Annotated in this window: 55 protein-coding genes, 2 tRNA genes and 1 riboswitch (2 of these 58 only partly in view); of the genes, 25 read left to right on the top strand and 32 right to left on the bottom strand. The window is 55.0% G+C overall.

Annotation, left to right across the window (positions count from 1 at the left end; all coding sequences use genetic code 11):
* The 3 genes from AUQ42_RS11715 to AUQ42_RS11725 all read right to left on the bottom strand — a co-directional run.
* On the bottom strand, positions 1-755 hold the 5' portion of the coding sequence (locus AUQ42_RS11715; protein ID WP_068519272.1) for a motility protein A. Its footprint begins 40 nt before the window's first position; the window shows 755 of its 795 coding nt (coding positions 1-755); the start codon lies at positions 753-755; the stop codon falls past the left edge of the window.
* A 310-nt stretch (positions 756-1065) separates the two neighbouring features.
* Entirely contained in the window at positions 1066-1836 is a 771-nt protein-coding gene (locus AUQ42_RS11720) for an ABC transporter substrate-binding protein (protein WP_068519273.1), read from the bottom strand.
* Positions 1837-2020: 184 nt separating this feature from the next.
* Positions 2021-3733, bottom strand: coding sequence for a methyl-accepting chemotaxis protein (locus tag AUQ42_RS11725; RefSeq protein WP_068519274.1), 1713 nt, complete (start codon positions 3731-3733; stop codon positions 2021-2023).
* A 276-nt stretch (positions 3734-4009) separates the two neighbouring features.
* Here AUQ42_RS11725 and AUQ42_RS11730 point away from each other — a divergent pair, with 276 nt between their 5' ends.
* The 5 genes from AUQ42_RS11730 to AUQ42_RS11750 all read left to right on the top strand — a co-directional run bounded on the left by AUQ42_RS11730 (position 4010) and on the right by AUQ42_RS11750 (position 6705).
* Positions 4010-4273, top strand: coding sequence for a hypothetical protein (locus AUQ42_RS11730; RefSeq protein ID WP_068519275.1), 264 nt, complete (start codon positions 4010-4012; stop codon positions 4271-4273).
* A 247-nt stretch (positions 4274-4520) separates the two neighbouring features.
* The gene (locus AUQ42_RS11735; RefSeq protein ID WP_156480878.1) at positions 4521-4778 is read left to right on the top strand and encodes a hypothetical protein; all 258 of its coding nucleotides are present in this window, start codon (positions 4521-4523) and stop codon (positions 4776-4778) included.
* A 161-nt stretch (positions 4779-4939) separates the two neighbouring features.
* Positions 4940-5467 (top strand): adenine phosphoribosyltransferase, encoded by a 528-nt coding sequence (locus AUQ42_RS11740; protein WP_068519277.1) that lies wholly within the window; start codon positions 4940-4942, stop codon positions 5465-5467.
* A 106-nt stretch (positions 5468-5573) separates the two neighbouring features.
* Positions 5574-6020 carry a hypothetical protein gene (locus AUQ42_RS11745; protein WP_068519278.1) on the top strand — a complete coding sequence of 149 codons (447 nt, stop codon included), beginning with the start codon at positions 5574-5576 and terminating at the stop codon, positions 6018-6020.
* A gap of 142 nt (positions 6021-6162) precedes the next feature.
* Positions 6163-6705 (top strand): Panacea domain-containing protein, encoded by a 543-nt coding sequence (locus tag AUQ42_RS11750; RefSeq protein WP_068519279.1) that lies wholly within the window; start codon positions 6163-6165, stop codon positions 6703-6705.
* 58 nt (positions 6706-6763) lie between these two features.
* On the opposite strand, the gene AUQ42_RS11755 is transcribed toward AUQ42_RS11750, so the two are convergent.
* On the bottom strand, positions 6764-7825 hold the full coding sequence (locus AUQ42_RS11755) for a ChaN family lipoprotein (RefSeq protein ID WP_082817831.1): 1062 nt from the start codon (positions 7823-7825) through the stop codon (positions 6764-6766).
* A gap of 35 nt (positions 7826-7860) precedes the next feature.
* Positions 7861-9015, bottom strand: coding sequence for a PLP-dependent aspartate aminotransferase family protein (locus AUQ42_RS11760; RefSeq protein WP_068519280.1), 1155 nt, complete (start codon positions 9013-9015; stop codon positions 7861-7863).
* 93 nt (positions 9016-9108) lie between these two features.
* On the opposite strand from AUQ42_RS11760, the gene AUQ42_RS11765 reads away from it, so the two are divergent.
* Positions 9109-10422 (top strand): FAD-binding oxidoreductase, encoded by a 1314-nt coding sequence (locus AUQ42_RS11765; protein WP_068519281.1) that lies wholly within the window; start codon positions 9109-9111, stop codon positions 10420-10422.
* A gap of 227 nt (positions 10423-10649) precedes the next feature.
* On the opposite strand, the gene AUQ42_RS11770 is transcribed toward AUQ42_RS11765, so the two are convergent.
* From AUQ42_RS11770 to AUQ42_RS11785, 4 genes are all read right to left on the bottom strand, one after another.
* Positions 10650-11696, bottom strand: coding sequence for an MBL fold metallo-hydrolase (locus AUQ42_RS11770; RefSeq protein WP_068519282.1), 1047 nt, complete (start codon positions 11694-11696; stop codon positions 10650-10652).
* A 201-nt stretch (positions 11697-11897) separates the two neighbouring features.
* A complete protein-coding gene (locus AUQ42_RS11775; protein WP_068519283.1) occupies positions 11898-12851 on the bottom strand; it encodes an ABC transporter substrate-binding protein in 954 nt (317 codons plus the stop codon).
* 78 nt (positions 12852-12929) lie between these two features.
* Positions 12930-13742, bottom strand: coding sequence for an ABC transporter permease (locus AUQ42_RS11780; RefSeq protein WP_082817832.1), 813 nt, complete (start codon positions 13740-13742; stop codon positions 12930-12932).
* On the bottom strand, positions 13739-14536 hold the full coding sequence (locus AUQ42_RS11785) for an ABC transporter ATP-binding protein (protein ID WP_068519284.1): 798 nt from the start codon (positions 14534-14536) through the stop codon (positions 13739-13741). The genes AUQ42_RS11780 and AUQ42_RS11785 overlap by 4 nt, the downstream gene beginning before the upstream one ends.
* A riboswitch (TPP riboswitch) is annotated at positions 14527-14638 on the bottom strand. Its footprint overlaps the gene before it by 10 nt.
* Positions 14639-14813: 175 nt before the next feature.
* Here AUQ42_RS11785 and AUQ42_RS11790 point away from each other — a divergent pair.
* The 5 genes from AUQ42_RS11790 (at position 14814) to AUQ42_RS11810 (ending at position 17305) form a co-directional block, all read left to right on the top strand.
* Positions 14814-15965 (top strand): acetoin utilization protein AcuC, encoded by a 1152-nt coding sequence (locus tag AUQ42_RS11790; protein WP_231856752.1) that lies wholly within the window; start codon positions 14814-14816, stop codon positions 15963-15965.
* Entirely contained in the window at positions 15962-16408 is a 447-nt protein-coding gene (locus tag AUQ42_RS11795; RefSeq protein WP_068519285.1) for a DUF192 domain-containing protein, read from the top strand. The genes AUQ42_RS11790 and AUQ42_RS11795 overlap by 4 nt, the downstream gene beginning before the upstream one ends.
* 158 nt (positions 16409-16566) lie before the next feature.
* Positions 16567-16643: transfer RNA gene (locus AUQ42_RS11800), tRNA-Pro, on the top strand.
* A gap of 144 nt (positions 16644-16787) precedes the next feature.
* Complete coding sequence (locus AUQ42_RS11805; RefSeq protein ID WP_068519286.1) at positions 16788-17081, top strand: ETC complex I subunit; 294 nt, start codon at positions 16788-16790, stop codon at positions 17079-17081.
* A 147-nt stretch (positions 17082-17228) separates the two neighbouring features.
* A tRNA-Arg gene (locus AUQ42_RS11810) sits at positions 17229-17305 on the top strand.
* Positions 17306-17395: 90 nt separating this feature from the next.
* On the opposite strand, the gene AUQ42_RS11815 is transcribed toward AUQ42_RS11810, so the two are convergent.
* From AUQ42_RS11815 to AUQ42_RS11835, 5 genes are read right to left on the bottom strand one after another with little or no spacing between them, the layout of a single operon-like run.
* Positions 17396-18274, bottom strand: coding sequence for a MurR/RpiR family transcriptional regulator (locus tag AUQ42_RS11815; RefSeq protein ID WP_068519287.1), 879 nt, complete (start codon positions 18272-18274; stop codon positions 17396-17398).
* A 47-nt stretch (positions 18275-18321) separates the two neighbouring features.
* The gene (locus AUQ42_RS11820) at positions 18322-19401 is read right to left on the bottom strand and encodes an ABC transporter substrate-binding protein (protein ID WP_197460840.1); all 1080 of its coding nucleotides are present in this window, start codon (positions 19399-19401) and stop codon (positions 18322-18324) included.
* A 10-nt stretch (positions 19402-19411) separates the two neighbouring features.
* Positions 19412-20476, bottom strand: coding sequence for an iron ABC transporter permease (locus tag AUQ42_RS11825; protein ID WP_068519288.1), 1065 nt, complete (start codon positions 20474-20476; stop codon positions 19412-19414).
* Complete coding sequence (locus AUQ42_RS11830) at positions 20473-21486, bottom strand: iron ABC transporter permease (protein WP_197460841.1); 1014 nt, start codon at positions 21484-21486, stop codon at positions 20473-20475. Before AUQ42_RS11830 ends, AUQ42_RS11825 begins: the two co-directional genes overlap by 4 nt.
* A complete protein-coding gene (locus AUQ42_RS11835) occupies positions 21483-22352 on the bottom strand; it encodes an ABC transporter ATP-binding protein (RefSeq protein WP_068519290.1) in 870 nt (289 codons plus the stop codon). Before AUQ42_RS11835 ends, AUQ42_RS11830 begins: the two co-directional genes overlap by 4 nt.
* A 279-nt stretch (positions 22353-22631) precedes the next feature.
* Here AUQ42_RS11835 and AUQ42_RS11840 point away from each other — a divergent pair, with 279 nt between their 5' ends.
* Both AUQ42_RS11840 and AUQ42_RS11845 read left to right on the top strand, forming a co-directional pair.
* Positions 22632-24857 (top strand): TonB-dependent siderophore receptor, encoded by a 2226-nt coding sequence (locus tag AUQ42_RS11840; RefSeq protein WP_197460842.1) that lies wholly within the window; start codon positions 22632-22634, stop codon positions 24855-24857.
* Between the two features lie 184 nt (positions 24858-25041).
* Positions 25042-26391: a hypothetical protein gene (locus tag AUQ42_RS11845; RefSeq protein WP_156480879.1), complete on the top strand. Its 1350-nt coding sequence runs from the start codon at positions 25042-25044 to the stop codon at positions 26389-26391.
* Between the two features lie 71 nt (positions 26392-26462).
* Here the strand turns inward: AUQ42_RS11845 and AUQ42_RS11850 are convergent, their stop codons facing one another.
* The 4 genes from AUQ42_RS11850 to hisI all read right to left on the bottom strand — a co-directional run bounded on the left by AUQ42_RS11850 (position 26463) and on the right by hisI (position 30091).
* Positions 26463-27131 carry a YitT family protein gene (locus AUQ42_RS11850; protein ID WP_336107334.1) on the bottom strand — a complete coding sequence of 223 codons (669 nt, stop codon included), beginning with the start codon at positions 27129-27131 and terminating at the stop codon, positions 26463-26465.
* 205 nt (positions 27132-27336) lie between these two features.
* Entirely contained in the window at positions 27337-28167 is an 831-nt protein-coding gene (locus AUQ42_RS11855; RefSeq protein WP_068519293.1) for an aldo/keto reductase, read from the bottom strand.
* 337 nt (positions 28168-28504) lie between these two features.
* Entirely contained in the window at positions 28505-29668 is a 1164-nt protein-coding gene (locus tag AUQ42_RS11860) for a GTP-binding protein (protein ID WP_068519294.1), read from the bottom strand.
* 24 nt (positions 29669-29692) lie between these two features.
* Positions 29693-30091: a phosphoribosyl-AMP cyclohydrolase gene (gene hisI, locus AUQ42_RS11865; protein ID WP_068519295.1), complete on the bottom strand. Its 399-nt coding sequence runs from the start codon at positions 30089-30091 to the stop codon at positions 29693-29695.
* A gap of 153 nt (positions 30092-30244) precedes the next feature.
* Between hisI and AUQ42_RS11870 the strand changes: the two genes are divergently transcribed.
* The 3 genes from AUQ42_RS11870 to AUQ42_RS11880 are packed head-to-tail and all read left to right on the top strand — an operon-like array spanning position 30245 to position 32344.
* Entirely contained in the window at positions 30245-30721 is a 477-nt protein-coding gene (locus AUQ42_RS11870) for a Fur family transcriptional regulator (RefSeq protein ID WP_068519296.1), read from the top strand.
* Positions 30702-31550, top strand: a complete 849-nt coding sequence (gene znuC, locus AUQ42_RS11875; RefSeq protein ID WP_068519297.1) for a zinc ABC transporter ATP-binding protein ZnuC — start codon at positions 30702-30704, stop codon at positions 31548-31550. Before AUQ42_RS11870 ends, znuC begins: the two co-directional genes overlap by 20 nt.
* Positions 31547-32344: a metal ABC transporter permease gene (locus AUQ42_RS11880; protein WP_170310146.1), complete on the top strand. Its 798-nt coding sequence runs from the start codon at positions 31547-31549 to the stop codon at positions 32342-32344. Before znuC ends, AUQ42_RS11880 begins: the two co-directional genes overlap by 4 nt.
* Positions 32345-32425: 81 nt before the next feature.
* Here AUQ42_RS11880 and metC read toward each other — a convergent pair whose 3' ends face one another.
* Positions 32426-33610 (bottom strand): cystathionine beta-lyase, encoded by a 1185-nt coding sequence (gene metC / locus AUQ42_RS11885; RefSeq protein WP_068519298.1) that lies wholly within the window; start codon positions 33608-33610, stop codon positions 32426-32428.
* Positions 33611-33820: 210 nt separating this feature from the next.
* On the opposite strand from metC, the gene AUQ42_RS11890 reads away from it, so the two are divergent.
* Positions 33821-34777, top strand: a complete 957-nt coding sequence (locus AUQ42_RS11890) for a threonine/serine dehydratase (protein WP_068519409.1) — start codon at positions 33821-33823, stop codon at positions 34775-34777.
* 196 nt (positions 34778-34973) lie between these two features.
* Here the strand turns inward: AUQ42_RS11890 and rpmF are convergent, their stop codons facing one another.
* The 5 genes from rpmF to AUQ42_RS11915 form a co-directional block, all read right to left on the bottom strand.
* The gene (gene rpmF, locus AUQ42_RS11895; RefSeq protein ID WP_007090029.1) at positions 34974-35153 is read right to left on the bottom strand and encodes a 50S ribosomal protein L32; all 180 of its coding nucleotides are present in this window, start codon (positions 35151-35153) and stop codon (positions 34974-34976) included.
* A gap of 41 nt (positions 35154-35194) precedes the next feature.
* Entirely contained in the window at positions 35195-35881 is a 687-nt protein-coding gene (locus AUQ42_RS11900; protein ID WP_068519299.1) for a GNAT family N-acetyltransferase, read from the bottom strand.
* Complete coding sequence (locus AUQ42_RS11905) at positions 35878-36408, bottom strand: GNAT family N-acetyltransferase (RefSeq protein ID WP_068519300.1); 531 nt, start codon at positions 36406-36408, stop codon at positions 35878-35880. Before AUQ42_RS11905 ends, AUQ42_RS11900 begins: the two co-directional genes overlap by 4 nt.
* Positions 36409-36486: 78 nt before the next feature.
* Complete coding sequence (locus AUQ42_RS11910) at positions 36487-37356, bottom strand: sulfurtransferase (RefSeq protein ID WP_068519301.1); 870 nt, start codon at positions 37354-37356, stop codon at positions 36487-36489.
* A gap of 226 nt (positions 37357-37582) precedes the next feature.
* Positions 37583-38293 carry an alanyl-tRNA editing protein gene (locus AUQ42_RS11915; RefSeq protein WP_068519410.1) on the bottom strand — a complete coding sequence of 237 codons (711 nt, stop codon included), beginning with the start codon at positions 38291-38293 and terminating at the stop codon, positions 37583-37585.
* A 270-nt stretch (positions 38294-38563) separates the two neighbouring features.
* Here AUQ42_RS11915 and AUQ42_RS11920 point away from each other — a divergent pair, with 270 nt between their 5' ends.
* The 3 genes from AUQ42_RS11920 (at position 38564) to tyrS (ending at position 41667) form a co-directional block, all read left to right on the top strand.
* Positions 38564-39406: a DUF4194 domain-containing protein gene (locus tag AUQ42_RS11920; protein ID WP_156480880.1), complete on the top strand. Its 843-nt coding sequence runs from the start codon at positions 38564-38566 to the stop codon at positions 39404-39406.
* Positions 39407-39493: 87 nt separating this feature from the next.
* Positions 39494-40030 carry a hypothetical protein gene (locus AUQ42_RS11925; RefSeq protein WP_068519303.1) on the top strand — a complete coding sequence of 179 codons (537 nt, stop codon included), beginning with the start codon at positions 39494-39496 and terminating at the stop codon, positions 40028-40030.
* Between the two features lie 317 nt (positions 40031-40347).
* On the top strand, positions 40348-41667 hold the full coding sequence (gene tyrS / locus AUQ42_RS11930) for a tyrosine--tRNA ligase (protein WP_082817833.1): 1320 nt from the start codon (positions 40348-40350) through the stop codon (positions 41665-41667).
* Between the two features lie 39 nt (positions 41668-41706).
* Here the strand turns inward: tyrS and AUQ42_RS11935 are convergent, their stop codons facing one another.
* Positions 41707-42768 carry a PA0069 family radical SAM protein gene (locus AUQ42_RS11935; protein WP_369813524.1) on the bottom strand — a complete coding sequence of 354 codons (1062 nt, stop codon included), beginning with the start codon at positions 42766-42768 and terminating at the stop codon, positions 41707-41709.
* 251 nt (positions 42769-43019) lie between these two features.
* Positions 43020-44687 carry an inverse autotransporter beta domain-containing protein gene (locus AUQ42_RS11940; RefSeq protein ID WP_068519305.1) on the bottom strand — a complete coding sequence of 556 codons (1668 nt, stop codon included), beginning with the start codon at positions 44685-44687 and terminating at the stop codon, positions 43020-43022.
* A gap of 327 nt (positions 44688-45014) precedes the next feature.
* Here AUQ42_RS11940 and AUQ42_RS11945 point away from each other — a divergent pair, with 327 nt between their 5' ends.
* Positions 45015-45647, top strand: coding sequence for a LysE family translocator (locus AUQ42_RS11945; protein ID WP_068519306.1), 633 nt, complete (start codon positions 45015-45017; stop codon positions 45645-45647).
* Between the two features lie 51 nt (positions 45648-45698).
* Here AUQ42_RS11945 and AUQ42_RS15805 read toward each other — a convergent pair whose 3' ends face one another.
* The 4 genes from AUQ42_RS15805 to AUQ42_RS11960 form a co-directional block, all read right to left on the bottom strand.
* Entirely contained in the window at positions 45699-45857 is a 159-nt protein-coding gene (locus AUQ42_RS15805; protein WP_156480881.1) for a hypothetical protein, read from the bottom strand.
* Between the two features lies 1 nt (position 45858).
* The gene (locus AUQ42_RS11950; protein WP_068519307.1) at positions 45859-47433 is read right to left on the bottom strand and encodes an L-lactate permease; all 1575 of its coding nucleotides are present in this window, start codon (positions 47431-47433) and stop codon (positions 45859-45861) included.
* A gap of 191 nt (positions 47434-47624) precedes the next feature.
* Positions 47625-48644 (bottom strand): LLM class flavin-dependent oxidoreductase, encoded by a 1020-nt coding sequence (locus tag AUQ42_RS11955; RefSeq protein ID WP_068519308.1) that lies wholly within the window; start codon positions 48642-48644, stop codon positions 47625-47627.
* 106 nt (positions 48645-48750) lie between these two features.
* Positions 48751-49662 (bottom strand): LysR family transcriptional regulator, encoded by a 912-nt coding sequence (locus tag AUQ42_RS11960; RefSeq protein WP_068519309.1) that lies wholly within the window; start codon positions 49660-49662, stop codon positions 48751-48753.
* Between the two features lie 110 nt (positions 49663-49772).
* Here AUQ42_RS11960 and AUQ42_RS11965 point away from each other — a divergent pair, with 110 nt between their 5' ends.
* Positions 49773-51158: an MFS transporter gene (locus tag AUQ42_RS11965; protein ID WP_082817834.1), complete on the top strand. Its 1386-nt coding sequence runs from the start codon at positions 49773-49775 to the stop codon at positions 51156-51158.
* An 80-nt stretch (positions 51159-51238) separates the two neighbouring features.
* Here the strand turns inward: AUQ42_RS11965 and AUQ42_RS11970 are convergent, their stop codons facing one another.
* Together AUQ42_RS11970 and AUQ42_RS11975 are read right to left on the bottom strand one after the other, a co-directional pair.
* Positions 51239-52237 (bottom strand): cysteine synthase A, encoded by a 999-nt coding sequence (locus tag AUQ42_RS11970; protein ID WP_068519311.1) that lies wholly within the window; start codon positions 52235-52237, stop codon positions 51239-51241.
* A 140-nt stretch (positions 52238-52377) separates the two neighbouring features.
* The gene (locus tag AUQ42_RS11975) at positions 52378-53016 is read right to left on the bottom strand and encodes an NUDIX domain-containing protein (RefSeq protein ID WP_068519312.1); all 639 of its coding nucleotides are present in this window, start codon (positions 53014-53016) and stop codon (positions 52378-52380) included.
* A gap of 282 nt (positions 53017-53298) precedes the next feature.
* On the opposite strand from AUQ42_RS11975, the gene AUQ42_RS11980 reads away from it, so the two are divergent.
* The 3 genes from AUQ42_RS11980 to AUQ42_RS11990 form a co-directional block, all read left to right on the top strand.
* Complete coding sequence (locus AUQ42_RS11980) at positions 53299-54930, top strand: diguanylate cyclase (protein ID WP_068519313.1); 1632 nt, start codon at positions 53299-53301, stop codon at positions 54928-54930.
* Positions 54931-55066: 136 nt separating this feature from the next.
* Complete coding sequence (locus tag AUQ42_RS11985) at positions 55067-55576, top strand: GNAT family N-acetyltransferase (protein ID WP_068519314.1); 510 nt, start codon at positions 55067-55069, stop codon at positions 55574-55576.
* 214 nt (positions 55577-55790) lie between these two features.
* Positions 55791-56725, top strand: the 5' portion of a protein-coding gene (locus tag AUQ42_RS11990) for an aminoacyl-histidine dipeptidase (protein ID WP_068519315.1). 526 nt of this gene lie beyond the right edge of the window; the window shows 935 of its 1461 coding nt (coding positions 1-935); it begins with the start codon at positions 55791-55793; the stop codon falls past the right edge of the window.

Here is a 56725-nt window from a genome sequence, read left to right on the forward strand (position 1 = left end):
TCAAGGAACGAATTCATGCGATCCTGAATGGCGCGCGGGCCTTTGCGATCGGCCAGCATGATCAGGCCTTCGGCAATCAGATAATTGCGAAACCGCATGATTTCTTCGCGCTGCTGAATTTTGCTGGCGGCGGGCAAAAAGAAAAACCGCGCAGCCACAATCCCGTAAAGCGTGGTGATCAGCGCAATGGCAAGCCCGGCGCCAAGCGATGTCGGGTCATCGGCCATTTTATCAAGCATGATCACAAGCCCGACCAATGTGCCGATCATGCCAAATGCCGGGGCGGCGGCCGCCATGCTTTTCAGAATCGAGACCGGCACAAGATTGCGGCCAAAGGCATTATCAATGGCGTTGTGAAGCATTTCGGCGGTTTCATCACCGTTATAGCCGGTAATCACGACTTCCATCGCCCAGCCCAGAAACGGTTCGTCCTTGGCGACCCGTTCGGCTTCCTGTTCAAGGGCGTTGATGCCCTTTTTCTGAAGAAGGTATCCCCATTTGACAACCCGGCCGACTTCGCCGGTCAGTTGCCCGCGGCCCATTTGCGGGGCACGGAAAATCTTGAAGATCAGTTTAAGCGCCAACAGAACATAGCGCGCCTCATAGGCAATAAAGGTCGCGGCCAAGGTGCCGCCAACCACCATCAGCGCGCTCGAAAGGCTGACAAATACAAGGTAGTTGTCGGTCGAAATAAAGATCGATCCGACAAAAAGTCCAAGGCCAACCATTATGCCCAAAATCGTCGTAAACGACATTGTTCCCACAATCCCCCAAGCGTCGATCTGTCGATCTGTAGATCTCTCGATCTGTCGATCAGTCGAGCTGTCGTTTCCCCCGACGACCAACCGTATCGGGGTATTGTCGCGATCCTGCCCGTAATTATAATTATTCTATAAGTTTTTACGTAAGAATAGGTCCATAAAAGCTTGAGGTCTGGTTAATTTCGAATTTAACAAAAGTCTAATACGGTGCGTTGTGCCTTGGTTTCAATGGCTTGGGCAGATCGAAAAAGGATGTAAAACAACGCAAAGACAGACCCGCAGGGTCCGGAACAGTCATGAACATTCATGAACCGTTGCGGTGGACATAGTTTGAAATCAGCCGGGCGATCGTTTTGTCTTTTTTAAAATCGGTGATCGCGGCATTGACCTTGTCGATCAGATTGCGACAGGGCGACAATCTGGAAAAGGCCATATACATCTTTTCGGATTTTATCGGCGTGTTTGAAATGGTTATGTCGGTGCCAAGGGATGCGCGCCGTTCGGATCGTTGAAGGGTATAAAGCCCCTGGACACCATAATTTGCCCGTTTTCGGGCAATCATGTCGATCATCTGGTCGGTTGTATTGACCCGCATCATCGTCAGATGTTGTTCGATGAACTGATCAAAATCAGCCCCCCAACTGTCGCCGCGTGTGGTAACGCCGACCTTGCCGACAAGATCATACCAGTCGCGGAAATCAAATGCCGCATCGGCCATGGTAAACATGACAATCGGGTCTTCGGCATAGGGCAGGGTATAAAGATAACGGGCTTCGCGTTCCGGCGTCTTATAGATCGCTACCAGAAGATCAATATCCCCGTCCGTCAGGTTCTTTACCGCCCGTATCCACGGGCCGACATTTCGGATTTCAACGCGAACCCCGATTTTGCGGGCAATCAGACGGATCAGATCAATCGACGCCCCGCGAAAGGTTTCATGTTCGGTATAGTTGAAGGGCGGATAATCAATGTGGCCGGAAACAATCAGCTGATGGCAGCTTTTGCGCAGCCGGTTATCCGACGCATACAGATCTGGCACCCAAAGCAGCATGGTTGCCCATATCGCAATCAGCATGAACGAAAATCTGCGGGGCCGTCCCCGGTATGGTGTGCCAGATGTCGGAATGTTTTGCATAAATCTTCATTTTTGCCTGCAGGGGGCAAAATACAAGACTGGCGACAAAACAACCTGTGCGGGATGTTCTGTCGCCAGATGCATCACTATCGGAACGTATCCGTTTTGAAAGCGGATGTCTGGGTCAGGTGGCCCGAATGTCGGCAAGGAAACGGTCAACTTCGGAGCGCAAATCATCAGACAGGGATCCAAGTTCACGCGCGACATCAAGAACCTGATGAGCAGCGTGATCGGTATCGGCAACGGTGTTGCTGACCTGTTCAATATTGCTACTGACTTCCTGGGTGCCGACAGCGGCCTGTTCGACATTTCGCGCGATTTCGTCCGTGGCGTCGGCCTGTTCGCCGACCGCGGTTGAAATGGTATGGGCCATTTCGGTGATGCGCGAAATCACATCCGATATATCGGCCATGGAACTGACTGTTTTGCCGGTTTCTTCCTGAATGGCGGTGATTTGATCGGCAATTTCGTTGGTGGCGCGGGCTGTCTGGTTTGCAAGGTTTTTGACCTCGGCTGCAACCACGGCAAAGCCTTTGCCAGCTTCACCCGCCCGGGCGGCCTCGATCGTCGCATTCAGTGCCAGAAGGTTTGTCTGCCCGGCGATGTCGCTGATCAGGGCGACGATTTCACCAATACGACCAGCAACTTCCGAAAGACCCTGAACCGTTTCCGATGATTGTTCGGCTTCGCGTGATGCCTCGGCGGCAACCCGGGTGGAGGCATCGGCCTGTTCACCAATTTTGGAAATGGAAGAAGACAGATGGTCGGCCGCATCGGCGACGGTGCGCACATTTACCGTGGCCTGTTCGGAGGCGGCGGCAACCGTGGTTGCACTTTTGCTGGCGCGGTCAGCGGTTTCAACCAGACCATTGGCCGTGGTTTGCATTTTACCGGCCGAACTTGATACCGCACCGACAATCTTGGCAATGACGCCTTCGAAATTGCCGATATGCTGTTCAAGCTTTTTCATCCGTTCTTCACGCCGCTGGGAGGCGGCCTGTTGTTCGGCTTCCATCTGTTTTTTTGCAATGGCGTTGGTGCGGAATACCTCGACCGATTTGGCCATGCGCCCGATCTCGTCCCGGCGCGACAGGGCGTTGATGTCAAAATCGGTATTGCCCTGGGCAAGTTCGGTCATGTCCCGGCCAAGATCGGAAAGCGGTGCGGTTACGATCCGGGTCAGCAATATACGCATGCCAATAATGGTGGCGATGGCAATGGCCAGACCGCCAAGAACGATGCCGATCAGAATTTTGTTGGTTTTTTCCTGTTCGGCGGCAACTGAAAGACTTGAAGACAGAACGGCAATCACGTCGCCTTTCTGGGCATCCATTGCGCCATGGCAACTAAAACAGACCTCGCGGTCGGCCCCCTTGGTTTCACCAAGGACAATCGGCATCGACATGCGATAGGTGCCGTTTTCGGTATAGCGCCCGATCAGTTTGCCTGTTTCGATGGCTTCGATATCAATGTCGTCGCGCGGGGTTTTGATCGGCTTGTCGCCGTATTCTTCCATATATGCCTGTGTGGTTGGTCCCCAGGCCGACCAAAGTTCACCGGGATAATCCGCATTGCGACTGTCAAACCAGTTATTGAAGACATGAATGCCGATGTCATCGACATCATCGGGGCGGGCCGCCATGACATTGACGATCAGCGCATGCAATGAGGTCAGTTCATTTTCGCTGAGCTGACGCAACTTGCTGTCCATCGCGTTTTCTTCAACCACGGTCATCATCAAAAGCGCAATGACAACGGTTGACGTCACGCCAAATGCCGATGCCCACATAAAGCGTTTGCGTATGCCCATTGCATTGAAGGCAGACAGAATTTTCATGTTCATTCCCCGGTGCGATGACGGAAACAGACACCTTGTTCGGCCGGTTTCGCATTGTCCTGAATGGTTGGAACAATGCATGATCGTCAAAGTCCCGCCTTGATATGACTCAAGTCATCAATGATATCGGGACGGTTCGGGGGGCAACTCGATGCGCAATCGGTGCGCGATTGATCCCCACGCAGACTGCACAGGGCTTGTTTTGATGTGATGGAAAAGGCATAAGCAGGCCAATAAGTATCGCACCCAACCTACTGCAATGAACAGGACCGGCTGATGACGCTTTCCTATAGCGACACCCGCAAAAAGCTTGATCAGATCACCGCGGAAATGCTGGGTCTGATCCGTAAATACGATCTGGATGCCGCAAGCCCGTTTGACGTGATCGAAGTCGCACGCGCCAAGATTACCGATCAGAACGACTATATCCGGTTTCTTGAGCTGTCGCTCGAAGGGCGGATCTATGGCGAGTATGGCGATGCGCTGCAAAAGCAGATCGACGAAGAAGCCAAGGTACAGGCGGCAAAAACCGTAAACTGATACCCGTCGCGTTTGTTTGCGATTGAAAAAAAAAACATCATGAACGGCCTGCTTTTCATCGCGAAAAGCGGGCGGTTTTGCAATTGGGGCAGTTTGTCACAAAATCTTCCTGATCTTGTCACCGTCATGCAGTTGAGTGGCCACGAACACCGGACTATATCGCTGCTGTAAAACGCGCATCGGCAAACGGTGCATTTCCTTCGCCGCAATGATGTGCGAATGCCTAACGAGCAACAGGATGGCTGACATGAAAAAGAGTTACGTCCAAACTCTGATGGAAGTCGAAAAAGTATTCGGTCAGATCAATGACCATGATTACCGCCTTTATCGTGCGGTCTGGGGCAATCGCCAGGCCGCCCAAACCGGACTACCGCGCGGAACACGCGCGGAAATCAGCAAAAAGCTGGCAAATGATTTCGTCGCAATGCGAACGCAAAACCACCGTGCCCATGTACGTGCCCAGGGAGTTGCCCAAGGACGTGCAATGACACCGCACGCCGCCTGAACGCAATTTGGCGTTCCGGCCGTTGGTGCAGCTTTTTGATGAAGCTTGCCATTCCGGCAGCTTTCAGGCATCAAGTGTCGCCGTATGCGCAGCAAGCCCGGATATGACCGGGTTCTGTGTGCGCGATATGCGAACCACCTGAAAGCTGGCCGGAGTATCCCATGTCGATTAAGTCGTTGATCCGTACCATTCCTGATTACCCGAAAAAGGGGATCATGTTCCGCGACATCACGACCCTGTTTGAAGATGCCGACGGCCTGCGCGAAGTCATCGACAGCTTTGCCGCAGAATTTCAGGACAAGAAAATCGACATGATCGCCGGGATCGAAGCACGCGGCTTCGTCATTGGTCCGGCGGTGGCACTTGCACTGGGCGTGGGGTTTGTCACCATCCGCAAGCAGGGCAAATTGCCAGCCGAAACCATCGGTGTGGAATATGAACTGGAATACGGAACCGACGTGATCGAAATCCACAAGGATGCGATCAAGCCGGGCAGCCGTGTTCTTGTCATGGATGATCTGATTGCAACGGGCGGAACTGCTTTGGCGGCAATTGATCTGGTTGAAAAGGTTGGCGCAGAAGTTGCCGCCTGTGCCTTTATCATTGATCTGCCCGATCTGGGCGGGGCGCAAAAGATCCGTGACCGCGGTATCGAGGAATTCCATCTGGTCGAGTTCGAAGGCGACTGAACAGGCCCAGTACCACCGGATCTTTGAAATTTCTGCCATTCCCCATTATATTGATGTATAATGCTTGGGTTGAATTGGTTCGCCGCCCTGCGGCAGGAAAGAGGAAATGATCACACCGGTCCAAACAGCACAGACAACCTCACAGGTCAGCCAGTATGGCCGACTTGCGGCTGCTGGTGCGCGCGGTGTGTCGACAGTTGATCGCAGTACGCAGATCGAAGAATCCTCTCAGCATTATGCCTATAACCCGGATGATGACGGCATTTTGTTCAATGCCTATATCGACGGCAAGAACAAGCGCCAGCCGGGGCAGGGCAACCCGGGCGATCAAAAAGATCAGCGAACCGAACAGCGCGCATTGTCTGCCGCCCGGCGGGCAAGCGACCGCGAAGGTGCGATGGACGTCCAGTCTGATCAGGATTTTGCATCCATGCTTGATCCATCCATTCCCTTTGACCTGTCAGCCAATAGCGGCACGTCCTTTTACGCGCTGGTAAATGCGGTGGCGCATGGTGTTGGTGTGCGTGGTCGTCAGCTTGATGCGTCGGTTTGACCCGGATTTGACCGGGGTGTTGGCGATCATCGCGGGATCATATCGGCCTGCAAAATTTCCCCGATCGAAGTCGCCGGTGCTTGTTGCCATATGACATAGGCCTTATGATGGGGCATCTTCCCATCAGACCATCGGGCCAGGAATGCAGAACAAGCCGGTTCTCAACACAGTTTTCGAAGCAGCGTTCAGATTCATTGATCTTGCCCTGAACGATAACGAATATCTGCAACCGCAAAAATTGCACCGTTTGCTGTATCTGGCCCAGGCCTATTACGGGGCGAATTATCACGGCAATATGCTGATGCCTGCGATCTTCGTCGCCGAGGAATTCGGGCCGGTCGAACCCAACCTTTATGCGGTGATGGAAGAAAGCCGTCCTGATGTGCGGCTCAAACCGATTGACCCGAAAACGGCCCATTTCCTTGAAAGCATCTGGTCGCAATTTGGTCATCACACGGTCGAACATCTGAGCATGACGGTGCGCAACCATCCGCCCTTTACCAAGGCCTATAAGGAAGGGATCGGAACCATCATTCCATATACGGAGCTGGTGGAGTTTTATGCATCGGTCCGCAAAAGTGCCACAACGCCCGAGGCAAAGGAAGTCGTGCGCCCGCGTGTCATGCGATCGCACAAGGGCAAACCCGTGGCGACAACCGACTGGCTGCCACGGCGCATCAAGTAATCCCGATCAGGATACGGCATATCCGGATATTTGGCGGTAAACAGGCCGCTATCGGGATCTATTGCCCGACTGTAAGATCAATGCACGGATCCTTGCGGACCATGTCATTGGTAAACCACATGAAATCGACATCATCCCGATTGCCGAACCGTTCGGCATAGTCCTGTGGTTTGGGGGGATTGTCGCTTGGATCGTCGGCTTCGATCAGGCTGACGACTGCAATGTCATTGGCATCAAGACCGGGTTCGAACCGGCTGATATGCCAGGGAACAGCAATGGTGTGGCGCACATGCATGGCGCCCGCGATCAAAAATGCCCCGTCATGATCGGCGGTATTGGCGATATCGGTCATGGCGCGGGCAAGGGACGCATCACGGGCGAACTGAACCGTTGAAAAGCCACCCAGCATGCTTTTGGGCAGGGCGTTGCAATGGCTTTCGGCCATTTCAACACGGAACCGTTCCATAATCTCGTCGGGCATGGCGGGCAGCGAAAGCTTTGTCGCCAGTGTTGCAGGCAGTGCCGCCGTGCCTTCGGCAATGATTGGCCGTAAAAGATCATCTGGCAGATTGCCCGCCACCATCGTCAGGTCATGGGTCTTGGCGATTTCGGCGATCGGGGCATAGTCATGCCATGACGGCCAACCGCGTTCTTCCCATTCCAGTGCCTGCCCAAGCTCGGAGATCGGAACCTCCTGCCAGCTTTGATCAAGAAGACCTTGCTGATCGCGGGTAAACATTTCCCAGACCACGGCCCGATGGCGTTGATCGGATTTTGTCAGCGCATCAATCAGTTGGGACTGGTGATGGTGATGGATCGGGTTGTCGTGTTTTTCACCGATCAGGATATATTTCCGGTTCGACAAACGACGCACAAGTTCATCAAACATGATGTATTCGCCAGCACGCCGATCAAAAATAAGACCGGGCGCAGGCGGCAGCGCATTGATGTCGGCGACATGATGGCTGCCGGTGCCGGCTGGTATTTGTACCGATGCTGGTTCTTGCGTCTGTGCGATGCTGTGCCCGGAAAAGACAAAGCTCCCTGCAATTGCGGCGATCACACCGGCATTGCGAAACAATGCATTTGCGTGAAGCCAGCGAAGAGGGAGCTTTGACATCGATCGTGAAATTCCAGATTGATAGATGGTTCGGTTTATTTGCTTAACCGCAATGCTGTTTCCAGGTCGTTAACAAGATCATCTGCATCCTCGATCCCGACCGAAAGGCGCAGCAAATCACCGGGAACCGGGCTTGTCGGGCCTTCGACCGAAGAACGATGTTCGATCAGGCTTTCTACCCCGCCAAGTGACGTTGCCCGTTTGAAAAGTTTGCACTGATTATGGAAATCAACCGCGCGCTTTTCGCCGCCCTTGACCCGGATCGACAGCATCCCTCCAAATCCACCCGTCATCTGTTTGGCCGCGATATCATGCCCGGCGTGGCTTGCAAGGCCCGGATACTGGACCTGTTCGACTTCGGGGTGGTTTTCGAAATGTTTGGCAATGGCCATCGCATTGGCCGACGCCCGTTCAACACGGATCGAAAGCGTGCGCATCCCGCGCAGCAAAAGCCAGGTTTCAAACACACCAAGAACCGCACCGCCAGATGCATGCTGTTTGCACACACGTTGCCAGTATTCGCTGTCTGATGCCGTGGTCAGCGATCCGGCCAGAACGTCACTGTGACCATTGAGATATTTGGTTGCCGAATGCATGACGATGTCGGCACCAAATTCAATCGGGCGGGTCAAAAGCGGGGTGGCAATGGTATTATCGACAACCACCTGTGCGCCAGCCTTGTGCGCCAGTTCGGCAACAGCTGCAATATCGGTGATCTGCCAGTCCGGGTTGGCCGGGGTTTCAAGCCAGACCAGTTTGGTCTTGCCCGCAACAATGTGCTTGTCCCAGTCGGCAATGTCGGCGTTATCGACAAAGTCAAAGGACAGCCCGGCACGCACGCCACTATCAAGCATGAAGCTGCGCAGCGCCCAATACATCACCTTGGGGGCGACAACATGATCGCCGGGGCTAAGGGCATGAAGACAGGCAACTGCCGCTGCCATGCCCGATGCAAACAGGCGGGTTTCGCTGCCACCTTCCAGGGTGCTTAATACTTCGCAGGCCTGATCATAGGTCGGGTTATCGGCGCGCGTATAGCAGCGCCCGTCATGATAGCTGAGATCGGTATTGCGCTCGAACGTGGTCGACGGATAAAGCGGCGGTGTGACCGACCTGGTTGCGTCATCAACCCAGCCCAGTGCCTGGGCGGTGATGGTGGCCGGTTTTTGGTTTTTTGCGTGATCAGACATGGTGGCTACCTGATTTTGTTGAGATTTATTGCCGCGCAACATAACGTGGTTCGCGCCACACACCAAACTGTAATCCAATCCAGAGGCCCCGACATGACCAATTACCCCGAAATCACCCTGCCAAAGGAATGCGACGTTGTCGTCATCGGTGGCGGAATCCATGGATCTTCCAGCGCCTATTACCTGACCAAGGCGGGGATGAAGGTGGTTCTTCTGGAAAAGGATACGGTTGCATCCCATCAGTCAGGCCGGGCGTGGGGATTTGTCCGTCAACAGGGACGCGATCCGGTTGAATTGCCGCTGATGATCGAATGCAACCGCATCTGGCAGGGGTTGGAAAAGGAACTGAATGCCGATCTTGAATGGCGTCAGGGCGGGGTTCTGTTTGTGGCGCGCGATGACGCGGAAATGGCCGATTACGAACAATGGATCGAAGACGCCAAGGGCTTTGATATCGAAACCCGGGTGCTGTCACCAAAAGGTGTCGAGAACATCACGCCGGGCATCACAACACCCGGTGTCGGGGGTATTTACACGCCATCGGACGGCCAGGCAGAACCGAAAAAAGCTGCACCGGCCATCGCCAGACGTGCCAGCGAAATGGGCGCGGTGATTGCTGAGGGATGCGGCGCGCTTTCGATTGAAACAACTGCGGGTGCCATCAGTTCGGTGGTTTCGGAAAGGGGCGAGATCAAATGCAAATATGTGATCTGTGCCGCGGGTGCGGCCACCCATAAATTCGTTGCCAAATTCGGCCGCCGACTGCCGCAGCAAACCACGCGTGGCACCGTGATCCGTACAACGCCCGTGCCCGATATCTCGGCTGCCGGGACGCTTGCTGCGGGTCTGGCCTTTCGACAGCGCACTGACGGGTCGATGAATATTGCGGATGAATTCATGACCGATATTGATCTGACCCTTGGCCGTTTCAAATATGCCAAGGCCTTTGCGCCGGGGCTTTTTGATAACTGGGCGACTTTCAAATTCCACTTTAACAAGCGGTTCTTTGATGATCTGGTCGACCGTCTGCCGGGATCAGAAGCATCGAAACAACCAATGATCGGACGGCGCACCAATCAGGCCGAGCCCTATAAGGTGCGTGTCAGCAACGCGATGGCAAATCTGCAAAAGGTTTTCCCGCAAATCAAACAGGTCGGCATCGTTGATAAATGGGCCGGTGATATTGATGTCACCCCGGATGCCGTGCCGGTCATTGATCAGTTCGATAATCCCAAGCACTTCTTTGTCGCCACCGGTTTTTCGGGGCATGGATTTGCCATGGGGCCGGTGGTCGGCAAGGTTCTGGCAGACTGGATCACCACCGGACAGCCATCGATTACCCTTGCGGGAATGGAACTTTCACGGTTTGAAGACGGCTCGGTCCGCCGTCCACGCACGCGGGTCTAAATCCCGCATTATCAAAGTTTGGACGGGATGGTGTAAGCGGTGTCACATCATCCCGTTATCCCTTCAGAATTTCCTTGCAGAACAAATGTAATGTTATAACGTATCCTTAATGATGTGCGGGACGGCGTTTCCTTGCAGATCAGAAACGATGCGGATCGCCCGTCTCCCAATGGGTGGTCGTGGATCGGACGAAACCGGCAGCGTTTGCGCGCTGCCGGTTTTGTTTGTTATTCGGCGCTGATCGAATTGGCATGCGGTTCCGGGGTCGCCGTGGCCTGCTTGCCTGCAAAGAACCTGGTCGCGCCAATCGGCGGGGCAATAAAGTCATCATCGCCAAGACCCGCTTCCTTGCGGGCCGATGCCAGTCGCCTGGGCGGTTCATCAACCGGTTCGGCCGTCAGAACGAATGTCCCCCAATGGATGGCAAGTGCCTGTTTGACGCCCATTGCCTGCATGATCTGAACGGCTTCTTCGGGATTGCAGTGGGAATTGCGCATGAAATCGCGCGGGTCATAGGCTCCGATCGGGATCAGGCCGAAATCAATCCCGCCATGCTGCTGGCCCAGTTCGGTAAACAGGGCCTCGTTCCAGCCGGTATCGCCGACAAAATAGAACCGGTAGCCATCGGCGAAGTCAAGGATGTAACCACCCCACAGCATTTCCTTGCGGTCCTTGGTGGTGCGGCTTGACCAATGGTTGGACGGTACATGGGTGATTTTGACATCCCCGTGATGATGGCTTTCATCCCAATCAAGTTCGACATAGCGATCAGGAGTGATGCCTGCCTTTTCAAGCAACGGCCCGTTTTTAAGCGGCAACACATAACGCGGCACATCGCCAAGAACGGTCAGGCTGGCAAGATCGAAATGGTCGTAATGATTGTGCGACAGCAACACCAGATCAAGCTTGGGCAACTGATCGATGCTTAAGCCCGGCTGGCTGTATCGTTTCGGGCCCAGTCGCTTGAACGGTGATGCGCGATCGGAAAAGACCGGATCGGTCAGGATGTTAAGGCCGCCATATTGCACCAGAACCGTGGCATGACCGACCCAGGTGACCTGCAAACGGGTCGGGTCGGGATTTTGGATGGCCGCAAAATCAGGTGTTTCGGTCGCGATTTTGCCGATTTGCTCGGTTGCTTTTGGCCATTTGTAATCGCCCGACAAACGCAGTTTCAAAAAACGCCAGAACGACCGTTTGACCGGATCGGGCAGGGGGTGACGGTTTTCAAAACCGGTTTCGGTATGGTGATCGTGTCGGGATTGGGTTTGCACGCGTCTGTTCCTGCCATCAAAACAATCATGTGATTATGTCTGTCACAAGGTCTGGTGACCAGAAGGTAAACGCAAGTGCCAATGACACGCGTCATGATTGGTGTCGCATGAAAAAGGCCGGAACGCGGGGGACACGTTCCGGCCTTCCTGAAACTTCCGCATCCACCGGGAAAGCGCTGCGGAAGCAGGGGGGACTGAATTTTATTCAATCACCGTGGCATAGGTTTCAAGTGCCGGGCTTTCTGCAATCAGGCCCTGCTGCACCATGTAATCGGCAAAACGCGCATAGCGGTTTTTATCAAGGACGGCCGGACGCAGGGCAAAGCGCGGCAAGGTATCGGCCCATGCCTTGATATTGAGTTCGTCATCAAGGTTCGGATAGGCCGCAATAAAGGCCTTCCAGCTGTCATCGGGATGGTTGATCAGGTACTGCACGCCTTCTTCGAGGGCGGCGAGCATACGGGCAAAGCGCGGATCATCGAGCTTGTCATTGCGTACGGTCAGGATCAGCTCGTCATAGGGCGGAACGCCTTCTTCCTCGACATAGAATGCCTTGCCCGGTTTGCCTTCGATTTCCATCTGATTGAGCTCAAAGTTGCGATAGCCGCCAATGATCGCGTCAACCTGTCCGGAATAAAGCGACGGCGACAGCGAGAAGTTCACATTGATCAGCTCGACATCATCCATCGACACACCGTGATTGCCCAGCATGGTGCCCAGAAGCGCATCTTCGAACCCGGCCAGCGAATAGCCGATTTTCTTGCCCTTAAGGTCCGCGATTTTCTTGATCGGGCCATCTTCAAGAACAATTAGGCTGTTAAGCGGGGTGGCAACCAGCGTACCAATACGGGTCAGCGGCAATCCTTCGGCGGCCTGCACATGAAGCTGGGGCTGATAATTGACCGCAACATCCCCCTGACCGGCAGCAACAAGGCGCGGCGGGGCGGACGGGTCGCTTGGTTCGATCAGTTCGACATCAAGATCATGCTTGGCAAAGAAGCCCTTTTCCTTGGCAACGATCAGCGGTGCGTGATCCGGGTTTACAAACCAGTCCAGAAGAATGACCAGCTTGTCGGCGGCAAAGGCCGTTGAGGACGTGCCAAGAACCATTGCGCCCAATGCGGTCGCGGTGATCATGGATTTAAGGCGTGACATGGATGAACCTCCGTAAGATGCGCCAAATTATTCGTATGAGGATTTAAACCGCGGCCAATCGGGCAGCGGGGAATTGTATTACCGAACCGGTTTCAGGCTGTCGGGCTGCCAGGGCAGGGCGGCGCGCAGGACGCGATCGACAATGAAATATTGCGTGATCGAAAAGGCGCACAGGATCAGAAGACAGGCAAAAACCATATCAATCTGAACCCGGGCATTGGCATGCAACATCAGATAGCCAAGCCCGTGACTGGACCCCACCCATTCCCCGATTACTGCCCCGATCGGGGCAACGGCGGTGGCAACCCGGAAACCCGATGCAAAGGCCGGAAGGGCAGCGGGCAGGCGGATGTGGGTCAAAAGTCGCCAGCGACTTGCCCCCATGGTCCGTGCCAGATCAAGCCAGCCGGTTTCGGTCCGCGCCAACCCGTCAAAGAAGGCGACCGTTACCGGGAAGAAAATGATCAGGGCGGCCATGGCAATCTTGGATGCCAGACCAAAGCCCAGCCAAAGCACGAGAAGAGGGGCCAGTGCAAAGAACGGAATGGCCTGCGACACCAGAAGGATCGGCATCAACCAGAACCGGACCGGCGAAAACAGCGCCATCGGAATGGCCGCCAGCGTACCAAGTGCCGCACCGGCAAACAGGCCAATCACCGTTTCGGCAATGGTATATTGCGCGTGATCAAGCAAAACATCATGCCGGGCAATCAGGGTGGCCCAGACATCTGCGGGCGTTGGCAGCATGTATTTCGGCGCACCGGTAATCAGAACCAGCGCCTGCCATGTTGCAATCAGCGCAACCACAATGATCAGTGGCCGGGCAAGCATCAACCAGCGGCGTTCTGTCAGTGGTTTTTTATGGGTATGAGGATTGTTTTGAAGGCTCATGACGCAGCCTCCGAACCATAACCCGTGCTGATATCTGCACCAAGTTGGCGCAGCAATTCGGCCTGCTGGGCCAGAATGGCGGGATCGTTGATGTTGCGCGGGCTTTGACCATCTGGCGTGATGGCATTGGCAAGGGTGGCCGGGGCACCCGACAGGACATGAACATGATCGCCAAGACGCAATGCTTCAAGCGGGTCGTGAGTTACCAGCAACACCGTCTTGCCGCGCAAAACCCGTGCGGCCAGTTCCTGCAAACGTAACCGATTGACTGGGTCAAGGGCCGAAAACGGTTCATCCATCAGGACAACAGGGCGGTCCTCCATCAGGGTGCGGGCAAGGGCGGCACGCTGTTTCATGCCCCCCGAAAGCTTTGCCGGGCGCAGATGGGCGGCATCGGTCAAGCCGACTTCGGCGATCAGGTGTTCGGCGCGCGCATGATCGGGACGTTCCCCGCGCAAGACCGCACCAAGTTCGACATTTTCGCGCACCGTGCGCCAGGGCAAAAGCAAATCCTGCTGCGCCATATAGGCGATGCGGTTCTTAAGGATACTGCCGTCAGAACAGGTGATGTTACCGCTAACATCGCCTTCGACCAGACCGGCAAGGAAGCGCAAAAGCGTGCTTTTGCCAACGCCGCTGGGACCGAGCAAACAGGTAAAGCTTCCGGCCCGAAGGGTCAGGTCAAGATCATCAAAAATATCAACGCCGCCAAATGCCACACGAGCACCCGACAGGTGGATATCGAAACTGGTTGGATTTTGCGCCTGCTGGGGCGCTTGTTCTGTGTCGCGCATTCGATCCTTCCTACGCCGGTCTTAACCGGTTCAGGTTCAAAGGGTCGTTCGGCAACACCGAACCTCTCAGCCGATTTACGATCGGCCCCCCCGGAGATGACGGGACTATGCGCAGTCAAAACGCGTCCGTCAAGTTTTGTGACAATTTGTGTCAGGCGGTGCGCGCGATAAACAACGATGATCGATGTGTCAGATCGCTGTAATCAGCCCTTGCAGAATGGCGTGAATGCACGCAATGCTGTGGGGATCCTGCCGTTGAAATTGACTGACATCTGTTGTGACCATCTTACCCGAAACCCTTCCTGATTATCGTCGGGGTGACATAACCCCGCGCATGATTGCCGCCGAAATTTACCGCGGGTCCAGTTACGGGCCGAAACATCCATTGGCGATCCCGCGGGTGTCGCTGGTGGTTGATATGGTGCATGCGCTGGGCTGGGTGGATGAAAGCACCTATTTGACGGGGCCGGTGGCAACCCCCGATCAACTGGCGAGGTTTCATGACCCGGAATATGTCGATGCCGTCATGCAGGCCGAACGTGACCAGTCCCTTCCCGAGGAGATTATGGTCCGGTTTGGTCTGGGTAAAAATGGCAATCCGATCTATCCGGAAATTTTCCGGCGTCCGGCGACTGCGGCCGGATCATCGATCCTGGCGGCGCAATTGATTGCCGATGGCGGCATCATCCATCATCCGGCCGGGGGGACGCACCACGGGTTGCGCGACCGGGCATCGGGATTTTGTTACTTCAACGACCCGGTTCTGGGGATTTATGCGCTTCTCGATTCGGGGCTGGATCGGGTGTTGTATGTTGATATTGACGCCCATCACGGGGATGGCGTGCAATATGCCTTTGCCGAAGACGACCGGGTTCTGACCGTTTCCATGCATCAGGAAGATTTATGGCCCAAGACCGGCACGATTGATGACGTGGCCGGGGGCATGGCCCGCAACCTGCCGATGCCGGGCGGGATGAATGACGACGAGATGCGGTTCGTTCTTTTTGAATATTTGATTCCTCTTGCATTAAGTTTTGTACCGCAAGCTATTGTTTTACAATGTGGATGTGATACTCTTGCCGAGGATCCACTTTCAAAACAGCTTTTGGGCAATCAATCGATCTGGGAAGTCGTGGGGGCGATGACCAGATTGGCGCCAAGAAGTCTTGTTCTTGGCGGCGGAGGATATAGTCCATATGGGGTTGCACGCTGTTGGTCCGGGGTGTGGGCGACCATTAACGGGATCGAAATACCACCTGTGTTACCCATCACAGCGGAAAATATCCTGCGTGTCATAAAATGGTCGCATAGTCGTGGCAGACAGCCGGCCAACGAGTTGTTTACAACTTTGGCGGATCCATGGCGGGGCGGCGCAATCCGGGACGAGGTCCGGGAACGCGTCAGAAGACTAAGAGGGTATGGGGTATGAAGTCGTTTATTCAGATGGCTTTGGTGGTGTGCTTTATCAGCGCAGCAGTGGTTGCGGGGCTTAATGCAAAGGCAACCGGATTTGAACGATCGCGCATTCTCGTTGATGGTGAGGTCTATAATGTCGAAATGGCCGTCACCCCGGAAGAACGATCGCGCGGCCTGATGTTCCGCACCGAAATGGCCAGTGATGCCGGGATGCTGTTTGATTTCGGCGGCGCGCGTGACATTTCAATGTGGATGAAGAATACCTTCATTTCGCTTGATATGTTGTTCATTGATGCCAGTGGCACGATTGTCGGCATTGAAAAGCGCACGGTACCGCAATCGGAAACCATCATCCCGTCGCCAAAGCCGGTGCGCTTCGTGCTTGAGCTGAATGGTGGCTCGGCCGACAAGATGGGCTTTGAGGTTGGCGAAAAGGTAGAAGGCCTGCCGCGCTAGGGCGTTGTGGCCAACCCGCCCACAGTCAAAAGATCAATCAGCAATAGCAAGGCCGCAGACCATATCTGCGGCCTTTGGTTTTTGTGCATGTTTTTCGGAAAAAACGCATAATGCGGTCTTGCCCACCCGGCATTATGGTGCTAAATCCACATCCGCGTCGGGGAGTAGCGCAGTCTGGTAGCGTACCTGCTTTGGGAGCAGGGGGTCGCGAGTTCGAATCTCGCCTTCCCGACCATTTCCCTTTTTGTTGTCTGACGGTGATCCAACAGGATTTCCAATTCGCGACAAAAGGTGTAAAAGATGAAGTATTGGCAGGGGTTAGAGAGGCCCGTTAAACTGCCATAACCATCTTATCCCGACGGTCAAGACGAGGGTCCCGATGAAGGTCCGTGTTTATAAACCTGCCAAAAACGCCATGCAGTCCGGTCAGGCTGCGACCAAGCACTGGGTTATGGAATTTGAACCGGGTGCGAAAAAAGTCGCCGATCAGCTGATGGGGTGGATCGGATCAACCGATACCCGTGGCCAGGTCCGCATGTATTTCGATACCCTTGAAGAAGCCCAGGCCTTTGCCGCCAAGCACAAGCTGATCGCCGATATCGAACAGCCCAAGCCGCGCAAGGTCCAGATCAAGTCCTATGCCGACAATTTCGCGTTCAAACGCGTTGTCTGATTGCGGACTGGCTGTTACCGGCTGACCATACCATCGGGGCGGACATCCGCCCCGTTTCGTCTGACAGGGGACGTTAAACCCTGCAAACATGCCGGGCAGGCGACCAATGCCGTGCCCCGGGGGATAAGCAAACCACCCCCACCCAGCGGTCCCTTAGCTCAACTGGATAGAGCAACAGACTTCTAATCTGTAGGTTGCAGGTTCGAGTCCTGCAGGGATCGCCATTTTTTCTTTTTTTATCAGTCTGTTATCCGGATGTTTCGACCTTTCCGTGCCAGCCGCGCGCGTCCGTCGTCGTGACGGCAGCGGCGGTTTTACTTTTTCGGGCGGATGCGGTTGCGGATTTCAACGATGCGTTCAAGTGTGGCAAGCGGCTTGGCCGGATTGGCCGCAGCAAGGCCGATCATCATGGTTTCCAGGCAACACATCATGGGGGCGTGCAGGGCGACCTGATCGCTTTTGGAACGCGGCAGGACGATTGCGGCTTCGGCGATTTTGATCAGCGGGCTTTTGTCAGATGTGACAATCCCGATCAGGGGAACCGACAGGCGTTCGGCCTCGGCAACGGTGGCGCTGGCTTCGCGATGCAGGCGGCCATGACCCAGCATGACAATCACGTCGCCTGGTCCGACCTCGATCAATTGTTCGGCCAATGATATGCCGGTGCGGTTGAGTTCATAGGCGGGATAGCCGCTGCGAGAAAAAAGGCGGGCGGCATAGGATGCGATAATGCCAGATGCCCCAATCCCCGATACACCGATCCGGTTAGCGCCAGACAGCAGTTCGACCGCCTTGCGCATTCCGGCACGGTTGTGGGGCTGGCCCAGTTCGCGCATGGCGTTAAGCTGATCTTCGACCATGAAATCGATGGCGGTATCAGCATCATTGGCAACATCCGATGTTGTCGACGCCATTTTTGCGGTTGGCGAATTGGTGGCGATAAAGAAACCTTCGATGGTTTCCTTAAGATCGCGAAGACCGGTAAAGCCGACAGCCTGAACCGTTCTGATCACCGTGGCATCGGATGTATCGGTGATGTGGGCGATCTCAAGGGCCGATTGTGACAGGGTCGCGCTCAGATTATCGCGGATATATTCGGCAACCAGTTGCATGCTGGGGGACAGGCGGTCTGCGCGGGCATTGATGCGTTCGGCAAAACGATCAACGGGATTTTCAGTGAAATTCTTGGACACGGGCTACTCCCGGTTTGATGAAGGATGCAACAGGCGGTGCACCGCATTCAGGGTTTCGGTGCGTTTTCCGGTGATTTGGTCGCATGACCGGATGGCGGCCGGAACCGGTCGGCAACAATGTGCGACGTGATCAGAGCGGTCATCATCGAAAGCGCGCCATAGGAATTCGAAATCGCGATTTCACGCGACACCAGGACATAGCGGCCATCGCGGCAGGCCCGGAGGAAACGACAGAAATCGGGAAAGATATCGTTCATTGCCCTGATTTCGGCCTTGGCACCATTGTTACGGTCATCGCGGAACGGATCGAATATGTAATCGGCATCAAGATCGGGAAGATATTCCGGGCTGACCTGAAGGCGACCGGAAGGGGTGATATTGTCAATCAGTGCGGGGAACTTGAACCCGGCATCGCGCAGCACCCGCCCCAGTGATCGATAGGTATGATAAATATTGATCTTGCCATTAAGGGGCTGAAGCACACTGACGGTGATGTCCGACGGGTTCAGATTGCGTTTCAGGGCGGCGATATTGGCCTGATAACGGGATTCTAGATATTTCAGGGCATCTTGCCGTCCGGTCAGCTCAGCGAGCTTTTGATACACATGGGGGCCACCCAGCCGCGCGGCATCAAGTGAAACCGTCGGTGCAATCGCTTGAAGCGGTTCGATTGCACTGGCCCGGCCCGGGGCGGTAATGATCAGATCGGGCGCCAGGGCGGTGATGGTTTCAAGATCAATCTCGGTCGATCCGATATAGCGGATGTCGGAATTGTCAAAATCCACCCCGGTCAAAAGCCGGGATGACCGCAAATATGGCGTCCCGTCAAGGCCGATACGCCCGTGACTGGCGATTGGAAAAACGCCAAGTTCAATCAGCGGAATGGTGACATCCACATCATATAGCGAAATGATCCGCGCCGGATGGTCCGGCACCTCGACATCCCGGCCAAGGTCATCGGTGAATGTTTTTGCCTGCACGGTCATGCCCCACAGAAGGACCGCGACGAAGGCGGCAATAGTAGCTGTGACCCGTCGGGATATGAAATGAGGAGACAGGGGGCGCGGGGATATGCGATCGCGCGCAACCGGGTGCTGATTGCATGAAAACACAACGGGTATTGCCATCAAGATCGTCCTAAAGTTCATCGCGGCGTTTCCAAAGCAGGATCAGAAGAACCGGCACACCAATCACGGCAAGAACAATGCCGGCTGGCAGTTGCAGGGGTAAAAACGCAACCCGGCCAATGGTATCGGATGCCAGCAACAACAGCCCGCCGACCAGGGCGCTGGCCGCAAGAACCGATGCCTGGCTGTGGTTGCCAATGACAAGTTTGGTCAGGTGCGGGGCAATCAGGCCGATAAAGCCGATCCCGCCAATGGTCGAGACACATGTTGCCGAAAGCATGGTTGCCGCCAGAAGCTGGATCGCCGATGTCCGGCCAAGCCGTACGCCAAGTCCGGTGGCGGTCTGTGCGCCAAGGGACATGACATCAGCCGACCGTGCGCAGCCCAGAAGCAGCACAAAATTGACAAGCAGAAGTCCCGCTGCGACCGGGACGATATCCCAGGTGGCGGATGCCAGACTGCCGGTAACCCAAAGAAGCAATGGCTGGGCGTCGCTGGCGTCAAGCGACACAAGGATCATGGCCACCAGTGCCGATAAAAACCACGACAGCCCGATACCAATCAGCACAAAGCGCAGGTTCGAGGTCGATCGCGCGATGGCAACCGTCATTGCAGCCACCAGCAAACCACCAATCGTGCCCAGTACCGGATATGAAATGGCGGGCAGGGACGGGCCAAACAGGGTCAGGCACAAAATGACCAGAATGGATCCTTCGCGCACGCCAAGAAGCCCCGGATCCGCAAGACCATTGCGGGTCAGTGACTGCATCGATGCCCCCGAAAGCCCCAGCATCGCCCCGCACAAAACGGCAAGAACAACCCGTGGCAGGCGCAATTCTGTCAATATCGCCTGTGCTGTGGGGGATAATGTCACATCACCGGACATGACGGCGATCAGACCAGCCGGCAGGATATCCTGACTGCCCAGTGTGATTGCCCAGAATACCCCGGCAATCAGCCCCGATGTCGCAAGGAAAAGGATGACGGTGTGCACGATATGCAGGCGCATTTCAAGGCGGCCGATCCTGATCTGGTGATGGCCGGTGGCACGGGGCTGTTTGAATGGCATGGTCATCGCAGCGCCCTTGCCACCAGAATGATAAAGACCGGTGCGCCAACAAAGGCGGTGGCAAGTCCGGTGGGAATTTCGTGGGGCAGCATCACAAGCCGGGCTGCCAGATCGGCAAGGGCCAGCAAGCCCGCACCACCCAATGCGACAAGCGGTACGGATAATCGGTAATCGCTGACAAAGCGGCGGACCAGATTGGGCACAATCAACCCGACAAAGCCGATCGGACCTGCGATTGCGACCGCGATCCCGCAAAACAGGGCGGCGGCAATGATACCGATCAGGCGTACCCGCCGAACGGAAATGCCAAGTCCGGTTGCCACATCATCGCCAAGTGCCAGCGCGTTCAGGCAACTTGAAACATAAAGCGCGGCGATCACGGCTGGCACCAGCAACCAAGAAGACGCCCAAAGGGTATCCATCCGGGCCCCGGCCAGATCCCCGACCATCCAAAGACGCACCTGATCAAGGGTGTCATCATCAAGTATAAGAATGGCCGATGTCACTGCCGATGCCAGCGCGGAAAAGGCAATCCCGCAAAAGGTGACCTTAAGCAACGTCATGCCCGATTTCCCGGCAGAGGCAAAAACAATCGTCGCCAGAAACAGCAAACCGCCACCGGTCGCGGCAATCAACGGGCGGGCAATGCCGTCGGTGGCAAGGCCCATTGGGGCCGCTGTTGCCACAACAACCGCAAGTGTCGCCCCGGCATTCAGTCCCAGAATATGGGGTTCACCCAACGGGTTGCGCAAAAGCCCCTGTAACAACAGACCCGACAGGCCAAGACACGCACCGGTGGTCAGGGCCGCGACAAGTCGCGGCATGCGAATGGTTTGAAGAACGCGGTGATCAAAACTGCCGGCATCAAAACCGTTTGCAAGGCCAAGCAGGCTGTCCAGCCCGATCAGACGCGGCCCGACCATAAGATAAAGTGTCGAAATCAGGACCAGCAGGGTGGCAAAGCCAAGAATCGGACGCGATGCCACATGTACCCCCGACAGCCGTTCCGTTCTCACGGTGCACATCCGGCCGGGGCGGCATTTGATGGTGATGCGGATGGCAAAGGGGACTTGCCAGCGTTATGGCGCGGAATGAATACCGGAATGCCGGAATCCGGATCCACCAGCCGGATGACGTCGGTGGAAAAAACATCTGAAATCAGGTTGGCTGAACAGGATTTCGGATCATCGATTGTGCAATGTATTTTACCGTCTTTAAGGAAAATCAGGTGATCGGCATATTGCATGGCAAAGTTAAGGTCATGCAGAACGGTGACGATTGTCCGGCCGTGGCTGCGACACAATTCCGCGATCAGTTTCATGACATCGACCTGATAACGCAGATCAAGATAGGTTGTCGGTTCATCAAGCAGGATGATGTCGGTTTCCTGTGCCAGTGCCATGGCGATAAAGCACCGCTGGCGCTGACCACCGGACAAGGCATTGACCGGTGTTTGAGCAAAGCTTGCGGTGTCGGTGATTTCCATCGCGTGATGGACGGCCTTTTCGTCGGCATTGCTCCATTGCCGGAAAAGCCCCTGATGGGGGTAACGGCCGCGCGACACCAGATCATAGACATTAAGGCTTTCGGGCAGGACCGGGCTTTGCGGCAGAATGCCCAGTTTGCGGGCGACATCACGCGTGGGCAGGGTATGGATATCCTTGCCGGCAAGGTAAACCGTGCCCTTTGCCGGGGACATCAGACGCGACAAAGTCGAAAGCAATGTCGACTTGCCAGAACCGTTTGGCCCGACCAGAACCGTGAGCCGGTTTTGCGGAATGGACAATGATATATCGTGCAAAACCGGTGTTTCGCGGAATGCAGCATGCAGTTTTTCTGCTGCCAATGGGGCAACATCGCGTGATGGAGCGTCTTTGATCATCGGGTGAGTCTTTGCGATTCCGCAGATTCCAAAAGCAAATGAGAAACATTTGCGACTGTAGTAGTCAAGAAACCAACGGTTATATTTTTTCACTTTTTATCGAAAACAGGGGTGATTTAGCGGTTTTCGACCGGTGTTTGATGGCATAAAAAGGTCGGAAACAGGCCGGTTTTGTGGCAATCGGTGAAACTAGGGTTTGACTACTACATAAATGACAATGATAACCACTCTCAAAGTAATTAAGAATAATTATTAACTGGAATTGTGAGTGTGGTTAGAATGAAGGTGCAACATTGTAAATTCGGGGCCTTGTTGCTGGCGTCGGTATCGATAAGCGGGGTGATGGTCAACCATGCCCGTGCCGCGGGCGAACAAGAAGCCGGCAGCCAGATCCAGCAGGTCGCGCAAGCGCAACCAACCCAAAAGCAGTCAACCGACGAGACTGCAACAGCGGTAACGACCCAGCCGGTCACCGTGACAGCAAGCCAGCGAAGCGGGGATGGCGAGGATGCGGTTGACGGTTATCAGCCGGTCAGCACATCGGTTGCGACCCGGACCAAAACCCCGTTGATTGATGTGCCGCGGGTGGTCAATGTCGTCGGATCGCAGGTTATCGAAGATCAGGATGCGCGCAGCCTTGATGATGTTCTGGCCAATGTCAGCGGGGTGACGCAGACCAATACGCTTGGCGCGACGCAGGATGCGATCATTCGCCGCGGATTTGGATCGAACCGTGACGATTCCATTCTGGTGAACGGTCTTAAGGTTGCCACACCGCGCAGCTTCAACATCACGACCGATCATGTCGAAGTGGTCAAGGGGCCGGCATCGACATTGTATGGCATTCTTGATCCGGGCGGGATGATCAATATCGTCACCAAGAAACCGCAATCCGAATTCGGTGGCGAGGTGAATACAAGCCTGACCAGTTTTGGCGGCGGCAATGCCGGGTTCGATGTGACCGGACCGCTGGTGGAAGACGGATCCCTGTCATTCCGGTTGCTTGGCGATTACGAGAAAACCGATTACTGGCGCAATTTCGGGGAAACCGAACGCCAGCAAATCGCACCGTCCCTTCGCTGGGAAGGCGATGAAACCGACATTACGCTAAGTTACTTCCACGAAAAATACAGTGTGCCGTTCGACCGCGGGACCATCTTTGATCTCAATACCGGCAAGGCGGTCAATGTTGATCCGGAAATTCGCTTTGACGAGCCCTATAACGTGACCAAGGGCAAGACCGATATGGTCCAGTTCGAAGTCAATCAGGATCTTGGCGATGCGTGGGAACTTGGCTTTGATTACAGCTTCAGCCGTAACAAATATGCCGACAACCAGGCGCGTGTGCGGTCCTATAATGCCAGCACCGGCGATGTGACCCGGCGCGCCGATGCGACACAGGATTCAACCCTGATCAAGCATTCCGTGCGTGCCGATCTGACTGGCGAGGTCGAACTGGCGGGGTTGAAGAACGAGCTGCTGTTTGGCACGTCCTATGATTACAGCGATACGCTGCGTACGGATATGATCCGGTGTAGCAACGTCACCAATTTCAATATCTATAATCCGGTCTATGGCAATCTGGATGAATGTACGAACGTTTCGGCCAGCGACAGTGACCAGACCGAAACATTGTCGACCGTTTCGGCCTATGCGCGCGATGCCCTTCATCTGAATGACCAGTGGATCCTGGTTGGTGGGTTGCGTGTGCAATATTACGACATTCTGGCGGGCAAGGGACGGCCGTTTGTGACCAATACCGAACGTTATGGTCAGGAACTGATCCCCAATGGCGGTCTGGTGTATAAGGCAACGCCGCAACTGTCGCTTTATACCAATGTTGCCAAGACCTTCCGTCCGCAATCCTCGATCGGCAGCTATGTCGGCAATATTGCCCCGGAAGAAGGTATTTCCTATGAAGTCGGCACGAAATACCAGGTCGCCAATGGTCTGACGACCAACATCGCGCTTTATACCAGCGAGAAAAACAACGTCGCCTATTCCGAAGATGTCGGTGGCGAAACCGTGGTCAAGGCGGCGGGAACCGTGCGTTCGCGCGGGCTTGAAATTGACGTGGCCGGGGCGCTTACCGAAAATCTCGACATTATTGCAAGCTATGGCTTTACCGATGCACGGGTGACAAAGGATCCCGAACTCAAGGGCAAGCGTCTTGCCAATGTGGCCCGCCATACCGGGTCGCTGTTCCTGGCCTATGATTTCGGGACTGCGGTGCCCGGTGCCAGCAACTTCCGGGCGGGCGGTGGTGTCCGTGCGGTCGGTGATCGTCCGGGGACCAACACCAATACCTATGATCTTCCGGCTTATGCGGTTGCGGACATGTTTGCGTCCTACACGATTGATGCCAGCAACCCGATCACCTTCCAGCTCAATCTGAAAAATATCTTTGACGAGGTGTATTACACCTCCTCGATCGGCACCAACAATCTGGGCAACCAGATCGGGGAGCCGTTCCAGGCAATCCTGAGTGCCAAAGTCGAATTCTGACATTCGCACGCAAAAATCAGATTTCCAAAACGGGGCGTTCGCGCCCCGTTTTTTCGTTGGGCATCGGTTAAGTCTTATCCCCGGGGCAGCTTGAAGTTGCAAAAGCGTAAACAATCATGGGTTGATTTATGTGGTTGTTATATTCATTATTTTTTGCGGCGATAATGCATCTGGGGGACTTGAAATGCGCGGGGTTGGATTACTGACTTTACTGCTGCTTGCAGGATGTGCGGGCGTACCGGCTGGCAACCAGTCCCCGGTGCAGGGCGCAGGCGCGCCAGGTGCTGAGACGCAACAGGTTGCAGGTGGTGGCCAAGGTAACGGAGGGCAACAGCAACCGGCAGCAGGCGGGAACGGGGATGTCGGTTCGCGTGCCGCGGCCAGTAACGTTTTGAACGTAACACCCCACATTCTTGTCGAACGCCAGAGTTCCGGTGCGACGATCGGTTTTTGGGACGATACTTATACCCGGGTGCGAGTAACAGCCGTTGCATTGGGAAGCGGTGGTGGAACCGGTTCCGCGGCGTCGGTTGTGAATCGCGACTATGACGAGGAGCGTCGAAATGCGATTGCGCGTTTCTTTGTCGGTAAGACCCTGTCGGCAAATCTGACCTTCCGCGTTGATATTGCCGGAGAACGACCAGCCTATTCGGCGGTTATTCCGGTGGTCGCAATGTCACATACCAGCAACAGTGAAGTTGGCGAGGCATGGTCAACCGATATTTATGGTCAGTCGGTCAATAAGCTTGTGCGTATCCGGGCCGGGTCACGCGTCAGCATTGCGGTCGAACTGGCACGATCCAGAAGTGCCGACAGCCAGATTGTTCAAAGTGCTTTGAATGTTGCGCGCGAGGCAACAAAGGTCATTTCACCTGAATCCGATCTTTTGACCACCTTCACCAAGAATTCGGTCGACAAGGAAGCGCAGATTTGGGACAGCGCCCTTGGAAAACTGTTTTCGCTTAGTCTGAGTGAAAAAGTCCTGTCTGACAGTTTGCTTCAGGAGTTCTCGCCAGACATGCCGATTGTCTCGGTCAAGTTGAGGTTGCCCAAAGACCTTGATAGCAATGGCCTCAGAGACGCACTGGATGTCGGGGAATGGCATGTGTCGCTTGATTGTCCGACCCGTTCGCTTTTCATTGCCGCAAAAAGAGTAACCACGGGCAATAACAAGGTTTCCTGTCAGGAGCAGGTCGAAAGCCTGCCGACGGATTTCAAATTGGCGCCGGAGCGTGTGCTGAACTATCCGTTATCTGAAAACAGCACGATTTACAGCTATTTGCTGGCGTCAACAGAGTTCAGCACAAGATTGCAGGATGTTGCCGCCGCCAGTGGGGCAGAACTTCCGACCCAGGCGAAAAAATTGTGCTCGGTGGTTCTCGATGCCGGAGAGGCACTTGGACTGACGCGGATCGACAGCAATCTTTTGCTTTGGGCTGTTGCCCAACGGTTGCCGATTGCGTCCAAGGCAACAGACGTTCAAACAGCCTGTGCCGACAGTCGTCAAACAATTCGTGAATTGATCACGCCGTAGTCTTAAGCCCAACGGTCAACCCAACAGTAAGCAGGTCTTGGAAGCGCTTGGAGACGCTTGGAGGCAGCCGATTACCGTGCCGCCAAATACCGCCCCGGGCGATGGTTGAGCGCGATAATCAGGTTAAGGACCACTGCGCCCAGGATTGAAAGCAGGACCTTGTCAAAGGGCAGGGTCAGGAACGCGATAACCAGGATCACCATATCGACGGCAAGCTGGAAGTAACCGGCGCGGATGCCGAAATGTTCCTGCAGATACAGGGCGAGGATATTGATCCCGCCAAGCCCCGCACGGTGGCGAAACAGCATGAGCAGGCCAATCCCCATCAGCGCGCCGCCAGAGATTGCCGCATAGACCGGGTTGAGCATCTGAAAATCAACCAGCATCGGGGTCAGTTTTGAAAAACCCGATACAAGGCCGACGGCGATAAAGGTTTTGAGCGTGAAGGCAATGCCCATGCGCTTGAATGCCAGCCAATAGAAGGGCAGGTTGATCACAAAGAAAATCAGGCCAAAGGACAGCCCCGTCGCGTGTTCGATCAAAAGCGCCGCCCCGGCGGTACTGCCGGTAACCAGAACGCTTTCGCTATAAAGCGTCACGCCAAGCGATACCACCATTGTGCCAAGCAGCAAAGCCAGCACATCTTCGTAAAGACGATGGGAAATATCGTCCTTCTTCGACGGCGCCTGTGTGGCGGTGGATACGTTGGTATCGGTCATGGATGCGTTGGTTTGGGCCATGTCGGACAACAGTCTTTTGTCTGATGAATGGGAGCAATTTACGCTTTTCGCATGTGCGAAACAAGCTGGCGTTGCAATGCAATGTCAATTCGCCCGTTTTTGATATTGCCGTGCAGGCCAACGCAAAAGACCGGCCCGAAAGGAGCCGGTCTTGGCAAAATCTTGCGCGTTATTGTGCGGAATGGTCCGCGCAACAGCGTCCCGATCAGGCGGCTTCGTCCCATTTCGGGGCAAAGGACGGGTCAATCATGCGGCCGTCGGGTTTTGACAGATTGTTGATTGCCGCCATGTCTTCATCGGACAATTCAAAATCAAAGATATTGAAATTGGCGGCGGCATTTTTCGGAGAGCCCGATTTCGGGATCGCCATGACACTGTCTTGCTGCATCAACCAGCGCAAGGTGACCTGAATGCCGGATTTGCCGTATTTCGCACCGATATCCTTAAGCACCGGATCATGCAAAACCGTCCCGCGTGCAATCGGGCAATAGGCGGTCAGCAGCATGTCATGCGAACGCAGGTTTTCAAGCACCCGGGACTGATCAAGATAGGGGTGATATTCGACCTGGTTGACCGTCAGCGGAATGTTGCTGAGCGACACGGCCTTGTCGATCAGAGCCGTCGGGAAGTTTGAAATCCCGATCAGGCGCGTCATGCCAAGGTTTTTGACTTCGTTAAGGGCGGCCAGCGTTTCGGAAAGCGGGACTTCGTCGGTCGGCCAGTGCAAAAGCAGAAGATCGACATGGTCAAGATCAAGCTTGCGCAGGCTTTCAACGACCGACGTTTGCAAATCACCGCTTTGGAACTTGTCGTACCAGACCTTGGTGGTCAGGAAATAGTCATCGCGCGCAAGACCCGATGCCTTAAGACCGCGACCAACGCCTTCTTCATTATGATACATCTGGGCGGTATCAAAATGGCGATAGCCGATTTTGGCGGCCTCTGCGACCATTGTGGCCGCGTCATCATTATTGAGTTCGTATGTCCCAAATCCGAGGGCCGGAATTTCGATACCCTGCCAGTTCCGGTAAATCATGATGTGTTACCCCCTCTGTGTTTGATTGTTGTAATTGTGGCTGCTGTCATCGTCCTGTTCAAATGACGATCAGGTGTCAATTATGCGCTAACATGCGCCAGATTTAGTGCAATGCAACCAAACCGCAACCTGTACGGTTGGATGAAGTGCGCTGTTCAATGGGGAAGGACGTGCGACAGATGTCTTTGTGTCAAAAGACATTTTTGAAAAGAAAAAGGGCGACCGGGTATGTCGGGTCGCCCGAAGTTCAGGACTTAGAGTGAGGCTGTATCAAGCCAAGATCCAATCTGCACCGGAAACGGTTCGATATCCTTGATATGGCTCAAACCGGATCAACTTATGATGTCGGTGCTGTGTTCCCGGTTTCGCTGACCGCCGCATTGAGGTGATAAAGGGACTCCCGAATGACCTGGGGACCGAGATCCTTGGTGATGAAAACGATTTTTGATCGATGGTCATCACTGGGCCAGGCCGGAAGCGATGCGGGCGGATGGAAAACATGCTGGACGGCGTGAATGGCGACCGGGGCGTCTTCACCGACAAGGTTCAGGATGCCCTTGACGCGCAAAAGGCTTTCGCCGCGCATCTGGGTAAAAATCTCGGCCCAGGTGACAAAGGCATCCCAATGCAGCGGTTCGTCAAAGGTGATGCAGAATGACTGAATGTGGTCGTCATGGCGGTTCACATCGTGGTCGTGATTGTGGTCGTGACTGTGGCCGTGATGATCGTGACCGTGGTCATGTGCATCATCGCGGGAATGGCTGTGATCGTGGCTGTGATCGTGGCGGTCATGGGCCTCATCCCCGTGATGGTCATAGGCCTCGTCACGCAGCCATTTTTGCACATCCATGCTTTTGGTTTCGGGATCATAAAGGCCGGCATTGAACAGTTTGGATACCGCGATATCGCCATTGATCACCTGATAGATCGGGGCGGCGGGGTTCAGGGCACGCAGGCGGGCTTCAAGGGCGGTGCGCGTCGTATCATCGGCCAGATCGGATTTGGTCATCAGGATACGGTCGGCGACTGCGGCCTGTTTGACGCTTTCGGGGTGCTGGTCAAGCTGCCCGGACCCATGGATGGCATCCACGGTGGTCACAACGCTATCAAGACGGAACTTGGTGGTCAGCAGCGGATCGGTCATCAGCGTATGAAGGATCGGTGCCGGGTCGGCAAGCCCCGTGGTTTCAATGATCACCCGGTCAAAGGCCGGGATTTCACCGCGCGTGCGTTTGACAAACAGATCGCGCAGACCCGAAATCAGATCGCCGCGCACCGAACAGCAAATGCAGCCGGAATTCAGCAACACCACATCTTCGGAGACTTCGCGCACCAAAAGGTGATCAAGCCCGATTTCGCCAAATTCATTGATCAGGACGGCTGTACTGTCCATGCCGTCCTGGGTCAGAAGGGCATTCAGAAGGGTGGTCTTGCCGCTACCCAGAAAGCCGGTAATGACGGTGGTGGCAATGCGTTCAAACTGTTCGTCGGAAATGGCCATGTCGTATATGTCTTGTTTTCTGTCTTATTTCTTGCCGTACAATTCATCGACCGAGACTTCCGGTTCGGAAATCACGACTTCCTGTCCATCGCGGGCGGCGAAATAAAAACAGTTGCGACGTCCCGTGTGGCAGGCAACGCCAAGCTGGTCGACCTGTACCAAGACGGTGTCCTGATCGCAGTCATAGCGGAAATCGACAAGTTTCTGCACCTGGCCGGAGCTTTCACCCTTGCGCCAGAGCTTGCCGCGCGATCGCGAGAAATAGCATACCCGACCGGTTTCAAGGGTTTCAAGCACCGCATCACGGTTCATCCAGGCCATCATCAGGACTTCACCCGTGTCATGCTGCTGGGCGATTGCCGGGATCAGGCCGTTTTCATTGAATTTGAGTTTATCGGCAATTTGCGGGTTGGCAGCCGTCATGGGGATGCTCCGGTCGATGAAGGTTGACTTTTTATGTTCGGCACGTCAGAAAATGATATATTATAACATTTCATCAGATGCCATGGCTTTTTGGCGCTTTTGGGAAATCAATTGGATCAAAAGCGTTCAGCCAGCGAGACGAGATATCCAGATATGAGCGATCTTTTCCCGAAAAAGGGCCACGATCACGACAGATGTGTGCATAGCGCACTTGCGCAGGCCGAAAAAGTCTGTGATGCGGAAAATGCACGCTTTACCGATATGCGCCGCAAGGTCTTTACCCTGATCTGGCAGTCGCACAAGGCCGTGACGGCTTATGAGCTACTTGATGCGCTGACTGCCGAAGGGCAGCGCGTGCAGCCGCCAACGGTCTATCGGGCGCTGGAATTCCTGACCGAACTTGGTCTGGTGCATCGGATTGAATCGCTTAATGCCTATTTCGGCTGTGATCGGCCCGATTGTGAACATCTGGGGCAGTATTTCATCTGTACCGATTGTGGCCGTGTGGCCGAGGCCGTGAATGAAGACATGAGCAATGCCGTGCGCAAGGCCGCACGTGGTGTAGGGTTCACCATCGAAGCAACCACGGTCGAGATCAAGGGGCTGTGCCATGACTGCGCCACTCATTGAGGGGCGGGGGCTTACCCTGTCATTCGGGGGCGAGCGGGTTCTCGATCAGGTATCAATCTCCATCCGTGCAGGCGAAATCATTACCCTGATCGGGCCAAATGGTGCGGGCAAATCGACATTGGTCAAAACATTGCTGGGCTTGCAAAAGCCCGATAGCGGTGATGTCATCCGCAAACCGGGCCTTCGGGTGGGTTATGTTCCTCAGAAGCTTGCAATTGATCAGGTTTTACCGCTGACAGTGAAGCGTTTTCTGACCCTGACCCGGTCGGCAAGCCGTTCAGATTGTGAACAGGTCCTGGCACAGGTCGGTGCCAGCCATGTGATTGATGCGCAAATGAGCAGCCTTTCCGGTGGCGAGGCGCAGCGTGTGATGCTGGCGCGGACCCTTTTGCTGCGTCCTGAATTGCTGGTACTTGATGAACCGACGCAGGGTGTCGATGTCAGCGGGCAGGCCGATTTGTATCGTCTGATTGATGAAATCCGCCGCGAACTTGATTGCGCGGTTCTGATGATTTCGCATGATTTGCATCTGGTGATGGCCAAAACCGATCAGGTGGTCTGTTTTAACCGTCATGTCTGTTGTTCGGGGCAGCCCGAAACCGTGCGCCAGCATCCGGAATACCGGTCGCTGTTTGGTGTGCGCGAAGCCGATGCAATCGGTATCTATACCCATGAACATGATCATGAACATGATCTTTCCGGACATGTTGTTGGCGGATGCGGGCATGACCATTCGCATGACCATTCCCATCACCATCACGACGACCATCGACACCACCACCATCATGGCGATGCACATGCGCACAAAGAGGCAGACACAGCAAAATGATCGATGATTTCCTTTTGCGGGCCATTGTTGGCGGGGTTCTTCTGGCCTGTGTTTGCGGTCCGTTCGGGGCGTTTATCGTCTGGCGGCGCATGGCGTTCTTTGGCGATATGCTGGCCCATTCGGCGTTGCTCGGGGTTGCGCTTGGCCTTCTGATCGGGGTGGATGTGCGGCTTGGCATGATTGCTACCTGTCTTGCCAGTGCACTGCTTCTGGCCTATGGACAGCGGCAATCAAAGATCGGCAGTGACACGGTTCTGGGCATGCTGGCCCATTCGACATTGGCGCTGGGCATGGTGGCGCTGGCCTTTGTCCAGGGTGTTGCCGTCGATATCATGGCCTATCTGTTTGGCGATATCCTTGCCATTACCATGGGCGATATCTGGCTTATGGCCGGTGGCGGGGCATTTGCCATTGCCGGTCTGATCTGGATGTGGCGGCCGTTGCTGGCATTGACAGTCAGTCCCGAAATTGCCGCGGCCGAAAGCATTCCGGTCGAACGGCTGCGCCTGATTTTCATGTTGCTGATGGCGCTTGTCATCGGTTTGGCGATCAAGATTGTCGGGGTGTTGCTGATCACGGCCCTTCTGATTGTCCCGGCCGCCAGTGCGCGGTTCTTTGCCAGAACACCGGAACAGATGGCGATTGGAGCGGCATTGTTTGGTACGGGTGCGGTTCTGGCGGGGATTGCCATGTCATGGCATGTGGATACGCCTGCGGGGCCCAGCATCGTTATTTCAGCGGCAGGTTTATTTGTGATCAGTTCAATCGTGATGATGGGGTTGCGGCGTTCCTGAAATGCCATACCCGACAGAATTGGTTTTAAAGAAAACGGCGCGGAAGTTACCGCGCCGTTTGTTGTTTGGGGCAAACTTGCTTCAGGCGGATTTCAAGCGTTCGAACCCGGCTTCAAGATCGGCAATCAGATCATCAGGATCTTCCAGACCGATATGAAGGCGGATCAGTTGGCCGTCTTCGTCCCATTTGGTGGCGGTGCGGATTTTGGTCGGGTCCGATGGCAGGATCAGGCTTTCAAATCCGCCCCAGCTAAAGCCCATGCCAAACAGTTCCATATGATCGACCATATTGGCCAGTTGCGGCTTGGAAACCGGTTTCATCACAAAGGAAAACAGGCCGCAGGCGCCCGAAAAGTCGCGTTTCCAGATGGCATAGCCCGGATCATCGGGCAGGGCCGGGTGCAGAACGCGTTTGACTTCGGGGCGTGACTGCAACCAGTTGGCGACTTTAAGACCGCTTTGATGATGCTGTTTCATGCGCACCCCAAGGGTGCGAAGACCGCGCTGTGCCAGATAGCAGTCATCAGGGCCAATCGCGTCACCGGAAATGATGATCTGTTTTTTGATGGTCAGAAGGTCTTCTTCGGTGGCGGTCGTAATGGTGCCCATCATGACATCCGAATGACCGACGATATATTTGGTGCCGGCCTGAACCGAAACATCGACCCCCAGTTCAAACGGACGGCACAGGATCGGAGACGCCCAGGTGTTATCAAGCAGCACCTTGACGCCGCGCGCATGAGCGGCATCGGCAATCGCCGGAATGTCCTGCATCTCGAAAGTCAGGGAGCCGGGGCTTTCACACCAGACAAGCGCGGTATTGTCGCGGATCAGACCGGCAATATCCGCCCCGATGGTCGGGTCATAATATTCGGTTTCAACCCCGAACTTCTTAAGGAAGGTATTGCACAGATTGCGAGTCGGATAATAGGTGCTGTCAGTGACCAGAATATGATCGCCCGGTTTGACAAAGGCCAAAATCGAATTGGTGATGGCCGCAACACCCGATGACACACAAAGCGTGCCAAAGCCGCCTTCGAGTTCGGCAACCGCTTCTTCGAGCAGGAAGCGGGTCGGGGTGCCGTGACGGCCATAGGTGACTTTGCCCGGTGCAGACGCACCTGCCTTTTCCAGTTCGGCAAGGCTGTCAAACAGGATGGTCGATGCGTGCAATACAGGCGGGTTGACCACGCCGTGATACTGACTGGACCGGCGTCCGGCGTGAACCAGTCGGGTTGCCGTTTTTTTGGGGCTTTTGGCGGACATTGGTGGTGCATCTCCTTGATCGTCTGTCTGGCACATGGTCGTTTCATGCCGCTTTATTAGGGTTAAGACAAACCATCTTGGCGGGCGTCCTTCAAGGATTTTTGCGCAAAAGTCATTGTGAAATCAGTGATCCGGGTTATTTCTGTCAAATGCCCTGTTCGGGAAATCCTTCTGCCGGGGCATCAAATAACGATTTCAAATGGGGGCCCCGTGATCGATCTTCAGGATTTCCGTGCTGCGCGCCGCGCAATTTCAGATCATATGCGTTTGACGCCGGTTTTCGCGGCCGGAAGCTTTGCCGACAATGCGGCTTTTGGCGGTGTTAAACATATGCCGGAGCTGTTCCTGAAGCTTGAAAACATGCAGGTCACCGGTTCTTTCAAGGCGCGTGGCGCCATGAATGCGGCACTCGCCCTTGATGCCGAAAAAAGATCGGTCGGACTTTGTACGGCATCGGGTGGTAATCATGGCATGGGGGTGATCCATGCGGCGCGGACCCTTGGTGTGCCGGTCAAAATCTTTTTGCCAACCAATACCCCGAAGCCGAAAGTCGAAAAGCTGCGTGCACAGGGCGTTGATGTTGCCCTGATCGGGGCGGTCTGGGATGACGCCAACCGGGCCGCAATGGATCATGCGCGTGAAAGCGGCATGGCCTATATCCATCCCTTTGCCGATCCCAAGGTAATTGCAGGGCAGGGCACCATCGCGCTGGAGCTTCTCGAGCAGCAACCTGATCTTGATACGCTAGTTGTCGCAATTGGCGGCGGCGGGCTGATTTCCGGTGTGGCAACGGCGGCGCGCCTGTTGCGGCCATCGATCCGGGTGATCGGGGTGGAACCCACCGGGGCTGCCACCCTGTTTGAAAGCATCAAGGCCAACGAAGTCGTGACCTTGCCAAGCGTGAACACAGCGGCCACCAGTCTGGCGCCGCGTCAGTCATCGGCACTGAATATCGACCTGATTGGCAAGAATGTCGATCGCATCGCCCTTGTCAGTGACGAGGAAATGCAAAAGGCGGCAAGCTGGCTTTGGAAGGATTTGGGGATCGCAGTCGAACTTTCGGCTGCTGCCGGGATTGCCGCGATCATGACGGACCGTCTGGGGGTGGATGATCCGGGCAGGGTTGGTGTGATCATCTGTGGCACCGGAACCGACGGCATCAAATAGGGCGAAATCGCCATAGGCTGATCATGCGACGGGCAGGGTGTATCCTTGCGCGTTTTTGTTTGTGTGTTGGGCAAATAAAAAGGGATGAAACCGTTGGGCTTCATCCCTTTTTAAACCAGACGCCATCTGAAATCAGGTGGCGCGGAATTTTGTAGCGTCGCAAACCGCCAAAGAGCAGGAGCTCTCCGGGACGGAATTACATCTTCGGCTCGACCACCTGACGACCACGGTACATACCGGTGTTCGGGTCAATGTGGTGCGGGCGATGCAGTTCGCCGGTCTCTTTGTCTTCGCGGTACGAGCCCTTGGCGAGCTTGTCATGCGAGCGACGCATGCCCTGACGGGACTTGGTCACTTTTTTCTTTGGCACTGCCATGGGTCATCATCCTCTGGCTTGGGTAAACTCAGGCGCGCTTGTTACCTTGCGCGGTCGGGAAAGTCAACGACCAAAGTTCCAGAATCTGCATTATTTGCATTTTCCGGCCCACTTCCGGTATCAGGCGCGTCACCACCAGATTGGCCATCACGATCAACATGATGATCAATATGCGGGATCAGCCCGACATCGCGCGGATCGTCAACAATATCCGTTCGCTGGTCGTATACAACAAAGCCTGCCTTTTGGTAAGCCCCCAATGCACTTGGATGATCAAGTGTGCAGGTATTTACGATAATCCGCGATGGTTTGAGGCTCCAGGCCGTGTCAATCGCCCAGTCCAGCAAGTATTTGCCAAAGCCTTTGCCGATGAATTCCGGGATCAGGCCCATATAATGAAGGTCAATGACCCCGTCATTTTCAAGGCCGGTCAGATCAAGCTCGCAATAGCCGGCCGGCACACCGGCGACATACAGCACATACACATGGGTATGCGGGCTTGCCAGGATCGGGGCCAGTTCATCATCGCTCATCAGGCGGCGTTGCCACCACAACCACGGTTCACCGACCGTATTATAAAGGTAGCGGTAAAATGACAATGTGGGGTCTTCGGCCCGGATGACCGCGACCTTGCCCGGCGGGATGATTGCCGGCGGGCGGTCAGGCGGGCTTTGCATTTCAAGGAAGCTTACAACAACTTCCAGCTTGCGCGGATTGGATGGGGTCATTGGTCTAAACTCTTGCGCATGATCATGTTTTGACTGTTGTCCGTTGTTTCCGGACGGGTGGCGTTGTCATGCCAGTCATAGCCGAGTTTGGCGTAAAAATCACCCGCTGTGGCATTTTCGATGGTGACGCGGACTTCTGACAGGCCGCTGGCGCGCAGGATATCTTCGGCCAGGGTGACAAGTTCGCGCCCGATGCCAAGATTCTGCGCATCCGCTGCAATGGCCAGATAATGGATCCAGCCATGAAATTCATCATGACCGGTCATCATGGTGGCGATGATCTGGCGGGTTGACGGGTGGCGGGCGATGATCAGACTGCCATGATCGGCATTGATGCAGTTCTCGATATCTTGCCTGGCGTCGCGAATGGCAGGGATCAGGCCGGTTGCAATCCACAATGTGGTAATTGCGGCGATATCGTCGCGGGTCGGGGATTTAAGCTGCTCAAGAATGATGCCTGCTTCGTCACCGGGTGTTTTCCGATCGGGGTCAGGAAAACCGGAACCAAATTGTGACGCAGCAGGCATATCAAACTCTCGATGCTTTAAATCTCGATACTTTAAATATGTGATCAACCCGACTGGTCGGGTTTGACCGGGCTGCAATCATGCAGGGCCAGTGGCAACCGGGCTGTCTTCGGTGGTGGCCCATTGCGCCCAGGAGCCGTCAAATACCGCGACCTGTTTGTTGGCAGCAATATAGGCACCCATGGCAAGAACGCAGGCGGTGACACCCGATCCGCAGGTGGTAACGATCGGCTTTTCCAGATCAACACCGGCATCTTCGAAGGCAGCGCGGATTTCGGCGGCATCCTTAAAGGTGCCATCCGCATTCAACAGCACATTGAAGGGCAGGTTGAAGGAGCCCGGAACATGGCCCGATTTGCCCCACGGGTCGGCAACTTCGCCGCGGAACCGTTCGCCCGCACGGGCATCGACAAGCTGTTCACGCTTTGTCGTGACGTTTGACATCACCTGATCAATTTCACGCAACAGGAAGCTGTTGGCGCGTGCGGTAAAATGACGTTCGCGCGGCGGCGTTGGTGCATCGGTCACGGGATGGCCTTCGGCCAGCCATTTCGGCAGGCCGCCATCCAGAACAACCACGTCATTATGGCCAAAGTGACGCAGCATCCACCAGGCCCGGCAAGCAGCAAGGGCAGAACCGGTTTGACCGTAAATAACGATCCGCACGCCGTCGCCAAGGCCAAGTTTGCGGACCTTGGCCGAAAACTTGATGGCATCAGGCATCATGTGCGGCAGTGGTGCACTGTCGTCAGCGGCAATTTCATCAATATCAAAAAAGACGGCGCCTGGAATGTGTTGGGCGTCATAAATTTCGCGGGCATTTTTATTGTCGGCTGGCATGTACCAGCTTGCATCCACGACGCGCACATCTGGTGCGTCGAGGTGATCCGCCAGCCACTGGGTGGAAACCAGGGCGTCAGCCACATGGGCGGAAAGTGGGTTATTCATGGACAAGCTCCGGTTGGCAATGTGGTGGGTATTGCACGATCCCGGTTGGTCCCGGGATCATTATGTTATGGGGTCCTGATGGTCTTTTGTGACTTCTTGTCGTTAAAATTCTAATGGCAAATTTGTAATGGCAGGAATGGCAACTGGCAACCGGCAGTCCTGCACCTTGGCGTGATTTTCGCCAAACTGTTGCCCTGATGCGCTCAATGATCCGATATTGTTGATGTCAGCTGGCGAAAACGATGTTGATCCGCCGGTTCTGACGGCCTTTCTTTTCGATCTTTGCCACAGAAACCGGGCCGATTTCGCCGGTTTTGCGCACATGGGTGCCGCCACACGGCTGAAAATCGATGCCTTCGATTGTAACAGTGCGGATCGAATTGCCATCCATGGGTGGTTGAACCGACATGGTGCGGACAAGTTCCGGGTTGGCTTTAAGTTCGGCCACACTGATTTCACCGTCATAGACATCGGCATCGCGGGCAATCAGTTCGTTCAGTTTCTCGGTGATTTCATCCTTGTCGAGTGCGCTGTCGGGCAGATTGAAATCAAGGCGTGCCTTATGTGCTGCGATATTGCCACCCGTAACGTCGCCTTCGATCACGGCACATAAAAGATGCAGGCAGGTGTGAAAGCGCATCAGTTTATGGCGGTGATCCCAATCAAGTTCCGCTGTGACGGCGTCACCAACGCCCGGAAGCGGATGGTTTTCATCGATGATGTGCAGGATGCGACCTGTTTCGCGATCCTTGACGGTGGTAACGACCGGAAGAAAATCACCCGATGCGGTTTTCAAGGTGCCGATATCGCCAGTCTGGCCGCCTGCGGTGGCATAGAAAACGGTCTGATCAAGTTCGATGCCGCGATCCGAAATACTTTGGATGGTGGCATCACAACTTCTGGCATAGGCATCTTCGCGAAACAAAAGGCGTGTCATGGTCTCGATCCCCTGGTGGTGGCGTTTCTGTGCCGATCTGCTTACGGGCGGGGCAATTTCATGCACGAGATTGCGCATGGGAAATCGCACCAGGCTGTGCCGGTCGACAATTTTGGCATGGTGGGCAATCGGCGGGGGTGTTGTCGAGATCAAATTTGCCAGACCGGATTTTCTGAGATGTAGTGATTGTTACGTAAAATAAAGATCAAAGGTTGCAATTTATACATTTTGTATGATATCTGGTTGGGTAAATCAGGAGTGGCAGCAACCTTGGCAGCAATAATTCACGTCAAACTTACGGGCGAGGGCGATTTCGGACCGGTGGATCTTGAATGTGCGATCCCGCCGGCACGGTTGCCTGTGGTCATGGCGGCCCTGTTCGGGCAGCCGGCACCGGCAATGGCGTCGACCGTACCCGGGATGCCCGCGGCGGCGCAGGGGATGACTGCGCCGGGTTCAATGGCAACCTCACCGGCAGCCCGGGTGGGGTCGGCTTCGGGGGCTGTTCCTGTTCCGGGATCCGCGTCGGGGACCGCTGCGGCATCCGCGCCGGTGTCCACTCCGGGGGTGGATTTTGCGCATTCCGGCAATGCTCGGCACGACGGTATTCCTGCCGGTTCTGATGGCGCATCCTTTGCTGATGGTGCATTCCCGGCCGGAACGAACGGGGCATCTGGTTCCCTTGCAACTAATCCCCAAGCTGCTGATCCGGCATCGGTTGTGGTGGACGAGTATGGCGATCACCAGCAGTCTGACCGGTTTGATGCCGGTTACAGGCTTGTGGCGTCGATGGATATTGATCCCGGTGCATTCATTACCAGTTTCATGGGGGCGCTTGGGGATCTGGTCGGGCGTCTGCAACCGCGCGGTTTTGCCGAAACCATTCTGATTGCGGCGATCTGGCTGCATTATCGCGAAGGACGGGCCATTGTGACGCGCGATGATATTCGCCGTGTCTTGCGGCGTCAGGAACATCTTCGCATGCCGCGAAATTTCAGCCGCGATTTTCATGTCGCTGTGACGCGTGGTTATCTTGATCCGGTGGAAGGTGACGACGGTTTTGCTGTCTCAAGGGCTGGATATCAGTGGTTTCAAACGGAATGTCGAAAATGATACAAAATGTCGATAAATGTATTGACTATATGTATGGGTGATGTATCGTTTTTGCATTGGGACAGATAAAAACGGGTGGGACCAACAATGCGTGAATGGGAAGTCAGAACAAGCTGTCGTGTCTGGCGCGGGCGATATGTTATCCGCGGGGATGTTGACCGGATTGCCAACGACATTGTCGAACTTCAGCAAAACCGTTTCCCGGGTCTGGAAACCAGCAAGGTGTCGCTTCGGGTTGTGACCATGGCGGTCATGTCGGTTCTGGCCGAAGAATGCTGTGAAGACGGGGTGACGGCGGCCGAACTTTCATTTCTTTTGACCACCTGCCTTGGGATGCCGATTTCACCGGCCCGGATTGAAAAGGAAATGGAAGGCCTTTCTGGCCTTGTCTGGACCGGGGAGTGGGGTGGTGAGACCCTTTATGTCATGGAAAAGCGCGGTCTGCGCTTCTTTGAAAGCGCACGCGATCTGGCGCTGACGGAAAATGGAAATCTCAGCCAGGATGATCTGAGTGCGGTTCAGGCCGCCGAAAAGTCGGACGACGTCGCACGCAAACCGATGATCAGTGCAACCATGATGAACAACAATCCGGCCCTGCATGCGCGCTATCGCGTTGTCAGCTAAGACTGGTTGTCAGCTAAGGCTGGCGACACAGGACACTCCGTCGGTTTCATCAGGTAATCACGCACCCGCCATCCTTTGGCGGGTGTTTCTGTTTCGGGGCGTGTTGCAAAACACGCTTGACCGATCCGGATTTGCGCCATATGCATTTGGGCATGGAAAACGTATTTGCACAGTTCAACTCGTATTATCCGCTGCACACATAGTGCGGCGCCTGTTGACGTGTTTTTATAAAACCAAGACCGGCTGCCCCAGGGCGGCCTTTGTTTTTTCCATAAACCGGTTTGCCCGAGGTGGCCCCACCATCAAGGAAAACCGACATGACGATATCCCAACCTGTTGACCAACCAGCCGCCCCGCAAAATGCCAGCGAAGTAACCCAGAACGGTTTTGCATCCGATGTGTTGCTTGCGCTGCATGCGCGTGGTTTCATCCATCAATGCACGTCCTTTGCCGGGCTGGATCGTATTCTTGCCGGTGAAGAGGCCGTGCCGGTTTACATCGGGTTTGATGCCACTGCTGATAGCCTGCATGTCGGGCATCTGTTGCCGATCATGACATTGCGCTGGTTGCAGCGCCACGGTCACAAACCGATTGTGCTGGTGGGTGGTGGTACGACCCGCATCGGCGATCCCAGTTTCCGGTCCGAAGCCCGCCCGATCCTGAGCGACGAACAGATTGCGGCAAACATCAATGGCATTCGCAAGGTGTTCGGCCGGTTCCTGCGTTTCGGGGACGGTCCGAGCGATGCGGTTCTGGTCAATAATGCCGACTGGCTTGATCAGCTTGGCTATGTCGATCTTTTGCGTGATATCGGGCGGCATTTTTCGGTCAACCGGATGCTGTCCTTTGACTCGGTGAAATCAAGGCTCGAACGGCAGGAAAGCCTCAGCTTCCTTGAATTCAACTACATGATCTTGCAGGCGTTCGATTTCCTTGAACTGTCGCGTCGTTTCGGATGCCGGGCCCAGATGGGCGGGGGCGATCAATGGGCCAATATCATCAATGGTGTTGATCTGGTGCGCCGGGTTGATGGCAATGAGGTGTTTGGCATGACCGCACCGCTTCTGACCACCGCATCAGGTGTAAAGATGGGCAAAACTGCCGCCGGGGCCGTGTGGCTGAATGCCGATCGGTGGAGTGCCTTTGACTACTGGCAGTTCTGGCGCAATTGCGAGGATGGGGATGTTGGTCGTTTCCTGCGGCTGTTCACCGATCTGCCATTGCTTGATATCGAACAGCTTGAACAGCTTTCAGGCGCAGCAATCAACGAATCCAAGATCGTGTTGGCCGATGAGGCGACCCGTCTGGCCCATGGCGAATTTGAACTCGAAGCCGTGAAATCCGCCGCCAACGGGGTGTTTGGTGCGAATGGCGATCTTAACGGCCTGCCGACGCTGGAATTCACCGCCCATGCGCTTAAGGACGGCATCGGGATCTTAGCCCTGATTGTCATGGCCGGATTTGCCAAAACCAACAGCGAAGCCCGCCGTCTTGTCGAAGGCGGGGCAGTGCGGATTGATGACAAGCAAATCACAGACCCGGAACATCACATCCTGAATTACGCGTTTGATGATTGGGCGTTATTGCAGCTTTCCGTTGGCAAGAAACGCCATGCCGCGATCAAGCGCGTTGGATAACGGGGATGCGATGAACGTGCGATATATCACGGGCAGGTGTCAGAACAGCGACATCTGCCCGTCTGCGCTGGGGCGTTTGAACCCACTGCAATCAAGGTCCAGTGACCGGCCGGTAAGTCCATATTTCTTGCGGGCCAGGGCAAATCGATGGGCAATCAGATCCGCGACCGGGCCGGTGCCGCGCATGCGGTTGCCAAATTCCGACTGATATCGTTCGCCGCCGCGCATTTGACGGATCAGCGACATGACCTTGTCCTTGCGGTTCGGGTAATGGGCACTCAGCCATTCTTCAAACAGATCGGCGATTTCAAGCGGCAGGCGCAGGACGATATGGCTGATTGATGATGCGCCTGCATCGGCACAGGCCGCGGCGATTTTTTCGATTTCCATATCATTAAGCCCGGGAATGATCGGGGCGGCCAGACCGGTGACGGGGATGCCCGCATCCGAAAGCTTTCGGATGGCCTCAAGCCGGCGATGCGGGGCCGATGCGCGCGGTTCCAGCAAATTGGACAGCCGGTGATCAAGGCTCGTGACCGATACCGCGACCGACGCACGGTTCAGGGCCGCCATCGGTGCAATCAGATCAATGTCGCGCGTCACCAGCGCGCTTTTGGTGATCAGCGAAAAAGGATGCTGACAATCGGCCAGTACGCGGATGATATCGCGGGTCAGTTTCTTGTCGCGATCAACCGGCTGATAGGGATCGGTGCTGGTGCCGATCACAATTGGGGCAGGGGCATAGGACCTGCTTGCCAGTTGTTTGCGCAGAAGGGTCGGGGCGTCGGGCTTCCAGAACAGTCTGGTTTCGAAATCCAGTCCCGGTGACAGACCAAGATAGGCATGGGTCGGTCGAGCAAAGCAATAGATGCAGCCATGTTCACAACCGCGATAGGGATTGATCGAGCGGTCAAAGGGTACATCAGGACTTTGGTTCTTGGTGATGACAGAACGCGCACCATCAATACCCAGCGTGGTCGCAATGCGGGGCGGTTGCTGGTCATCAAGCAACTGGCTGATCCAGCCGTCATCAACCGCCTGATGGATATGGCGTTCAAATCGACCATCAATATTTGATATCGCCCCGCGTCCCTTTTGCATACGGGGCGGAAGAAAATCATCATCATGATCCGGGGCGGTCCAGCCATCACCGGAAACCGGGCAGGGTGTTTGTGGGGTTCTATGGCTTGGTGTGTTTTGCATTCGAGTAGAATATAGAACAAAACGAGAACAATCAAGCGTGCAAAATACCCGGCCAAAGTCATTGTCCGGGTAAACCTGGGCGTCGTGGTGCGCGGAACCTGAAACTGGTCCCGGCAATCCATGGCGTTGGATTGCCGGGACCACATTGTTTAACAGCTTGTCCCGTTGGTGAACGAGATGGTGGAACCATCCGAGGAGGCACCACTACATTGGTTCGTGTTGCCGGTATTGTTGGAACCCGATACCGTATTGTTGGTGGAGCCGGCGCCATATCCAACAAGATTGTTCGAGCTGCCATTTGTAACAGTAACCGAGTTGTCCGAAAACGTGGTGCTGCTTGAGTTGCCAGCCCCGCTGTCGCCAAGCAAAAGGCCAAAGGTTGCCGCTGTGCCGCTGGTTACCTTGGCGCTTATGGCGTTATTGCGAATTTTGACATTGCTTGACCCGCCATTTACCCAAATGCCGACGGCTTCTTGGTTGTTGGCGGTGATGTTGAAGGTGTTGCCGGTAATCTCGACATTGGTGGCGCCGTCTACTTGAACAGCGACCGGATCAAGGCCCGCGTTTGTCGTCATATTGATGGTCACACCGACAAGGCGGCTGTTATTGCCCATGGAAATTGCCGTGTTTCGACCGTTGAGTGTTGCGGGGGCGACATCGGTGGTTATGGATGCGCCCGGTGTTTCAATGGTGACTGTGCGGCCCGACGGGGTTTGAATTTGGAGCAGGCCCTTGCCCATCAGGGTCTGACCATCCTTAAGGTCAATCACGCTGTTTGCACCGGTGAAGGTACCAGACAGGATAATGGTGGCGTTGTTGGCAGCTCCGCTTACAACGTTATCAAGATTGCTTCCGATGGTCGTATCTGACGATGCCAAAACGACATCATTGCCATCACCGGTCTTGGTGATTGTTTCAGGCGCACCAAAAGCACCAGCCTGGGCGACGATATCAACGTCACGGATAATGGGGTCTGTCATACGACGTTCCATGGCATTGAGCTTTGGCCGGTTGCGGTTGGATTTCTCGCCAAAATTCTGCAACGGAATACGAAGGCGGAACAAGGCAAAGCTTTGGGTACCACGCGGATCGTCATGCTGGATTTCCGCACCGATCGACAGACGCGATCCGGCCCAGAGAAAAGGCGTTTCATCAAAGGTCAGATCAAAACGCCCACGCGGGCCCTGGACGGTTTTGGCAATATCATCGGTAAAACGATAACCACCCCCATAAATGCGAAGCTGCTGATTGGCATCGTCCTCAAAGATCGGTACTCGCCAGCCGATTTCTGCATCAAAGCCTTTCATGGCGCGTTCTATACCTGCACGATAGACAAGGCTGGCACCGGTAAAGTCGGCTGTTGCCACTTCATCTGCATATTGTTCGGTCCGCCCGAAAGGCAGATAGGTATTAGCACGCAGATCCCAGTCAAACGACAAGGCTTCCAGGCCAAGGGTCGCCTGGTTGAAGCTGTTCCCATAGGGGCTTTTGCGATGATCGAAATAGCCATAGCCACCGATGTTCCAGCCGCTATCTAACATTTCGCGCAGCGCGAGGCCGAAGTTGCCTTCGCGGCTGTCATTGTCATCCATGCGGGCGCGGAAGCTGCCAAACAGCAGGGTGTCGTCATCTTGCCAAAGCGGCAGGAAAAGGTCAGTTTCTCCGAGGCTTCGTTTTGTGCCCGGTTTTCCTTCAAGGTCGATATGGGGCTGCCATTTGTCGCCGACGGTATAATTCTGTGCCTGTGCAGTCGTTTGAATGGCAGGTGTGAGCAGGGTGGAAAAGCCCAGAATCGCACCGATGAAAAATGGTCTCATATGTTTGCCGCAACTTGTTGTTGGTGTCACCAGTGGCACGAACCGGCTTTGTTTCTGAGACGACAAAAATTAAGAGCTATTTCCGGTGCTTGGATTACTTTCCTAGCGTGCCGGGTCAAATTTATTAGAACAACTCGGAGTTGTCACTGCCAAAAATGATACGTATTTTTACGAATTAAAATAATGTTTTACTAATTTAGTTTATTTTTATTTTGTCCATTATTTGAACTGTTTCGCAGAAAAGGCATGAAGTTCTTTTGTGGCGGTTATCAATCAGTGGTGGTAAATGATTTGCTACTAATTTTTCCTGTGTGAAAAGGTCGTTCCATGGATTGGACGCATATTTTAAGTTTTGCACTTGTTACATCTTTGCTTGTGATGTCACCCGGGCCCAACGGGGTGCTGGTCGCCAAAACGGTTCCGACATCGGGGCGTGCTGCCGGATTTGCCAATGTCGCCGGATTTGTCACGGCGTTTTACATTCACGGCACCTTATCGATATTGGGTATTTCGGTCATTCTGGTGCAATCGGCACAGGCTTTCATGATCGTCAAGCTGTTGGGGGCGGCGTATCTGTGCTGGGTCGGGTTCAAGGCGCTGCGCGAAGCCTGGCGCGGGGTGAAAACGGTGCGGCCTGTCACGCCGGCAAAACGCAAGCGGACCCTGATCATGGCGTTTGGTGAAGGGTTCCTGACCAATGCGCTGAACCCGAAAGTGTCGATTTTCTATCTTGCGGCATTTCCGCAATTCATTCCGACCGGTGAAGGGGCGGTTTCAGCAGCCTTCATGCTGGTCTGTGTCCATGCGGCGATCAATGCCGTCTGGTTCGGGGCGATTATTCTGCTTCTGGCCAAACTGACCCGTTTTGCCGGGAGTGGCCGTTTTCAGCGGGTGCTCAAGGCAACCACGGGGGCGGTATTCATCGCATTTGGGGTAAAGCTGGCGACATTCCGCCCATAAGAACGGATGCAGTTGCAATTCTGACCCGCCGGTTTTAAATCGGCGGGTTTGTTATTTGCGCACAATGATCAGGGCCATGACCGCGCAGATCAGGGCAAACAGGATGTCGCTGGCAGCGATGCTGCCAATAACCATTGCCTCGAAGCTGGCAACCGGAAGAATGATTGATGCCAGAACCAGAAAGACCGGGTTAAACAGTTTCTGTTTCATGTCATGCGCCCCCGTACATGGTGGTAATCAGCAATATTCCAAGCGCCATAAACCCGCAAAGCGCGGTCAGGATCACCCCGGTTTTAAGGACAACCGACAACACCGGGCCTTCCTTGCCAGACAGGCCAACAGTTGAGCAGCCAACAAGAATTTTGGAAGGTGCCAGCATGCTGCCAAGCGACGCCCCGGTGGCCTGGGCGGCAAGGATCAGGGCAGTGGAAAGCCCCGAAAGTTCGGCGGTATGACGCTGGAACATGCCAAACACCACGTTGGAATTGTTGGTGCTGCCGGTCATGAAGGCACCAAGCGCGCCGATTGCCGGTGAAATCACCGGATAGGCGATGGCAAAGGCACCGGAAAAGATCGCGGCACCACCTTCGGCAAGGGCATAGGTCATGCCCGCATGATCCATGATGATGGCAAGTCCAATAACCGGCACCATGCCAATACTGGTCGGAAGGCCGCTTTTGAGCGTGCGTTGCCAGATCCGCTTGCCAATCCCGTCATCATAGCGACCGCGCAATTTGAAAAAGGCAAAGCTTATGGCCGCGGTATAAAGCAGAAGCGCACCCGGATGGCCGAAAATGGCAATCGCCTTGGCACTTTCCGCACCAATGACCCAGCCAAGCGAAGTCGATGTTTCCGGGAAATCAAGGGTGAAGCGGACTTTGCCCAGGAAGTCCTCAACCCCCGGCGCAAAGGTTGCCACGGTCACCAGCACGATAAAGACCAGATAAGGTGTCAATGCCTCGATCAATGGCATGTGGGCATGATCATCATGGACCTGTTCGGCGACATCATCGGGATGGGATTTCCAGAACCGGGTGACGATGATCGATGTTACAAGCCCCGCAATCCCGCCGGTCAATCCGCCAAGCGTCCAGACACCGTAATTGGCCATGCAATATTGCACGACGCCCATCACGCCCGAAATCAGAACCAGCGGGACAATCCGCCGACGAATGGTGCGAAAACCGCCATCAAGCCACAAGACTGCCGCCCCGCAAGTAAAGCCGGACAGGCCAAGCAGGATCGCCGAATAATGGGTCAGTTCGGTGCCGGGAATGCCGGTCACACCAATCAATGCTTCAAACGAAGTTGCCATATTGCCAAACAGCACCGACCAGCTATGACCGATCATGGGGGCAGCAACCGCCAGCACCGGCGAAAAGCCCATGCCCAAAAGCAGTGGGGCGACCACGGCAATCGGAACGCCGAACCCTGCAACCCCTTGCAGGAAGCTTGCAAAAACATAGCCGAGAATAAGCAGTTGAAGCGGTCGATCATCGGTCAGTGACCGGATGGCACGCCCGATGGTTTTGATCGCACCGGCTTCTTCGGCCGCGAAATAAAGGATCAGGGCCGCCCAGACGATATAAAGGATATAAAGTGCCAGCATCACGCCCTTGGCCTGGGCGATGACGAGCATGTCGGTTGGTGCGCCAAAGAAAAACACGGCGATGATGGCGGTGACAAACCATGCAGCCGCGCCGGCACGCGCAGCCCCCCAGTTCATCTTGATCATCAGAAACAGGATGGTTGCGATCGGCAACGCGGCCAACAAAAAGTCGCTCATGGGTGGCGCACCATAACCTTTTGAAAAAATGGGGCTGCCGTCGAAGACGTCGACGGGATGCGCATATTGTCCGAGCTATGATGCAAGCGCAAGTAGTGGAAATCTGGTATTTCGTATGATGAAATCAAAACGCCGGGTTCGGAAGGAACCCGGCGTTTTGATGTGCTTGATCGCATTGCGTAAATTCGTGATCAGGCGCAGTCTTTATTGTCGTCCTGTGCGTTCATTTCACCAAACAGTTCGGCGGCAATGGCAAAGGATTTCTGACGCGCGGCCTGATCATAGATGTTGGCGGTAACCATGATTTCATCGGCCTTGGTCATATAGGCAAATTCGCGCAATTTCTTGCGAACGGTGTCACGCCCGCCAATTGCGGCATAACGCATGGCATGATCAACGCCTGCCTTTTCAACCCGGTTCCAGATTTCGTCCATATCCTTGACCGGTTTGGGTAACTGGCCCGGCGTGCCACGCCGCAGGTTCAGGAATTGCTGCTGCATCGAGGTCGCCAGATATTCGCCTTCCTCGTCGGTGTCAGCAGCAAAGAATCCCATGGCGGCAATCGCATAGGGCTTATCAAGCTGTTCGCTTGGCTCGAACCGGTGACGATAAAGCGACAGCGCATCCATCAGCATGTCAGGCGCAAAATGCGATGCAAAGGCAAAGGGCAGGCCAAGGCGCGCGGCAAGATCAGCCGAAAACAGGCTGCTTCCCAAAAGCCACATCGGGACTTGCGATCCATAGCCCGGAACGGCGCGGATCGGCGGATTGCCCTCGAGCGGGGCGAGGAACGCCTGAACCTGCAATACATCCTGAATGAAGCGTTCTTCGGACCCGTGCATGTCACGGCGAAGGGCGGCTGCGGTACGCTGATCGGTACCCGGTGCGCGACCGATGCCCAGATCAATCCGCCCGGGATGCAGCGCATCAAGGGTTCCGAATTGTTCGGCAATCACCAGCGGCGCATGGTTGGGCAACATCACCCCACCCGAACCGACACGGATGGTTTTGGTGCCCGCCGCCACATGGGCCATCACGACCGAGGTCGCGGCACTGGCAATGCCGGGCATATTGTGATGTTCGGCCAGCCAATAGCGATGATAGCCAAGCTTTTCGGCATGTTGGGCAAGATCAAGTGTATTGCGAAGCGCATCAGAGGGATGTTCGCCCGCATTCACCGGGCAAAGATCAAGAAGGGAATATCGTAGCATCAGCCAGACTTTCGGTTTGGCGCCGACATCGCATTTGCGGGGCGCCTGATTTCACAGTTGGCATTAATCTAGCCCGAAATCATCGTCTTGCCAGTCCTGTTATGGCTCAATCATCGTCGGGTTCGGAAAATGACCGATGGGCGGCCAGGGTGCGGCTGACGAAATTGCGAAGGGCAATGGAAATGTCGTTGCTGCGATAGGCCAGCGACAATTCGGCAATCGGGACTTCACCATCAATTTCGCGATAGACAACGCCATTGGCCTGAAGCTGCGTCATGGGTTTGGGCACCAGTGAAAAACCAAGTTCGGCTGCCACAAAGTTGATGACTGATCCGAGCTGCGGGGCGATCTGGCCCATTTGGGGTTCGAACCCGGCATTGCGGCATGCACTGACCACCTTGTCATAATGTGTCGGGCCGACATCGCGCGGGGTCAGGATCAGGGCATCATCGCGCAATTGAGAAAGTGAGACTTTATCATGTTTTGCCGCCGGGTGCCCGGCAGGCAACACCACAACCATCGGGCCGGACGAAATCACATGCAGACGAATGCCGTCATCGGCAATCGCATCCTGACGCAGGAAGACGGCATCAAGCTGTTCTTCCTTAAGCCGGGTGACAAGCTGGGCCGAGTTGCTTTCTTCCAGCGTCATTTCAACGGCCGGAAAGGCACGTCTGAAATCGCGAAAGACACCGGGAACCGACGGGCTGAAGGCCGCCGATGCGGTAAATCCAACCCGGATGGTGCCGGTTTCACCGCGCCCGGCGCGACGGGCAGCACGAATGGCCCGTTCTGCCAGATCGGGGAATTGCGCGACCACGTCATGGAATGCTGCCCCGGCCTCGGTCAGTTCGGCGCCATGGGGCACACGATGAAAAAGGGCGGTACCGATTTCGGTTTCAAGATCGCGGATCTGTTGACTAAGCGGGGGCTGACCGATGCCGATCCGCGCAGCCGCACGGGTAAAGTTGCCTTCGCGGGCAACAGCCAGAAAGTAACGGATATGGCGCAGTTCCATCGGTGGTATATCCAAAACATATCAAAAATGACTGTTTCATATATTGGACGGATGGCGCGTGGAATGCAATCATAAGCACACCCCACGAACCCTTCCAAAAGAGGTCGCAAATGTCTGTTTCTCGGGATCAAAAACCTGAGCCACATTCAAACGTCGCTGCTGATACGGCGGATAATGACAGCACGTCCCCCCAATGTGCTGAAAGCCCGCTCGCGTCCACCAATGCGCAAATGTCATCCGAACCGGTCTGGATCAGTCCGGGATCGGCGGCATTCCGCCGTATCAGTGTTGCCCTTTTCCTTGCAGGCTATGCGACCTTTTCCCTGATTTATTGCGTGCAGCCGCTTTTGCCGGAACTGGCCAGTCATTTTGGTGTCGGACCGGCGGAAAGTTCATTGGCATTGTCACTGACGACCGGGTTTCTGGCCTTTGCCATTTTGTTGGCTGGTGCGGTATCGGAAGCCGCCGGGCGCAAACAATTGATGCTGGTGTCAATGTGTGTGGCATCGATCCTGAACCTGATTGCGCCGTTTTTGTCAGACTGGCATGCCTTTCTGGTATTGCGCGCACTTGAGGGGCTTATTCTTGGTGGTGTGCCCGCGGTTGCCATGGCCTATCTGGCCGAAGAAATTGATCCCAAGGGGCTGGGCATGGCGATGGGCATCTATATCAGCGGGACCGCAATCGGGGGCTTGAGTGGCCGCGTTGTGATCGGTTTTCTGACTGATATGTTTGGCTGGCATACGGCCCTTGGTGCGATGGGGGCGTTCGGTTTGCTTGCGGCCCTTGGTTTTGCTGTTTTGTTGCCGGCATCGCGCAACTTTGTCCGGCGCCCGGGATTTCAGGTGCGTTATCACCTGCGGGCCTGGGGCGGGCACCTCAAACATGCGGGCCTGCCTTATGTGTTTCTGATTGGCGCCTTTGCCATGGGGTGTTTTGTCACGGTATTTAACTATGTCGGGTTCCGGCTTTCTGATGAACCCTATAGCCTGAGCCAAAGTCAGATCGGCCTGATCTTTGTTGTCTATCTGTGCGGGTCGGTGATGTCGTCTATTGCCGGGGCGCTTTCCGATCGGCTGGGGCGCGGGCCGGTGCTGGTGGTTGGTGTGCTGCTGGCCGGGCTTGGTGTTGTTCTGACCATGCTTGACAGTCTGGGCGGGATCATTGGCGGCATTGTGGTTTTGACCAGCGGCTTTTTCGTTGCCCATTCGATTGCCAGTGGCTGGGTTGGTCGTCTTGCCGAGACGTCAAAGGGCCATGCATCGTCGCTGTATCTTCTGGCCTATTATCTGGGATCAAGCATCATGGGATCGGTTGGCGGATGGTTCTGGGATCACGGAGGATGGAACGCGGTGGCGGGATTTGCCGTGGCGTTGCTGTTTTGTGCATTACTATGCGGTATTCATCTGTGGCGGCTGGCCGCCAAGGCATCGGGTGATCGCGGTCAGGGTGCCGGTGGAAATGCCGTAAAGGGTGAACTGGTCGATGCGACCTGATGGCGGAAAAATTCGCGCACTTATAACAAAACCCCGCCAGATATTCTGGTGGGGTTTTGCGTTTCAGACATCAAATGGTCCTAGAGCCAGTCGGGGCTCGGCAAACCTTTTTCCTTAAGGAAGGTCGGGTTCCAGAGTTTGCTCTGATACCGGGTGCCAAGATCACACAGAACAGTGACGATGGTTTTGCCCGGGCCGAGTTCGCGGGCAAGGCGCACCGCACCGGCAATGTTGATCCCGGTCGAACCGCCCATGCACAGGCCTTCTTCCTTCAGCAGGTCAAAGACGATCGGCAGCATTTCCTCGTCGGAAATCTGGAACGGGTGGTCAATCTCGATGCCTTCAAGGTTCGCAGTGATGCGGCCCTGGCCGATCCCTTCGGAGATCGAGCTGCCTTCGGATTTCAGTTCGCCGAATTTATAGTGGCTGTAAAGTGCCGCACCCATCGGATCAGCAAGGCCGATCTGGATGTTCTTGTTGCGCTCTTTCAGGCCCATCGACACACCGGCAAGCGTGCCGCCGGTACCAACCCCACAGATAAAGCCATCAATCTTGCCATCGGTCTGTTCCCAGATTTCGGGGGCCGTGGTGTCGATATGACCCTGACGGTTGGCGACGTTGTCAAACTGGTTGGCCCAGATTGCGCCATTGGGTTCGGTTTTTGCCAGTTCTTCGGCCAGACGGCGCGATACGTGAACATAGTTGTTCTGATCGCGATAGGGGACAGCCGGCACTTCGCGCAGATCCGCACCCAGAAGACGCAGAAGATCTTTCTTTTCCTGGCTCTGGGTTTCCGGAATGACGATAACTGTGCGATAGCCAAGGGCGTTGCCGACAACAGCAAGGCCGATACCGGTATTGCCGGCCGTACCTTCGACGATAACGCCGCCCGGTTTCAAAAGGCCGCGGGCCTCTGCGTCGCGGATGATGGCAAGCGCCGCACGGTCTTTGACAGAGCCGCCCGGGTTTGCGTATTCCGCCTTGCCAAGAATGGTGCAACCCGTCAGCTCGGAAACCTTTTTCAGTTTCACAAGCGGGGTGCGGCCAATGGCTTCGATGGTGCCATTGCGAATGTCCATGACAGACTCCAAACGTGGTGAGTTCAAAATTTGATTAGTTGTTGATTGGGGCTTTATTACACAAAAGTCAAGATGGTTTGAAAATTACAACGCAAAGTTTGTGTGAAATATATCATATCTCCGAATATCCGGAAAATCCCCTAGACGCCTGCTTCTCTGCGGATGCGGTCGCGATGAAGCATAAGCCATTGTACGGCAATCGTCGCTGTTGCATTGCAGAGTTGTCCATTCTGCAACATGGTAAAGCATTCATCGGCACTGACGGTAAAGACGCGAATGTCTTCGCCTTCGTCTGCAAGACCGTGAATGCCACCGGCTTTGGATGTGTCAACCCGTCCGTAATACATGGTCACTGTCTCGCTTGAGCAGCCCGGTGTGACATAATATCGCGAAATCAGTTCAAGCGGGCCGATGATTTCACAACCGGCTTCTTCGATCGTTTCGCGGCGTGCGACGTCTTCTGCGCTTTCGCCGTCTTCGATAATGCCGGCAACAATTTCAGTCAGCCAGACCGGCATGTCGGGATAATGGTTTTGGACCGACAGGGTGCCGGGGCGAAACTGTTCGATCAGGACAACCTCGTCGCGCACCGGGTCATAGGGCAGAAGTGCGACGGCATGACCGCGTTCAAGAACTTCGCGTTCAAGGATCGCGCTTTTGCCGCCATCGAATTTGTCATGTTGCAGCCGATAGACATCAAGTTTGAAATATCCATCCCAGCCGCGTTTTTGGTCAAGAATGTGAAATTGTCGTGGGCGTGCGTGTTTTTGTTCGGTCATTGTCCGTATATCAGGCTAAAGGGTTTACAATGCAAAAGGAGAGTGATCTAAGACAATCTAAACTCATGGTAATATTTTTTTATTCTTATGTATGTATTTGGTGAATCTCAAGGTGGTGGGCGGCCTGAACCTGCAGTTTGCGGGGTGTTCGTAGGGATAGGTAGGGCATCCCTCGGTTTTAATTATACCTGAACTGTTGTAGTATTTAAGGCACCAATCAAGCTGCATGGTGGCATATCGTGTGGTTTTGGATTTCAGGGTTTCGGGGGAAACAAGACGTTGATGCGGTTCGAGCCAACAGAAATCGCACGTCTGTATGGACGATCACGCGTAGGAGTTGTCGTACACAAGGACTTGCAGGCTGTGTATGTCAATGATGCCTATGCGAAGATGTTGGGGCGCCGTGATGTCCAGGATTTCATGAGCGAACCTGACATGCGTCAGTATATCCCGCCGAGTTTCCACCACGAAGCTGAAAAGCTGGCCGAAGGGTTCCAGGAAAGCAACGGATTTCACGGCTGGAAGAAGGTCTATAACATCCGTACCGACGGCACCCCGGTCTGGATGGAAATCAGCGACGAAACCGTGGAATGGGATCAGGGCAATGCGGTCCTGACCACAGCGCAAATGATCGACAATGGCACAACCGCCATGCAGGTTGATCACATGCTGGGGCGGTCCTTTATCGGGGTCATGGTTCATCGCAATATGACGGCATTATACGTCAATGATGCGTTCGCCCATCTGATGGGGGCGGAAAATGCCAGCAAATTCATGGAAAATCCCAATGTTTTGCGGTTTATCCCCGAACAAAACCGCCCGCGCGCCCTTAAACATGTTGCCGGTATCCTGAGCGGGGAACGCCACGGCGATCGCCACCGGGTGCGCGACATTCTTGATGATGGCAGTTCCGTCTGGCGCGATCTGACGGACGAGCGCATTTTGTGGCACGATGGCAAGCCTGCTGTTTTGACGACAGCACATGATGTGCGCGACGAAGTCGAAATGAATGACGAACTTGTGCGTGCAAAGGCAAGTCTTGAACATGCCGTGACCGAGGTGATCCGGCTTGTGCCATCGGCGGTGGCGATGCTTGACGAAGATTTGCATGTCATCAATCACAACTATGAATTTGCCAGGATGTTCGGTGTGCCCAATACCGATGGCGATGCACCGGCATTTGACATATCGGCACTTTACGAATGCTGTGCGCGGATGAAGCTGAATGGGCACGGTCATTCGACACTTGATGAAATGCAAACCCCGTCCGGGCGTTTGGCCGACATTCGCATGAATATGATGGATGGCGGCGGGATCATGGTGTCGGCGACCGATATCACCGATCACAAACGCAAGGAGCAGATGCTTGATACCCTTGCATCAACCGATCCGCTGACACGTGCCCTTAACCGGCGCGGCTTTGAAATCGCGGTCAGCCGCCTGCGCGAAATTCGCCACCTTAAGGATAAAAGCTGGGTCTTTGGTCTGATCATTCTGGATCTGGATTATTTCAAGGACATCAACGACACATATGGACATGCGATTGGTGACCGGGTGCTTGAAAAGGTGGCCGAAACCCTGCGTCAGGCCCTGCGTGACGATGATCTTGTTGTGCGTCTCGGGGGTGAAGAATTTGCCGTTCTTCTGCCATCTGCAACAGCCGCGGTGACGAAACGGATCGGTGAACGTCTGTCGAATATGATCCGCGCGATTGAAGTTCCGGTATCCAAGGGCAGCAAGGAACTCGTCAAGGTGACGGCAAGTTTCGGGGCCACCGTTGGCGGTGAAGGCCGACACAAGTCTGTTGATCTGGCCGATGCGATGGCACTGGCCGATGAAGCAATGTATGAGGCCAAGGATGCCGGCCGCGATCGCATGATTTTCAAAACCTTTGAACGTGATCCTGAAAACTAGGGGCTGTTTCGCGCAGCCGCCTTTGACGGCGGACTTGATCACGTGCGCGATTGATGCTTTTTCTTTTCCAGCGACAGGTTGTTGCGATTTGACCCGTCCTTTGGTGCCACACCATTGACGATCAGGAGAGCGAAGCATGATTGTCCGTGCCATGACCCCGCAAGACGGGGCATCTGTGATCGAGATTTATGGGCGCGGGATCCGCACCGGAAACGCAACTTTTCAGGACCAGCCCGGGACGTGGGATGATTGGGATAACGGACATTTGAATGAATGCCGTCTGGTTGCCTGCGATCAAACGGACCGGGTTGTCGGCTGGGCCGGGTTGTCCGGGGTTTCAAGTCGCTGTGTTTATCGTGGTGTTGCCGAAATATCGGTCTATGTCGATCCCGACGCCCAGGGAAAGGGGATCGGAACCGCATTGCTTGGTGCCCTGATTGCGGCAAGCGAGGCCCAAGGTATCTGGTCGCTTGAGGCCGGTATTTTTCCGGAAAATATCGCAAGTATTGCACTTCACAAACGGCACGGATTTGCCGAAGTCGGTTTGCGTCGCGGACTCGGCCGTATGGGATACGGTCCGATGGCCGGGCAGTGGCGCGATGTCATGCTGTTGCAACGGCGCAGCACGACGGTTGGTGTCGATTGACACAGCAGCAATTTGCGCCAGACGCCGGGTTTGAGCCGTTTTCTGCGATGGGCCAAGGTCTTTTGCCGGTTTGCTTGCGCTTTGCGTAAAAACACGTAGATGCCCTTTAAATTCGGCCAGTGATAGGGTAATCAACAGTCAGAACCCGCGAAACCGCATAACCGACAATATTCAGTTCAAACACACTGAACAGATCAAACAGGAGAGCGCCACCGTGAACGAGATCAGCAAACTTGCGCCGGTCGCAATCTGGGAAAATTTCCAGAAACTTTGTGATACGCCACGCCCGTCAACCAAGGAAGAAGCAGTGCTTCGGCTGCTTGAAAAAATGGCGGATGACAAGGGGCTTTCGCATTTTCGTGACAGTGGCCAGAACCTTGTGATCAGTGTTCCGGCAACACCGGGTTACGAAGATCGCAAAATGACGATCCTTCAGGCGCATGTGGATATGGTCACCCAGGCCAATTCCGGTTCGACTCATAATTTTGACACCGACCCGATCCGGATGCAGATGGACGGGGAATGGATCACGGCCGACAACACCACCCTTGGTGCCGATAACGGTATTGGTGCTGCTGCCATGATGGGCTTCATGACCGAAGACGGGCTTGAGCACGGACCGCTTGAATTGCTGTTTACGGTCGACGAGGAGCGCGGCCTGACCGGTGCGATGAATCTGGAGCCGGGACGTCTTAAGGGTGAAATCCTTCTGAACCTTGATACCGAAGATGAATATGAACTGTGTGTCGGGTGTGCCGGTGGGGGCGATCTTGTTGCGACCTTCAATTATAGCCCCGAAGCAATCGGTGCCGGATATGTGGCCCGCGACATTGCCCTGACCGGGCTTAAGGGTGGTCATTCAGGCATCGATATCATTCTTGGTCTGGGCAATGCCAACAAGCTGATGGCACGTTTCCTGCGCACGGCCATTCGTGATTTTGATGCTCGTATTGTCGCGGTCAATGCGGGTACGGCGCGAAATGCCATCCCGCGTGAATCCTTTGCCACCATTGTTCTGCCCGAAAGCAAGATTGGCGGATTTGATACCGCGCTTAAGGCATTTGCCGGCGATGTCCGTGATGAAATTGGCGCGATTGAGCCGAATTTCGCGATTGCATCGAAAGATGCCGATTTGCCGGAAACGGCAAT

This window comes from Thalassospira sp. MCCC 1A02491, assembly GCF_001613785.1.
Lineage (GTDB): Bacteria > Pseudomonadota > Alphaproteobacteria > Rhodospirillales > Thalassospiraceae > Thalassospira > Thalassospira povalilytica.

Excerpts from the sequence above, each read along its gene's own strand:
- AUQ42_RS11720 (WP_068519273.1), bottom strand. The coding sequence starts at position 1,836 with ATGCTGATTGCGATATGGGCAACCATGCTGCTTTGGGTGCCAGATCTG.
- AUQ42_RS11725 (WP_068519274.1), bottom strand. The coding sequence starts at position 3,733 with ATGAAAATTCTGTCTGCCTTCAATGCAATGGGCATACGCAAACGCTTT.
- AUQ42_RS11730 (WP_068519275.1), top strand. The coding sequence starts at position 4,010 with ATGACGCTTTCCTATAGCGACACCCGCAAAAAGCTTGATCAGATCACC.
- AUQ42_RS11735 (WP_156480878.1), top strand. The coding sequence starts at position 4,521 with ATGAAAAAGAGTTACGTCCAAACTCTGATGGAAGTCGAAAAAGTATTC.
- AUQ42_RS11740 (WP_068519277.1), top strand. The coding sequence starts at position 4,940 with ATGTCGATTAAGTCGTTGATCCGTACCATTCCTGATTACCCGAAAAAG.
- AUQ42_RS11745 (WP_068519278.1), top strand. The coding sequence starts at position 5,574 with ATGATCACACCGGTCCAAACAGCACAGACAACCTCACAGGTCAGCCAG.
- AUQ42_RS11750 (WP_068519279.1), top strand. The coding sequence starts at position 6,163 with ATGCAGAACAAGCCGGTTCTCAACACAGTTTTCGAAGCAGCGTTCAGA.
- AUQ42_RS11755 (WP_082817831.1), bottom strand. The coding sequence starts at position 7,825 with ATGTCAAAGCTCCCTCTTCGCTGGCTTCACGCAAATGCATTGTTTCGC.
- AUQ42_RS11760 (WP_068519280.1), bottom strand. The coding sequence starts at position 9,015 with ATGTCTGATCACGCAAAAAACCAAAAACCGGCCACCATCACCGCCCAG.
- AUQ42_RS11765 (WP_068519281.1), top strand. The coding sequence starts at position 9,109 with ATGACCAATTACCCCGAAATCACCCTGCCAAAGGAATGCGACGTTGTC.
- AUQ42_RS11775 (WP_068519283.1), bottom strand. The coding sequence starts at position 12,851 with ATGTCACGCCTTAAATCCATGATCACCGCGACCGCATTGGGCGCAATG.
- AUQ42_RS11780 (WP_082817832.1), bottom strand. The coding sequence starts at position 13,742 with ATGAGCCTTCAAAACAATCCTCATACCCATAAAAAACCACTGACAGAA.
- AUQ42_RS11785 (WP_068519284.1), bottom strand. The coding sequence starts at position 14,536 with ATGCGCGACACAGAACAAGCGCCCCAGCAGGCGCAAAATCCAACCAGT.
- AUQ42_RS11795 (WP_068519285.1), top strand. The coding sequence starts at position 15,962 with ATGAAGTCGTTTATTCAGATGGCTTTGGTGGTGTGCTTTATCAGCGCA.
- AUQ42_RS11805 (WP_068519286.1), top strand. The coding sequence starts at position 16,788 with ATGAAGGTCCGTGTTTATAAACCTGCCAAAAACGCCATGCAGTCCGGT.
- AUQ42_RS11820 (WP_197460840.1), bottom strand. The coding sequence starts at position 19,401 with ATGGCAATACCCGTTGTGTTTTCATGCAATCAGCACCCGGTTGCGCGC.
- AUQ42_RS11825 (WP_068519288.1), bottom strand. The coding sequence starts at position 20,476 with ATGACCATGCCATTCAAACAGCCCCGTGCCACCGGCCATCACCAGATC.
- AUQ42_RS11835 (WP_068519290.1), bottom strand. The coding sequence starts at position 22,352 with ATGATCAAAGACGCTCCATCACGCGATGTTGCCCCATTGGCAGCAGAA.
- AUQ42_RS11840 (WP_197460842.1), top strand. The coding sequence starts at position 22,632 with ATGAAGGTGCAACATTGTAAATTCGGGGCCTTGTTGCTGGCGTCGGTA.
- AUQ42_RS11845 (WP_156480879.1), top strand. The coding sequence starts at position 25,042 with ATGCGCGGGGTTGGATTACTGACTTTACTGCTGCTTGCAGGATGTGCG.
- AUQ42_RS11850 (WP_336107334.1), bottom strand. The coding sequence starts at position 27,131 with ATGGCCCAAACCAACGCATCCATGACCGATACCAACGTATCCACCGCC.
- AUQ42_RS11855 (WP_068519293.1), bottom strand. The coding sequence starts at position 28,167 with ATGATTTACCGGAACTGGCAGGGTATCGAAATTCCGGCCCTCGGATTT.
- AUQ42_RS11860 (WP_068519294.1), bottom strand. The coding sequence starts at position 29,668 with ATGGCCATTTCCGACGAACAGTTTGAACGCATTGCCACCACCGTCATT.
- hisI (WP_068519295.1), bottom strand. The coding sequence starts at position 30,091 with ATGACGGCTGCCAACCCGCAAATTGCCGATAAACTCAAATTCAATGAA.
- AUQ42_RS11870 (WP_068519296.1), top strand. The coding sequence starts at position 30,245 with ATGAGCGATCTTTTCCCGAAAAAGGGCCACGATCACGACAGATGTGTG.
- znuC (WP_068519297.1), top strand. The coding sequence starts at position 30,702 with ATGACTGCGCCACTCATTGAGGGGCGGGGGCTTACCCTGTCATTCGGG.
- AUQ42_RS11880 (WP_170310146.1), top strand. The coding sequence starts at position 31,547 with ATGATCGATGATTTCCTTTTGCGGGCCATTGTTGGCGGGGTTCTTCTG.
- metC (WP_068519298.1), bottom strand. The coding sequence starts at position 33,610 with ATGTCCGCCAAAAGCCCCAAAAAAACGGCAACCCGACTGGTTCACGCC.
- rpmF (WP_007090029.1), bottom strand. The coding sequence starts at position 35,153 with ATGGCAGTGCCAAAGAAAAAAGTGACCAAGTCCCGTCAGGGCATGCGT.
- AUQ42_RS11900 (WP_068519299.1), bottom strand. The coding sequence starts at position 35,881 with ATGACCCCATCCAATCCGCGCAAGCTGGAAGTTGTTGTAAGCTTCCTT.
- AUQ42_RS11905 (WP_068519300.1), bottom strand. The coding sequence starts at position 36,408 with ATGCCTGCTGCGTCACAATTTGGTTCCGGTTTTCCTGACCCCGATCGG.
- AUQ42_RS11910 (WP_068519301.1), bottom strand. The coding sequence starts at position 37,356 with ATGAATAACCCACTTTCCGCCCATGTGGCTGACGCCCTGGTTTCCACC.
- AUQ42_RS11915 (WP_068519410.1), bottom strand. The coding sequence starts at position 38,293 with ATGACACGCCTTTTGTTTCGCGAAGATGCCTATGCCAGAAGTTGTGAT.
- AUQ42_RS11925 (WP_068519303.1), top strand. The coding sequence starts at position 39,494 with ATGCGTGAATGGGAAGTCAGAACAAGCTGTCGTGTCTGGCGCGGGCGA.
- tyrS (WP_082817833.1), top strand. The coding sequence starts at position 40,348 with ATGACGATATCCCAACCTGTTGACCAACCAGCCGCCCCGCAAAATGCC.
- AUQ42_RS11935 (WP_369813524.1), bottom strand. The coding sequence starts at position 42,768 with ATGCAAAAGGGACGCGGGGCGATATCAAATATTGATGGTCGATTTGAA.
- AUQ42_RS11940 (WP_068519305.1), bottom strand. The coding sequence starts at position 44,687 with ATGAGACCATTTTTCATCGGTGCGATTCTGGGCTTTTCCACCCTGCTC.
- AUQ42_RS11945 (WP_068519306.1), top strand. The coding sequence starts at position 45,015 with ATGGATTGGACGCATATTTTAAGTTTTGCACTTGTTACATCTTTGCTT.
- AUQ42_RS15805 (WP_156480881.1), bottom strand. The coding sequence starts at position 45,857 with ATGAAACAGAAACTGTTTAACCCGGTCTTTCTGGTTCTGGCATCAATC.
- AUQ42_RS11950 (WP_068519307.1), bottom strand. The coding sequence starts at position 47,433 with ATGAGCGACTTTTTGTTGGCCGCGTTGCCGATCGCAACCATCCTGTTT.
- AUQ42_RS11955 (WP_068519308.1), bottom strand. The coding sequence starts at position 48,644 with ATGCTACGATATTCCCTTCTTGATCTTTGCCCGGTGAATGCGGGCGAA.
- AUQ42_RS11960 (WP_068519309.1), bottom strand. The coding sequence starts at position 49,662 with ATGGAACTGCGCCATATCCGTTACTTTCTGGCTGTTGCCCGCGAAGGC.
- AUQ42_RS11965 (WP_082817834.1), top strand. The coding sequence starts at position 49,773 with ATGTCTGTTTCTCGGGATCAAAAACCTGAGCCACATTCAAACGTCGCT.
- AUQ42_RS11970 (WP_068519311.1), bottom strand. The coding sequence starts at position 52,237 with ATGGACATTCGCAATGGCACCATCGAAGCCATTGGCCGCACCCCGCTT.
- AUQ42_RS11975 (WP_068519312.1), bottom strand. The coding sequence starts at position 53,016 with ATGACCGAACAAAAACACGCACGCCCACGACAATTTCACATTCTTGAC.
- AUQ42_RS11980 (WP_068519313.1), top strand. The coding sequence starts at position 53,299 with ATGCGGTTCGAGCCAACAGAAATCGCACGTCTGTATGGACGATCACGC.
- AUQ42_RS11985 (WP_068519314.1), top strand. The coding sequence starts at position 55,067 with ATGATTGTCCGTGCCATGACCCCGCAAGACGGGGCATCTGTGATCGAG.